Source organism: Streptomyces niphimycinicus (genome assembly GCF_018883605.1).
Taxonomy (GTDB): domain Bacteria; phylum Actinomycetota; class Actinomycetes; order Streptomycetales; family Streptomycetaceae; genus Streptomyces; species Streptomyces niphimycinicus.
In genome coordinates, this window is record NZ_JAHLEM010000017.1 from 1 (window position 1) to 57671 (window position 57671).

Below are 57671 nucleotides of genomic sequence, written 5' to 3' on the forward strand. Positions count from 1 at the left end.
CTCGTCGAACGCTCCACCCGCTACGTCCTGCTGCTGCACCTGCCGAACGGCCGGGGCACCGAGCTGGTCCGCGACACCCTGGTCGAGACAGTCCAGACGCTGCCGGCCCACCTGAAGCGGTCCCTGACCTGGGACCAGGGCAGCGAAATGGGACGCCACCGCGAGTTCACCGTCGCGACCGACGTCCCGGTCTACTTCTGTGACCCAGCCAGCCCCTGGCAGCGCGGCTCGAACGAGAACACGAACGGACTGCTGCGCCAGTACTTCCCAACTTGTATTGGGGGCAGCGGTGTTTGTGATCGGGTTGGCCGCCCGTAACGTGCCGCAGGACGCCGGGCAGGCTGACTCGAGTACTTCCTGCCGCCCGCGAGGGCTGGCTCTCTTTGGGTGTGTCGACCTGCCCGGTGACCGTTCGCGGCTTGACTCAACAGAGGCATGAGCATCGGCCACCCCACGTTTCTCGAAGTCGGGATGTCAGCTGCGGATCCACCGACCCGACGTGCGAGAAAAGGGGACCGCCGATGATGCTGATCGGCATAGATCCACACAAGTCGACTCATACGGCCACGGCCGTCGATCCCGAGACCAACCGTGATCACGCATCGATCCGCATCGACGTGACGCTCCAGGACTACCAGCGCCTGCTGGACTGGGCCCGACAGTGGCCCGAGCGGCGATGGGCCGTCGAGAACGCCAGGGGCCTGGGACACCACCTGACGTCATGGCTGCTCGCCCGGGACGAGCAGGTCGTTGATGTCGCACCGAGCGCCACCGCCCGCGTCCGCCAGCTTTCGCGCGGCGCAGGCCGCAAGAACGACCGCATCGATGCCGCCGCGGCAGCGTGCGTCGCTGCTCTCCAAGGCGATGCACGACCGGTGAAGCCCGAAGGTTCAACGGATGCGCTGGCGCTGCTGGACGAACGGCGCAGCAATCTTGCGCAGAGCAGGGTCCGCGCGGTGAACCAGCTCCATGCGCTGCTGCGGGCACTCCTGCCCGGCGGGGCGCCGCGCGATCTGTCCGCGGCCAAAGCCGAACAGCTGCTGGACACGGTGGTCCCCGCGGGTTCGGCCGAGCTCACCCGCCACACCCTCGCCGCTGACCTGATCGCCGAGATCCGGACCTGGGACGTGAAGCTGAAGGACAACACCAAAGCCATGGCCGCGCTGGTCGCAGAGTCCGAAAGCCGGCTGACTGACACTCCTGGCATCGGAGCCGTGACCGCCGCCCGCCTCCTGGGCCGGACCGGGAACCCCACCCGCTTCGCGACTGCCAGCGCCTTCGCCCAGTACGCCGGCACGGCTCCCATCGAGATCGCCAGCGCCGGCCGGGCACGCCATCGCCTATCCAGGCGCGGCGACCGCCAGCTCAACGCGGCACTTCACACCGTCGCCATCACGCAGATCCGCATGCCGGGCACCAGGGGCCACACCTACTACCAGGCCAAACTCGCAGAAGGAAAGACACCCAGGGAAGCACAACGTTGCCTGAAACGTCGCCTCGCTGATCACGTCTGGCGCACGATGATCGGCGACGAACGCCGACGCACCAGGACGACGGGCCCAGGAGGACAACCGGGGGCGACTACAGCATCCAGCGCGGCCGACCCAACCCCGACAGCCGACTCTTCGGACAAGTCACTTCCCGGACCCGCCGAACCCGAGCCTACGCGACCGCACCAGGCCGCTTGACAAACACAGAGGCACCCAAGGGCACCGACCTGTCCGTCCACAGCCGCGAGCACCTCGACGCCGTCGCCGCCGAGCTCAACGGCCGCCCACGCAAAACGCTCGGCTGGGAAACCCCAGCCGAGCGCCTGCATAAACTGCTCGCGGCCTGATCAACACGACCACGTGTTGCAACGACCCCTAGAAAGCGCCCGTGCGGGCCCCGGGCCTGACCTGTGTTCCTTCAGCCGGGGTGGCGGGATTTGAACCCACGACCTCTTCCTCCCGAACTACGGGCCGGGCTGTCGCTGAGGTCTGCTGGGCTGGTCAGCGGGTCGGCTAGGGCTGGTGTCGGTGGGCTGCGGTCGCGGTGGTTGCTGTACTTCGCTGCTGTACAGCACTCGCTGACCACGGCCTTAGAAGTTCGTCACCCCTATGCAGTGATCAGTCCGACGACACCTATCCCCAGCCCGCCCAGTGCGCGGAGGAGTCTCGCGATACGGGCTGTGCGCCCACCCGTTGCCGTCAACGACTGCCGTCAAGCCAGCCATCTGACGGCTTCGTGACCCGTCGGGGTCCACAGCACGATCCGAATGGATCACCGGACACTCGTCTTTCAGGAGCGGGCGCTGCTGGCGGAAATCGCGGCTATGGCTGATCGTTTGCGTGTGGAGCTGGAGGACGTGCGCGCGGAGGTGACGGAGCTTAAGAGGTCATCCCGCGGTGAGGGAAGCAAGTGAGCCACATGCGCTCCCGTCACCATCTCCTGGTAGCGGGGTGCATGTGACCGCACTGGGGAGTGTTGGCTTAGCCGAGTCGGAAGTGCTGGTTGGAGTACTCCACACAGTCCCACTGGACCAGCGCGGCGTCGTTCTGGGTGCTCTGGCCGCTGACCGACAAGCACTTACCGCTGTGCCGAGCTTCGATGGAGAAGTAGCCGCTGTCCTTCTGGACGAGCCTCCATTCCTGGTTGGTGCCGTTCACGCAGTCCCACTGGACCACCGTGGCGCCGTTTTGGACACTCGCGCCGCTGACCGACAAACACTTGCCGCTGTTCACGGCACTGACCGTGTAGTAGCCAGCGCTGGTGGCCACCAGCTTCCACTGCTGGTTGGTGCCGTTCACACAGTCCCACTGGACCGCAGCAGCACCGTTTTGGGTGCTCGCACCCGCGACCGACACGCACTTCTGGCTGTTGCGGGCCACCAGTTCTGCGGTGAACGTGGCGGCGGAGGCGGTGGGGGCCTGCACCCCTGTGATCAGAGCCGCCGACACCACAGCGGTGACGGCTAAGGCCCAGCGAGGGAACTTCATGGCGGCTCCAAGGAGTGGCATGGACTCGACGCCATCAGTGATATCGGAGACAACTGGACTCTCGGTCGACCGAGAGCTGTCCGCGATTACCGCTCTGTCTGGCCCGCCAGCGACGCTCGAAGCGGATGCGTGAGCCCGGCCGTGCACGACGGCATGACGTAGAGAGGGGCGGTCTACGTCATGCCGCGACTTCAGTTCGGCAACTTCCTGCTTGAGGCTCTGGACCTCCGCGTTCAAGGTGCGGAGCTGGTCCCGGACCTCTAGGAGTGCTTCGCTGATGGTCCCGGTGGGTTCTGCGCTCGGGGTCAGTGCTGCCGCCAGACCCTCTCGAAGCGTTCGGTGAACGATGCCCGTACCGTGTTGCGGAGCGCGCTGGGCAACGCGGTGGTCGAAGAGCTGATTTCGAAGAACGTGGCACAGATGATCAAGGTCCAGCGGGCGCGGCGGAAGCGGCCGGATCCGTGGTCGGTGGAGGAAGCCTGCTCATTCTTGGAGAACGCCCGGGCGATGCGGGACTACCTCTATGGGGCGTACGTCCTGGTCCTGGTGCTCGGCCTCCGCAAGGGGGAGGTGCTGGGCCTCACCTGGTCGGACGTGAACCTTGACGCGGGCGAGCTGCGCATTCAGCACCAGCTCCAGCGCGTACGGCGGCGGCTGCTCCACTCGGACACCGCCAAGACCGAGGCTTCTGAGGCGGTGCTTCCGCTGCCGGATATCTGCCTGGCGGCTCTCCGCCGCCGGCAGCAGGATCAGGCATCCGCGAAGACCGCGGCGGGGGAGTCGTGGACCGCTTCGGATTTCGTCTTCACCACCCGCTTCGGTACGCCCATTGAGCCGAGGAACTTCAACCGGGAGTTCAACCGACGCTGCGACCGGGCCGGGGTGCGGACGATCCGGGTGCATGACACACGTCACACCTGCGCGTCGCTGCTCGCCGCGATGGACGTGCACCCCCGGATCGCGATGCAGATCCTCCGGCACTCGGAGATCGCGGTGACGATGGAGGTCTACACCCACGTTCCGTCCGACGGGACCCGCCGGGCGCTGCGCAAGCTGGGTAAGGCGCTGGACCGCGCCAGCAAGCGGAAGCCGAAGAAGGGCGATCGGCAAGAGCCGTAGAGGTTGCTGTACTCCGGTGCTGTACAACGCAGAGGGCCACCTACCAAAACTGGTAAGTGGCCCTCTGACCTGTGTCGGGGTGGCGGGATTTGAACTCACGACCTCTTCGTCCCGAACGAGGTCCGGGCGCCGATCGGGTCTGCATGGATGACGTTTGTGCTGGTCAGAGGATTGGCTCTGACGGGTGTGCCGTGGTGTCGCGGGGCCTCCGGGAGCGGGTCGGCTCCCAGATGGCTCCCAGGCACCTCAGGTCAGCACGCGCATGGCGAGCACGGACCCGTCAGAGTCCACCGACACGGGACCTTGCCACTTGCCGTCCCACCTGTCGACGGGCCAACTGGCTCGTCGGGCATGGACCTCACGGCGGTACTGCTCCACTTGGCCAGCTTCAAGGTGGCGGAAGAGGTCCTCCGCGACCCCGGAGAACGCCTCCACACGTGTTCTGTTCAAGCGGAAGACGTGGTCTGTGCCGACGAACCGGATACCTAGGAGCCTCTGTCGTGCGTCCTGGACACTGCCTGTGGCCGCGTGAGCGAAGCCGGTGAAGTGACGCACCCCTTGCCTCTTGGTCAGGTACTGGACGGTTGCCTCGCCGTCGCCGGCGAAGGCGGTCAGCCCAGCGGCGGCTGTGCGGGCGAGGACGTGCCGGAACCACTCGTAGCGTTCTGGCGTGACATGGAAGCCAGGCTCAGGTTGAGGTTGCCTGCCTCCCTCGGCCAGCGGCTGGATCCCCGGATAGAAGTTCTCGTCCTCGATGAAGTGGTCCAGATTCCTGTCGGCGGAGCCTGCAGAGCTGCTTAACCAGCCGCCCTTTCCATCGAAATGCAGGGCGTGGACAGTGAGAGGACCCTCCACGGGCAGCTCGGTACTGAATACCAGGCTCGGCGTCTCGTTCCATGATCCGATGTGCACCGCCTCTACGTGTGCTGAGGCAGATGCGAGCTGATCGTACGAGGCCGCGGCGTTGCTGTGGTTGCCCTTGGACTCGATCGTGAAGACCCGTGACGGCTCTCCAGGCTTCCAGACCTCGGCGAAGAACCTCGGACGATACCGGTAGCCCGATCGAGGTCCCTTGTCTCTGCTGGTCAGGGCCCAGCCCGCCCGTAGGGCCGTATCGGCCGGGACGATTGAAACGACGTGACGCGGATAGCGGCGGCTCAGGACCTGCTTGGCGAGGGCCAGAGAAAAGCCGATCCCGAGTTCCCCTGACTGGAGTGCCTTGTAATAGTCGGCCGTTTCGCGGCCCTCGGCCGAGAGCTTCATGTAGGTGTCCGAGCCACCGGTCAGGGCTTGGCTGTATTTCAGGCTTCCCCAGTGCTCGGCGAGTCCGCGACCTGCACCTCGCCGAGCGAGAGCGATTGCCCGACCGAGCGTGTGAAGCACATCCCAGGGGGCCAGACGGAGGGAACCGACTTCCACCGCGGGTATGACCTGGAGCTTCGGCTTGCGTCGCAGAGCGTCGAGTTCCTTCTCCTTCCTCTTCTCGTCATCCTCGGCGCCTGCCGCGTCCACACTGCCGACCAGTGCCATGGTTGAGTGGGTTGCGACGTTCGATGGCTGCGAAAGCTCCGTCAGTACATCTGCTGCGGGCTTCAACTTGCTTCCCCCTTACGAATCGCACGAGTGGTACAGGTCGACGCGGTGCTTTAGCGGGATTGTGTTCTTAGGTCTGGGAGTCAGCGAGGTCGTTCAGGACCGCATTGACTACTGGCCAGCACATGTCCAGCGTGTCGCGGTCCGGAGTATGGGCTTGGCGTATTTCTGCGCGCGGGTGGACGAAGTTGCGGTATTTGCGAAGCTCGTGGCAAAACCGCTGGACGTCGGCACCGATCCAGCCGGCGTCATGACAGGTTTTGATCAAGGTGTCGAGGTTCACGTTGTCCGGGGAGGTCCTGCCGAGCAGCGACGCGTTGCGCTCCTGGACCACGTGGACCAGGACGCCTTCGAGGAGGCTGCCGAGCATGATGATGGCGGCCACGTGAGCGCCGTTCGCGTAGCAGGTGCGCGCCTCGTCCAGTCGGTGCTGAAGGAGGTCGGCCATCTTCCGATCTCCGATGAGGTCGGTCATGGCTGCTTTGAGCTCGACGGGGCCTTGGCTGCCTGGGTGGGCGAGAGACGGATCGCAGGCGACGATGCGGGGGCGGCCGCCGGGGTTCTCCAGACGTGCCCCCTCGTGGACGAGGAAGGCGTTGACGGCAGAGATGACAGCCGGAAGCTGGTTGGGTTCGTCGAAGTATTCTCGTGGGTCGGCGAGCCGGAGCAGTACCTTTTCCAGCTCAGTGGGCTCCTCTCGGCGCTCGGTCAGCCGGGCAAGCGTCCACTCCCTGCGATACCCACCGTCGTATTCCGGCACCTGCTGCCAGCCGGCATGTTCCAGGAATCGCGCGATCTCGAACCCCTTGCGGTAGTAGAGGTGCTCATCGCCGCAGATGACGCGGGCCAACTCCTCCAGGGTGTTGGCGTCCAAAATGCCGAGTGGGGACTGCAGGGTCATACCGGTCCTTTCGTCCTGTCGTCTTCGGTGTCGTCGTCTGCCATGCCGAGGGCAGCGAGCGGATCGGTCGTGTCCGGGCCATCGGGGGATTCCGTTGGGTCCTCGGCCAGTTCCTCGTTGGCGGAGAGGTCGAGCGGGGTCCACTGCATGCGGGCGGATGCGGAGTTCGAGTGCGACGCGCCGTCGGTGCCGCCGAACGTTGCTGGACGGATGCCCAGTCGGTTCAGCTCATCCCACAGCCCATCCAGTGCTTCGTCAGGGTCGAATCGGAACTCGCTCTCGCGGACACGCCAGAAGGTCCAGCCCACCCTCTGGAGTTCGCGCTCACGCCGCTGGTCATGCTGGATCTGTTCGGGCGTCGAGTGATACCGGTCGCCGTCGCACTCCACGGCCAGGCGCCCGCGTGCGCCTACGACGACGAGGTCAATGCGTTTGTTCCCCGCGGGGTACTGCGGGATGACGTGATATCCGCGATCCTTCAGACGCAGGTATACGTGCTGCTCGAAGAGTGATTCGAACGGCTTCTGCGGGACGTCACTCGATACTTCCCCGATGTCGTCGGCCTCTGCCAGCGCGGCAGGGGGGTTTTCCATGTAGGCAAGGAGGTTGAGACGCAGGTCTTCCTTCTTGAGGCGGCCCGGCGGAACCGAGTAGAAGAGTCGCATCTGGTCCTGGGCTCGGGAGGCAGCGACGTTGTACGCCTGCCGTTCGCTGCGTGCGCCCCCCGCGATGCGCGGCGGGTCGGCGGCGACCATCGACAGCAGGATGACGTGCCGCTCGTCTCCCTGGAACGACGCGGGGTTCCCCACACGGATCTGGTGGCGCTCACGCAGCGGAGCCGGAATACGTTCGTTGATCAGATGTTCCAGGAGTTTGACCTGGCCGACCGGTCCTTGGAGGGTGATGACCCCCATGGTCTTGTCCCGGTAGGCGGGATCCTCCACGAGCTGGGCCAGGCAGTCGACGATTGCCTCGGCTTCCTTCGGATTGCGGAGTCGGCTGTCGCGTCCCTGGGTGACGGCTCCCTCGACGAAGTGCGTCACGAGGGGATCGAGGCGCTCACCGCCGTACTGGCGCAGCGGCTGTAGCTTGTTGTTGTAGAAGGTCTGGGAGGACCAGCCGATGATCTCGGGCATGCACCGGAAGTGTTCCTCCAGCCGGATCACCTTCGGGAAGAAGGTGGACAACAGCTCGTAGAGGTTGGTGGCTGGGGTGTAGAGCTGGCGCAGCATGGGCGGCATGTCCGGCAGATGGGAGATGAGCCGGTCCTGGATGGCCTGCAGACGGCCCATGCCGCTGACCGGGGGTGCGCACTGCTTGTCGTCCCCGACGACAATCACACGGGGAGCGAGCCACAGCAGGAACAGCGCGTCCATGCCTGCCTGACTGGCTTCGTCCACGATGACCACGTCGAATGCGTCTCGCTTGGGCAGCACCGTCTCGGCGACCTGCGAGATGGGCATGACCCATGCAGGTACCGCTCCTTGCGCCACCCTCATGGAGTCGTTGGCCGCGGAACGGAAGCGGCCTGCATTGCGGCCTTTGCCCTTACCGTACGAGGCCATGTGGTTGCGGTACGCCTGGAGTGCGGAACGCTGCTCCTGCGTCATGCGCTGCAGACAGTGCAGTCGCCCCCAGGTGGCGGCGAGCTCACCTGTCAGACTCTCCAGATTCCTTTCGCACTGAGCTAGTTCGCCTTCAAGCTGACGCTCGCGTCCCGGTGTGCGCTGGCGACGCACGAACGCGGAGGCCCGTGCCCAGGCCCACGCCTCGGCCAGTGAACCGAGCCGCACCTCCCATGCGGGATCGCCGGGGTCCTCCGTCAGCCGGTCGGCGAGTAAGGGGTGCGCCCTGCGCACGCTGTCCAGAAGTACGCCGCACCGGCGTCGGCGGTGCTCACGCTGATGAGCCTCCCGCAATGCCTCGAGTTCCTTGGCGTAGCGGTCGATGTCCTGCTCCCGGACGGCCTGGGCAGCCGCCAGCGCTTCGGCCGCGGGATGGGAACTCTCCACCGGCGCGCGGAGTTGCTCCTCCCATGCCGCCAGCCGAGCCGTGGCCTCGTCCGCCGCCCGCCGACCGGAGAGAGCAGTCAGCGCGCTGGTGAAGTCTTGCCACGCGGACCGAGAGGTGAGAGCGATGTGCAGGCCGTGGCGTACGAGCAGTTCATCGATGCGTTCGCGTACGGCTCCAAACGCATTGATGTGCTCCAGGCGCGCGTATGACTCGCTCAGGGAAGCCAGACGGAGGTCCACCGGCCCTTCGGCTATTGGGACTCCCGCCTGTGCCCATCGCTCCGCGAGCGTGGCAACCACCGAGTGAGCGCGCAGGTGGACGAGGACAGTGTCGAGATCCTCCAACGTTTGCGGAGGATGACCGTTCACGGTGCACGCGTCGAGGATCTCCTGAGCGGCCTTCTGTACCTTCGGGGCACGGAAGCTGCCGCGGACACGCAACTTGCCACCGGAGGCGAGATGATCGCGCAGCGCAGAGCCTGTCGTGAGCATCGCATCGGCCCGCTCGGCGGAGAGCTGCTCGGGCACGATGACACGGTTCATCTCCTGCTCGTCCACCTGCTGGGAGACGGCAGCGAGCTCACCGGCGAGCCCGGAAACGCGACGCCACAGGGTGAGGTTGTCGCGGGAGAGCTGGTCTGTAAGGGCCTTGGTGGTCCACTTGTCGGCGTCCCACTGCCTGGCCGACGGTGGCAGACCCAGGTGGTGCAGAGTCGTCCGGCATTCACCTGCGAGCATGGTCAGCTCATCAGTTACGGAAGCGTCGAGTCGGGCAAGGTCGTCGCGGATGGCAGCCGCTTCGCGAGACAGGCCGTCATCGGCGACGCGGCCGACTGCGAGGGCCTCGGCCAGCTCCTCGGGGGAGGGGAGGGTGTCCGGATTCGGCAGAGTGCCACCCGCACGTGGCTCAGCCGCGCCGTCGCGTAGCAGGCTCAACAGCTCCGCCGCCTGTGCGGGGGACAGCGGGGGAACGGAGGAGTCCGGCCCATCTGGAATCAGGCCGATCCAGGAATGACGCTCGGCGTGGTCTCGGACGCGCTGCACGATGGCCGCGAGGACACCGCCATATCCGGGGGCGATCTCCCGGTGCTGGCGGACCTCCGCTTCTCGTAGCGCGATGACCTGCTCAGTGAGCGTGGCGATCCTCCCCCGCACCTCTTCCCGGCGTGCGGAAAGCCGACGGATATCGTCCCTCAGCTGCTCGGGGTCACTGGTGGCGACCTGATCGGTCAAAGCGTTGATCGTGCGTTCCCGTTCGTCCGCCCCGTCCTGCCGCGCGGAGCTGAGAAGGAGGACGCACAGGTCCCGCACTGCGGGCGGAAGCTTGTCTCGCAGGACCGTCAGGGCTTGGTCGCGGGCGCTGGTCACCAGGACCCTCTGCCCCTGGGCGAGCAGCGCGGAGACCAGGTTGGCGATGGTGTGTGTTTTGCCGGTACCGGGCGGACCCTGCACCACCACGCCCGTGTCGTGCTCCAGCCGCCGCAGCACACTCCGCTGCCGCTCGTTGGTCTTTCCCGGGAAGAGCGGGTCGTCTCCGAACAGGGGCGGGATGTCGTGACCGTCCCAGTTCGTGCGCTCCTCAGGATTCAGAGGTAGTACGAGTTGTGCGAGCCCCAGCGGCGCGTGCGCCTCGGAGGCCACGCTGTCCGCGATTCGGTCGTAGAAGCTCAGCAGGGCGTTGCGGTCCCGTGGGCGCAACACCAGGGCCGGGGCGTAGGTGAGCCGTGTGCCTACCTCCGGCTCGCGCGGCGGCTGCCACTCGGCGCTGAACGCCACCGGACGCTGCAGTACCCGCTCCTGCCACTGGGCCAACTGCTCCAGGGCTTCCGAGCCGAGCAGGTGGAGCGACTGGGCCGCGATCTCCTCCGCGAGCGCGGCCGAGCGCTCGGGAGCCCAGCCATCGTCGGTATCGAGGAACGCCTGGTCCTCCAGCCGTACTGCTCCGCCGGCCACGAGCCGGACCGTGACCCGGGCGGTCTTGCGGTCCACCGAGGTCTCTACCCGGTGAGTGAGCAGATGACGGTGGACGGTGTCGCCGCGCGGATCCCCCAACGTCAAGAGGCCGGTCGCCAGGACGAGTTCAAGCTGGTCATCCTGCTGTGTCAGCTTCTGGTGCCAGTGATAGACCTGTTCGTACAGCTCCCGAAGCGCTCGCTCTGCACGCTCCCGCTCCGCCCAGCGACGCCAGCGATCGAGCCATGGGCCGTAGGCCCGGAGCACTTCGGCCGCGTCTTCTCGGCGGACAGTGTGGTCCTCCGCCTCCTCCCACCACTGACGGCCGTCCGCGGCCCGCACCAGCTCTCGCCCTGGTCCCTCGACCGCGAGTGGCGGATCACCACTATCCGCATCCTGGCAATCCTCCGCGGCCACCCATCCATCGAGCATGTCGGGTAGGGGTGGCGGTGCTGTTTGCGGCACATGGTCGAGTGCGAGCAGCAGACCACCCTCGTCCTGGTCAGACGGGCGGCGTACGGAGGCAGGCAAGTTGGCCAGCCACAGACGCTCCCGCGATCGTCGGTCGTCGCGCAGGCGGTTGTGGCTGCTTTGCACGACCTCTTTGAGGAAGCTGATCAGACCTGTGGTCTGCCCAATGACGTCAGAGTCGCTCGCAGCACGTCGCGGCACCTTCACCCGTCTCCCCTCGGCTGGTGGCGAACTTTTCAGAATGGAGTGCGAGACAGGGTGGGACAATGCATTTCAGGAGAATGGCGTGATCTATGCGCTGTGCAGGCCGGATCGGCGTGGTGGCACGAGGTAGATCTCCCGCCAGCGCTCACGCAGTGGTCGGAGAGAGCCACACCGCAAGATGGCTGGTAGCGGGATTTGACCCCACGACGTTTTCATCCCGCATGAGGTTCGGGCGTGATCGACACTGACCTGCTGTTATTTTGCCTGGTTAGACGGTCTGGTTGCGGTGGTCTGGGGAGAGGGCGTGCGTCTAGCGATCACGAAGTCCGCTGCATCTCCATCTCTCCGGCAGCGTCATGCCGCGGCCGCTCGTCCATACCGTCCTGTGCCTCGCCCAGTGCTGTGATCCGTGGCTACGCGGCGCCTGCTGTCGGTGGCGGCAGCCGCAGTGCTCACCGTGAAAACTCGTGGAATCACGTGCTCGGTCGTGCCAGGCTGGGCGGCGTCGAAGGGGTGTAGCTCAGAGGCCAGAGCGCCGGTCTCCAAAACCGGATGTCGCAGGTTCGACTCCTGTCACCCCTGCCATCGCTACTTGTGCGGGGGCGTGGGCCAGGGTGTTCCGTTCGCGGCAGCGTCGAGGAGGTCGCCGAGGCGGAGCCATGCCGTGGGCCCCGCATAGCTGGCCGGGCTTGTAGCAAACCGTTGCCATGCTTCGGCGTTGTCGCTAAGGGCGGTGCGCACGACCGAGGTGACCGCTGGGTGCGCTGCCTGGCCGCGGGGGCCTCTGGCTTTGAGGGCGGTCCAGGCGGGCAAGGCGCGGGTCAGGTCGGCGTCGGTGGTGGGCAGGCTCAGCACGGCGCTCACCCACGCCTCTCGGAGGTTCGGGCCACCGCCCAGGCGTCGGCGGAGGTTCTGAGTGAGGTCCCGCAGTGCGCCCTGCGGGTCTGAGTGGCGGTTCAGCACGGCGGCGAAGGACACGTCGCGGCGGTAGACACGGGACGCGAAGGACAGCAGGGCCTTTTCCACGAGGGCGTCGTTGCCTTGGTGCCGTCGCACGTAGTCATCGAGGACAGCGTCCGGGGCGCCCGCGAGGTCGCGTACAGTGACCTGGTCCGGCTTGCCGAGGGACGCGGTGCGCGCCGGGCCAGGGTCCGGGAGCGGTTCGGCGGTCATCCGCTCGATGGTGTCGAGGAGTTCACGCGCCTGCTGGACGTCCGAGTCCAGTCCGTACCTGCCGTAGTCCCGGCGCCCGGCCAGCGCTCGTTTTGCCTCCCGACAGATCAGGCGAGCCCTCTCCTTCACCTCCGGGGTCACCACTGGCAGGTGCTGCAGCAGGTCGCGCACCCAGCGCAGATCCTTCGCCGAGCGAACCGGGGCCTTTGGGTCGGATTCCCACAGCATCAGAGCCACGGCCGCATGTTCGGCGAACTTCTGGGCCAGGGAAGCCAACTGGTCTTCTGAAGCTCGCCAAGAGTGAGGGCGCCCGTACTGCTGTGCCTGGTCGGGGTTGAGGATGTAACGCCACGTGCCGTCTGCCGCAAGTTCGGCGTGGGATATGGCAGCCCGGCAGCCGTAACGCAGGCCGTACTTGTCATCCGACAGGAGTTGGTCGATGCCCTTGCGCTGCTGGGGGCGGACCTCCGCCAGGTCACTCGCGAAGCGCTCCCTTACCTCTTGTTCCGTTGCCCCGTCCCGGCGCATGCGGCACATCCGGGTGATGAGTACGGAGTGCGGGAAGGACGCGAGGTCGTCCTGGGCGATTTCCTCAAGGAGTCCTGGCTCAACGTCCCAGGGGATGCTGCCCAGCAGATGTTCTCGGACGACGTGTCCGGCATCGTTGTCGTCCGACCAGTCGACGAGTAGCCGGTGGTGTTCGGTATGCGTGGCCACCACCTGCTTCCACATGGTGCGCCAGGCCCGCTCGGCGGCTTTCCACCTCTCCAGCCACGTCGACGTGTCCTCCTCGCCCCTCTCATCGGGAACAGGGAAGGATGGCAGCAGATCGACAGCCGCAGTGATGACGCTGCTGTGCAGTCGATGCTGTCGCAGTACCAGTTGGGCATCCGTCGGAATGCCGAGCAGGTCCACCGTCATGGCTTGCTGGCCGGGCCCCCGCTCGCGCAGCGCCTCGGCGATGGCGTCAGCCAGGATGCCGCTCGCCTGCGCCGAACCGAGGCGGCCGAGCTGGACGGCGGTGCAGCGCCTCAGCGACTCGTTCCGCAACTGCGGTGTGCAGGAGGAGCGCGAGAGAGCCATCAGTGCCAGATCCATGGACGGTGCGTATAGCGGATCTGACTTCGGCGGCTTCCGGACCAGGTCGCTGTCGACGGCGGCCTCCAGCAGCCACAATGGAGCAGAGTCGCCGTAAGGGCCGCGTAACAGCGCTTCCAACAACTCCCGTCGCTCCAGCCCCTCCTCCATCGACCGAGCCTGCTCGGCGGCCATCCGCGAGGGCGGGTCATCTGCGGCGCTGTCCACGACGAGCGCGCACAGGAAGTTCAAGGGAAGACTGGGGGTGGCTCCACCGCTGTCCATGAGGCTCCGATTCGTGTTGGGGGACTTGCTTGAGCGTTCGTCCGAGTCCCTGTGTGGGCGGCTCACCGATTCCTGATTGAGCCGAGGGCCACTCCCGCCCTTCGGGGTGCAGAGCGTCCACCCATGGTGCCGTAGGACACTGACAACAACGTCGTTTACGGTCGATGCCAGCCGTATCGGGATCACTGCCCTGAATGCGCCCGCTGACACGCCTGCCGATGCGAGTTCCGATTGCCCGGCGAGCTGGTGGGGAGCTGGCGCCTCCTTGCCGGCTGCGGGACCTTAAGCCCGGGGCGGAACGGGAGCCGTTTGGGAGCTGGCCTGTCTAGTTCGGCGACTCTGCGAGAGATGCCTGTAATCCCGGCTACCCGCGCCAGCGCAACGCGCCGCGCCGGGTCAGGCGGCGATCGGGGCCTGCATTCTCAGCTCAGGTCCGTCACCAGAAGGTCGAGGGTTGCTTCCTCGTGAAGGGCGATGCCCAGCCCGGTCATGGCAGGCGCCAGACCCGGATCCCAGCTCGCGGCGACGGGCTCGCCGGCGAGTGGAAGCTGGGGAACGCCCTGGGCCTGGGTTCTGGCGGCAAGCTGCTCGTAGTCCTCGGCGCTCAGCCGCCACGGGCGTGCGTCATAGCGGCGGATGATCCGGTTGGCCAATGCGATCCCAGGCCAGTCGAAGTCACCGTGATAGGCGAAGTGACAACCGCTGGCAGCCAGAGCATCCAGGAGGGTGAGAACCGCCGTCGCGGCACTGCCGGACGTGCAGACGAGTGGCTGAGAGCAGGCCGCGTCAGCGGCGGCTTCCACGACGCGTGGGTTTTCACAGATGCGGACCATGGTGCCGGATGGCAACGTCAGGTGCAGGACATGCAAGTCACGCAAGGTGAGGTGGGTCTCCGCGTGATGCAGCGCTCTCTCGCGCAGCGCCCGTTCTCGCCAGCCATCACCGAGTGGCCGTAGACCGTAGGCGAGCACGGTACTGGAGACTTCGTCCGGAGTGACGGCCGCCAGTCGCCAGAGCGCGCGCCGTCCAGCCGCGTTATCGGGGAGTTCGGAGTCATGGGCGAGAGCGATGCCGCGTTGGACGAGTCGGGCAAGCCAGGTCCCGTCGTCCAGACCATGGGCCGACCCGGTCACTTCGGCGGCAAGCTCTCCCCGGCCGCGTATGCCTGACCTGCCAGGCCCCAGAAGCAGCGCCAGTACCTGCACGGCTTGCTGGAGGGTTCGGACCGCGGCCTCCGGTGTGATTCCTCTGGGTATCCCCACGCGTCGGAGGCCGTCGTACCACTGGCGAGCCCACGCCTCCGTCTTCAAGGGAGACGCCTCCAGCGAATCGGTGACTGAGGACCACACCATCTCGCGCCGAGCGACGGCGCCCGCCCGGATGGCCTGCCGGTCGGTGAGCGGTGGCCCAATCGCCTGGAGGGTCTCGACCAGCCCGAGTCCTGCGGCTGAGGCACGCAGGCGTGAATCCAACGCGTCGAGTCGTATCGTCACCGTGTCGCTGGTGAAAGCCTTACCCAAGAGCTGGGACAGGGCTGTTCTCTCCTGAGCGTCGATCTTGTTGATTCTCAGTGAACCAGTGGCTTGCAGACCGTTGCTCTCCAGACGCTTACGGACCGCTTCCCACAGACGGTCCAGGCCGGGCCGGGTGAGCCAGTCCCGCGTTTCGGTCGGCAGCGTGCTCATACGGACACCAGGCGCCGATGGCTGCCGTTCCAGGTGTAGTGCAGCGTGGCTACGCCGCGTACGTGCGGATCGCGCAGGCACTCGTAGATGTGCAGGGAAGGGACCTCGGGCCAGTTGCCCATGAGCCGTTCGCTGGTGAGGACGAAGTCGAGATCGAGATCGACGAGGAGCCGCCCCAGACGTCCATGGGTGGGCTCGTCGACCTTGGCGAAGGCATCGTCGAGAAGGATCAGGCGTGGTGCGTTCGGCGCCGCTTCGCCGAGGGTGGTGAAGTGCGCGGCGGCCGCGGCGAACAGTACGAGGTAGGAGAGCACGCGCTGCTCGCCCTGGCTGAGCCCGGTGCGGCCGGTGAGCCTGCGCTTGCGGTTCGGGGCGGCGTCCTCGACGACGAAGGTGTGGAAGCGGAACCAGTCCCGGTAGTCCAGGGCGGTGCGCAGGTGGGCGGCATAGCCGGCTGAGGGGTCGGCCCTGCGCGCGTCTTCGATACGGCGTTGCAGCACCTCACGGAGTTGCTCGGTCTGCTCGCGCGTCCGCAGTCCGGAGGGGCTGCGGAGGAGCTCGACGGCGGCTCGTACATCGGCGTCGACGTCTTCGTCCAGCTTCCACTGCAGCTCAACGCCGAGACCGTGTGACGTACGAACCGTCTTCAGCGTGCTGTTGAGAGCAGCGACCAGATTGGCGGCGGTGATGACCTGCGCCGACAGATGGTCACCGAGTTCGCCGGCGAGGAAGCGCTGAAAGACTTCGCGTTCACGCTCGGTGAGTCGGCCCCGGGCCTCGGCGGCCTGCTCGGCGATGCGTTCGCCGATCTGGGCGACATCCTGGGGTCCGTGGTCGTCGAGCAGTCGGCAGACCTTGATCCCGTCCAGCTCTTCGAGTTGCGCGTCGTAGCCGCCCGCGAGTTGGTCACGAAGTTCGGTGTGCCGGTTGAGCAGCGCACTGTCCGACACGTCGTGCTTCGGCTGGTCAAGACCACCCTTCACGGCTTCAGCGAGGTCACGCAGCGCTCGTATGCGACTCCGGATATCGGCCAAGGGCTCGTCCCCGTGCCGCTCCGGCAACTCCGAACGGTCCAAGCCCGCGCCGCTCAGCACTTCCGGCCGGGACAGTGCCTTGCGCAGCGCGTTCCCGGCCGTGATCACCGCGGTCTCCTGCGTGCGCAGCTCCACGCGGCGGCTTTCTTCCTTCTCCTCGGCGCGGACCCTCTCATCGTGGAGCTCTCCCAGCGCCCTCTGCGCCTCTGGTACGGAGCGAACCGCAGACGCGATGCGCCCCTTCGTCTCCGCCTCACGCGCCAGGATCTCGTCCTCGGCGCTCCCGACGGCCTCTTCGAGCGTACGGAGGGCCTGACGAGCGGGCCGCAGCTCATCGAGACGAAGTTGGTAGTCCTGCTCGGCTTCCAGGCGGTCATCACAAGCCCGGCCATAGCCCTCGTGCTCCGCCACGCTGCTGCTCAGGTCTCGGACCGTGCTCTGGATTGCCCTCTGCACGTGCTTGATGCCGCCTTGCAAGCCAGCCAGTGCCGTCCGTACTCGTGACAGGGCATCAGGGTCGGTCGGGAGATCATTGGCTGTCGCGGTAGCCTCGGCTTCGGCACGGTCGGCTACAGCCGTGCTGCGGATCTCTTCGGCCTCGCGCGTGGCGCTGACCACCTTCCCGGCAAGGACTTGTACGACGGTCTCGGCGTCCTTGATCTGGGACCACGCGTGGGCCAAATGCCGTGCCTGTGGGAACACCCGCATCCCCGAAGCCAGGCCACGTCGCCACGCGTCGATCTCTGCCAGACCGTGGTGCTCGATGGTGAGCCGCTGCTCCACCTCGGCCAACGCCTGCTCCAGCTCTGCCAGCTTCCGGCGCCGGGTCTCGGCACGAACGGCAGCACCGACGTATTCCGCCTCGTCCTTCATGTGCCGGCCGCGGAGAGCGCCGAGGCGCCAACTGCCGTCGTAGTACACGGCACTGGCCGCCGTGGTCTCCTCGGACGACGAGAGCGCGATGGTGCGCAGGATGCGCTCCACCTGTTCGATGGTGACGACACTCTCGGGATATGAGACGGCACGCAGTGCGTTGCCCAGCGTTGCACCGTTCCCCGCTGACTGCCCGGGCACGAACAGGGTGTCGCGCGTAAGCGGATCGAGAACGACGCCGTCCGCGGTGACCCAGGAGTCCAGGATGCCGCTCGCTTCCAAGGCCGCTTCCAAGCCCGCTCGCTCGGCTGAGGCCAGTCCATCGGCGAAGTCCACCAGGCGGAAGAACGGCTCCCCTGTGCCGGGTGCTCGTTCTGTTCCACGGTGGTACGGGACGGGAGGCTCCGGGTCCGTGCGTCGTTCCCATTCCTCTTGCAGCCCGACAAGCCGATCGCGCTCCTCAGAGAGGAGGCTCACCCTCAGCGCAAGAGCGTCCCGCCGCTCGGCCAGAACCTCGCCGTAAGGATCCAGCACGGCGTGAGCGACCTGCTGCGCCTCCACGTCGATCCCCGCGTGCAGAACTTGTTCGGCGAATGACGCGTCCGATGACGTCTCAAGCTCGACCGTGCCCCGGAGAGGCGTCAGCGAAGGGCACTCCGGTCCGATGGCGAGGGACATCCGCGATGCCCACTCGGCAACCTCCTGGGCGTACGCACCACTCTCTTCGACAGCATTCGCACGGTGATTCGTGAGTTGGCTGGCCGCTTCCTCGGCTTCGCCCTCAAGCCGCTCCCGTTTGGTATCCGCAGCGGCCGCGGCTGCCTGGGATGCGCGGGCTTTGGCGGCGAGGCCGTCCACTTCCTGCACCATCCGCAGCCGATGCTTCACCACCGACTGCGAACCTTCCAACTGCCCATGCCATGCGTCCAACGTGGCCCGGGTGGAGGTCACATCAGGAACGGTCACGCTGCGATGCCGTACGATCTGTGGTTCTTCGGCAGGGCTGAGGACCTCCACCTCGGTCGGCCCGCCCAGACTCGTGTGGTGCAGGGGGACCGCTTCGCCGAGGTGCCCCGACGGCAGCCCTGCCTTCTCCGCCGTGGTCAACAGCTCCCGGTGCTCTGCCGCGAGCTCGCCGATCCGGTTCCCGAGGCGCTGGGTCCCTTCGGCCAACCGGTCCGCCGCGTACTCCTCAGCACGATGTGCGCTGAGCACGGAGGCAAAGGACGTCTCGGCGGCAGTACCCAAGGCAGCCACAGTGTTGCGCCGTTCGGACAGCTCGGCCAGGCTGCGGTACTTGTCACTCGCCTGAAGAGCTTCGAGCTCCGTCTGCGCCCTTTCCCGCTCCCGTCGTAGATCCCGTAGTCGGGTATTGGCCTCTGCTTCCCGGATCCTCAGATCGTTCGTCGCCTTGGCGGCGTCGCCCGCTTTCCGGCGCTGCTGAGCAAGCGCATCCAGCTCCTTGCTGACTCCGTCGGACACCCGGCGGAGGACACCGGCCAGGTAGCCGCGGTAACTGGTGAGGAAGGTGCGAAGCGCCGTGTCGGTTCGTTCCAGCCGACCGAGCTCATCGCGTACGGCATCCAGATCATGGAGGTTACGCGCTACCTTCTCCACGACCTCTTCCTCCAGCCCCGGCAGGGTCTCGCTGAGCAGAGATACGAGCCCACCGGACTCGATGCGGTCGCCGACGGTGGGACGGCGCAGCCGGTGGAGGAGCTGAGTCAGGTTGCGATAACGAGTGGTGTCGGTGATACCGAAGAGCTCACGGGCCACGCGGGACCGGTGCTGGACGGCCCTCTCCGTCACATTGTCCGGGCCGATTTTCTCCTTGAGCTTCTCGACCGGCAGGGGTTTCCCTTCCTCGACGAGGTGGAGATCCTCCCCGATACGGAGCGGCGTGACGAAGAAGGCCGGGATTGCCTTCTTGGTCGACTTCGATGCCCGAATCGCTGCACCGAGAGTGAGGTACCGGTCGCCTCCGTCGACCGTTGTCATACGGAACTCGACCCAGAGGTACCCCAGGCGATTCGTCTGCTCGAAGCCGTCCAGCATCAGCCAGACGAGCGTGGTCCGACCGGTACCGGTGGCGTCCAGGGCCCGGGAATCGCCGTCCAGCAGATACGGCAGCAGCATCTCCAGCGCCTTGGACTTGCCCGCGCCGTTCTTGCCGCGCAGAAGCAGCCGCCCGTCACCGAACGAGAATTCTTGCTCGTCGTACTGCCAGACGTTGCGAATCCCCGCTCGGTGCAACCGGAAACGGTGAGACGAGGAAGGTACGGAACGCTGCAGGGGGATGGGTGCGCTCGTATCAGAGCTCATAGCGGCAGCTCCTGCTGTACGTCGGTCTCGGGGCGTCCCCGGGCAGCTTTGCGAACGGTGACCTGAGTGGCGTAACGGGCGGCAGCGGCGAGAAGAACCAGGCCGGTTTCCTCCTCGCGCGTCCCTGTGACGTCCGTGACAGAACGATCTTCTGGGACCCTTTCGTCGTATCCCTCGGGCAAGCCCTGTCCCTGAGAGCGGAGTCGGCTGACGCGGGCCACGAGCCGCATGCGCGACAGCAAGTCCAGTACGGCGTCGCGCAGGGCGGTCTGGTCCTCCAGGTATCCGCGCTGCCAGTTGCTCCGCCGTCCGTACTCCTCGACGAGTTCAGCCAGCAGCTCGTCCACCATCCCGTCGGGAACGGCGACACCGATCACCAATCGGCCCCCCGTCGCCGGATGTCCCGGACTGTCGGGCCGCAGGCGCTCCACCAACTGCTCCAGCAAGAGCAGCGCGGCCTGCGCGACGGTTCCGGTGCCGGGGAGGTGCACATCGGTCACTTCCTCCTCGGCGTCGACCAGCACCACCCCCTCAGCCCGGATCTCGGCCTCCAGACCCAGAAGTTCGGAGAACGCCTGGGCTTCCCTGCGCTGCCGGGTACGCAGCCAGTCACGCTCGGCGTCCGTCAGATCGTCGAGGTACACGGCCGGCGTCTCCACCAGCATTCGGCGGACGTACGTGCGAGGACCGCCGAAGCCGGGGTCCGCTGCTCTCCGTACCAGGTCAGTACCGTCCCGGCTTTGCGCGAGGGGACCGGCGACGACAGCGCGGGCGATCTCTCGGTCGATAGTGATCAGCGCTTCGCCGCCGTCCTCCTGAGTGACCGCGTTGACGCTGCCTTCGGTTTGGATGAGCACGCCCCAGTCGACCAACTGGCGCAGCGCTGCGGCCAGAGTCCGCTTCTCCGCCGCCCGGCCCGTGCCCTCCAGCTCAACGCCGGCGTCGGCTGCCGCGGCTTTGATGTCGGCGACCAATCGTGACAGCAGCAGTTGCTCCGGAGCTGTCACCAGGACCGACAGAGCCAAGGCCAAGCAGGCGTAGGTGCGTGGGGTGAAGGGCGTGCCGGTGGAACGCTCCAGCCGGTGTCCCGCGCCGGCGCCCAACCCAGCTTTGAACAGCCGAGCATAGGAGGTGTCGACGAGGAGCTGGTAGCCGAGGACCTGCTGGAATCGCTTCGCCAGCCAGTCGGCATGCCTGCGGATCAGTGGAAACAGATCGGAGTGTGGCCCGGCCGCTGTCACCAGCGGGTGAACGAGCAGCAGTCTGGCGGCACTTCGGCGCTCGGCTGCAAGGGCGACATCATGGGCTGAGGGAAGGGTCACGACACGCTCACCCCGGCCTCTTGGCCTTCCTTGGCAGTGGAGCTCTCGACGCTCAGCTCCAGATCGTCCAGGAGAAGCTCGCCGTCGACCGAGTGCAGCACCGTGTCCGCACCGGCTATGCGTCGCACCGTGAGACGGATCCCAAGTTCAGCATCCTCGCTCTGCGCCGCGTCCAGGGCGAAGCTGCCGCCGACCTGGTCCGTTCCAGGGCCCTGGTTCCGCCGCAACTGAGCGTTGCCCAATGCCGTTGCCAGGAGTTCGAGTAACAAGGCAAGGGCGGCAGAGGTGAGCCGGACCTGAGCGAAGCGCCCGGAAGCACTGCGCAGCTCCTCTGAGGCAGCTCGTCTGGCCGCGGCTCGGTCGCGTGCGGCCTGCTGGAGCCGTCGCTTTTGCTGGGAATGGTCCTCCACGGCCGATGCCCGGCCCCGCTGGGCTCGGTTGCCCCGCTCGCGGAGTGCTACCGGAACCTCCACCACGGGCCCGGTCCACCAGCTCGTGTATGCGGGCACCGCCTCGTCCGTGGCCGGTGGCACGCCCAGATGCCGGGCGCTGTACAGACCGAACGCGGCGACCGCGATGTCATGCGCTTCGCCAGGGGCTGCTTCGTCGAACCACCGGGCGAGGCGCAACAGGTCCTTGCGCCGTGACATCTCGCCGGAAGCCGAACGGAGCATCCGCTTGGCATTGGCGAGCAGCGACTGTAGCGCGCGCAGCGTGGCATCACGCAGTTGATCGACCTGACTGCCTTGTCCGTCGGCGTCGGAGAACCAGCCGCGCAACGCCTCCCAATCGGCCATCTCGCGGCCCCGGCTGCGCTGCACTCGAATCCCCGCTTCTCCCTCCAGCCCGGCCTTGGCTCCGCCAAGGCCACGTGAGTGCGCGTCGAGCCGATCGAGGAGATCAGGTAGCTGAGGCCAAAGACTGCTGAGAACCGCGGCGATGCGGGGCGCGCGAAAGGACACATCCTCGGTAATCGCCTCGACGTAATCGAGGAGCAGTTCCTTGAAGCCGTGATACTCGGCGCTGTCCAGGTCGTAGCGGGCGAGCACTTGGCCCAGATAGGCGTAGAAGTCCCTGACAGAGTCCGCGAACTCGGTGAACTGGACGAAGATGGTGCTTACCCGCTCCAGCGCGTCCTGTGCCTCCACCCCACCCGGCTCCTGGACGAGTCGGGTCAACTCCCGGAGCCCACGCTCGACCAGCGCCAGCAACTCGCTGCTGACCTCGCGGGCGGCGTCCGCCCCCGCCAGCACCTCGTCCGCATCTCGCTGGATCCGTTCGCCCAGCTTCGACAACTGGTAGCGAGACCGGGCGCGCTGGTATTCAGTGATGCTCGATGCCTTCACCGTATGGCTGCTGCGCAACAGGTTGCCCCACCGCACCAGTTGTTCGAGCCGAACGGCAAGCGTCTCGGCGTCGAGTCCCGATGCGGGCCCACCGGAATCAGTGAGTTTCGCCAACACGTCCGGCACCGCCATATCCGCCAGCAATGTCGCGCAGAACACCCGCATGATGGCGACATGCTCCAGCCGCTCCGGCGCGCTGAGATACGAATAGGCGGTCAGCCGTTGCCACGCTTCACCACGGTCGGGCTCTGCCGGGGGGACCTGTGCGGATTCCTCCATGACTACGAGGCTACGCACCGGGACTGACAGCAAACCTCTGTCTTGCACTGCGGACCCGTACCGGTGCGGGCATCCCAGTGCGCGTCGGCTCAGGCTGGTGCAGCACGCGGGGCGGCGTCGGGGGCTGCACCCTCGTACTGCCTGGACACGAGCCAGATGCTTGATCACGTGGAGCGTCTCGGTAGGTGTCCCGCCGGAGCACCGGACCGCTGCCTCGTGGGCGGCTCCTTGGGAGCCGGATTTCGGAGTCGGCTCCCAAACGGCTCCCAAGGGGCCCTGGAAACGAGTCAGGGACCCGACCCGCTTTCGCGGATCAGGCCCCTGACCTGGTGTTCCTTCAGTCGGGGTGGCGGGATTTGAACCCACGACCTCTTCGTCCCGAACGAAGCGCGCTGCCAAGCTGCGCTACACCCCGAAGCAACGAGCTCTACTTTAGCCGACCTGTGGCCAGAGACGAAATCCGGTTTTCGAGGTCTCGCAGGTCGGGGCGTTCCGGGCGGTTTTGGCGGGCGGGGTGAGGTCAGGGGGTCTGGGGGGTCAGGGTGAGGAGGGTGGCTTCCGGGGGGCAGGCGAAGCGGACCGGGGTGTAGCGGTTGGTGCCGCAGCCCGCGGAGACGTGGAGGTACGAGGTGTGGCCGCCGGCCTGGTGCTGGGAGAGGCCCTTGACCCGGCGGGTGTCGAGGTCGCAGTTGGTGACCAGGGCGCCGTAGAAGGGGATGCAGAGCTGGCCGCCGTGGGTGTGGCCGGCGAGGATCAGGGGGTAGCGGTCGGCCGTGAAGGCGTCGAGGACGCGCAGATACGGGGCGTGGACCACGGCGAGGGAGAGGTCGGCGCCCGTCTCGGGGCCGCCGGCCACCTCGGCGTAGCGGTCGCGCTTGATGTGGGGGTCGTCGAGGCCGGTGAGGGCGATCTCGATGTCCTCAAGCTTCAGTCGGCCGCGCGTGTTCGACAGCCCGACCCAGCCGGCCGCGTCGAAGGCGTCACGCAGCTCCGTCCACGGGTTGTGGATGGCGCCGACGACCGGGGGGTTGCCGTTCAGACCGTGCTTTCCGCTGGCCTTCTCCAAGATGTAGCGGGCGGGGTTGCGCGGCTTCGGGCCGTAGTAGTCGTTCGAGCCGAAGACGTAGGCGCCGGGGAACTCCATCAGTGGGCCCAGCGCGTCCAGGACCTCCGGCACGCCCTCCGGGTCCGAGAGGTTGTCGCCGGTGTTCACCACGAAGTCGGGGCGCAGCCCGGCGAGGGACTGGAGCCAGCGCTGCTTCTTGCGCTGTCCGCTGACCAGGTGGATGTCGGAGATCTGGAGGACGCGCAGGGGTCGCATCCCCTGCGGGAGCACCGGAACGGTGATCCGCCGGAGCCGGAAGGACCGGACTTCGAAGCCGGCGGCGTAGGCGAGGCCGGCCGCGCCGACCGCCGTGATTCCCAGGGGTACTCCGTATCGCGCGCGCATGCCGTCCATGGTCGCAGAACGCGGCCGGGGGAGAAATCTTCGGGTGATTCCCGGCCAGTGCTGGCAGACTCGACGCCATGACCACCACGCTCAAGTCCAGGCTTCAGGCCGATCTCACCGCGGCGATCAGGGCGCGCGACGAGCTGCGTTCCTCGACTCTCCGGCTCACCATCAGCGCGATCACGAAGGAAGAGGTCGCGGGCGAGAGGGCCCGTGAGCTGTCCGACGCCGAGGTGGAGAAGATCGTCGCGCGGGAGTCCAAGAAGCGCCGCGAGGCGGCCGAGGCGTTCGAGAAGGGTGGACGCGCGGAGCAGGCCGAGCGGGAGCGGGCGGAGGGCGAGGTGCTCGCCGAGTATCTGCCGAAGCCTCTTACGGACGACGAGCTGAACGCCCTGGTGGCCGAGGCGGTGCGGGAGGCCGCGGCGGGCGGTGCGGAGGGGCAGCGGGCCATGGGCGTCGTGATGAAGATCGTGAACCCGAAGATCGCCGGGCGGGCGGAGGGCGGCCGGGTCGCCGCCGCGGTGAAGCGGCAGCTCGCGGGCGGGTAGCCGGCCGGCTGGGTAGCGGGCGGGTCGCTCGCTTTCGCTTGTCGAGCGTTCTTGCGTTGCGTTGTGGTTGCTCACTCTGTGTCGTCAGACTGTCGTCATGGCAACCGTAAGGATCGCGGCGTCGCCATCCCGCCCACACACGAGTCGCCATCCCGCCCACACACGAAGGGGGCCGGACATCTCTGTCCGGCCCCCTTCGGCGCTTCATCGCGAGGCTTCGCTACCGCGGCCAGTTCCAGCCGCCGCCGCCATTGCCGTTACCGCCATTACCGCTGTTGCCGCCATTCCCATTGCCGCCGCCGATCAGGTCCGGGGGCAGGGAGATGTCCGGCCACGGGTTGTCGCCGCCGCCGTTGCCACCGCCGTTTTTGCCACGGCTCGGCTTGTGGTCGCGGTCGCCCCGCTTCTTGCCGTCGTGGGGCTTGCGCTGGTTCGGGTCGTTGACCGGGACCTTCACGAAGTTCGGCGCCGGCTTGCCGACCAGCGCGCCGCTCATCGCGTCCTTCCAGATCGGGCCGGGGGTGTCCGCGCCGTAGACCTTGTCGTGGGGGACGCCGCCGATGGTGATGTTCTCCATCTTGACGCCCTTGGCGCCCGGGCCGCCGACCCACACCGCACCGGCCAGGTTCGGTGTGTAGCCGACGAACCACGCGGCCCTGCGCTCGTCCGTCGTGCCCGTCTTACCGGCGCTCGCACGGCTCGCGAGCCCGGCCTGCTTGCCGGTGCCGTCCTCGACGACCCCGCGCAGCAGCGTGTTGATGGTGTCCGCGGTCTTCGCCGACATCGCACGGGAGCACTTCGACTGCGGGACCTTGAGCTCCTTGCGGTCCGGGCCGGTGATCGACTCGATGAAGACCGGGGAGCAGTAGACGCCGCGGTTGGCGAAGGTCGCGTAGGCGTTGGCCATCGTCAGCGGCGAGAAGCCCTCGGAGCCGAGGGTGAGGGAGGGCACCTGGTTGTGCTCCTTGCCGTCGGCGCGCTTCACTCCCATCTTGTCGGCCATCTGCGTCACCGGGCAGACCCCGATGTCGCTGATCAACTGGACGAAGTAGGTGTTGACCGACTTGGCGGTCGCGTCCTTCATCCCGTACGGGCCGACCTCGTTCTCGTTCTCGTTCTCGACGGTCGCGCCCTCGTCGTTGGTCCAGGTGCCCTTGCAGGTGGTGACCGGGCTGGGGTAGGCCATCTTGTACGGCGAGGAGTAGCGCTGGTACGGCTTCTTGCCCTGCTCGATGGCGGCCGCCGCGGTGATCGGCTTGAACGTGGAGCCGACCTGGAAGCCGTAGTTCGAGCCGCCCATGGACTTGTCCGCGGACAGGTTGATCTGGGTCTCGTTCTCGCCGAAGCCGTACGGCCTGGACTGGCCCATCCCCACCACCTTGCCGGTGCCCGGCTCGACGAGCGTCACGGCGGTGGCCACCGGGTCGGACTGGTAGACATGCTCCTTGATCGACTTCTGGACCGACTTCTGGGCCTTCGGGTCGAGCGTCGTACGGATCGTCAGACCGCCCTGGGTCCAGCGCTTGGCGCGCGCCTCCGCCGTCTTGCCGAAGGCCGGATCGTTGAGCAGGGTCTCGCGGACGTAGTCACAGAAGAACCCGGCGCCCTGGACGGCTGTGATGCAGCCACTCCTGGGCATGCTGACCTTCAGGCCGAGCGGCTTCTTCTGGGCCGCGGCGGCCTGCGCCGGAGTGATGTCCTTGACCTGGGCCATCCGCCGCAGAACGGTGTCGCGGCGCTCCTTGGCGGACTTCGGGGCGCTGACCGGGTCGTAGCGGCTGGGCGACTGGACGAGGCCGGCCAGCAGCGCCGCCTGTTCCAGCTTCAGGTCCTTGGCGGGCTTGCTGAAGTAGCGCTGCGCCGCGGCCTCGATGCCGTACGCCTGCTGCCCGAAGAAGGTGATGTTCAGGTAGTTCTCGAGGATCCGCTTCTTGCCCAGTTCCTTCTCGACCTTGATCGCGTACTTCAGTTCCTTGATCTTGCGGCCTATGGACTGCCGGGTGGCCTGGGCGACCTTCTCCTTGTCGTCGCCCGCCTCCTCGACGAACACGTTCTTCACATACTGCTGGGTCAGCGTGGAGGCGCCCTGGGAGACCCCGCCGCCCTGCGCGTTGGTGTTGACCGCGCGCAGCACGCCCTTGAGGTCGACCGCCCCGTGCTCATAGAAGCGGGCGTCCTCGATCGCGACGATCGCCTGCCGCATATACGGGGAGATGTCGTTCAGCTTCACGATCGTCCGGTCGCGGGAGTAGACCTTCGCGATCTCCCCGCCCTCGGCGTCCAGGATCGTCGTCCGCTGGCTGAGCGGCGGTGTCTTGAGATTGGCCGGAATTCCGTCGAACTCCTCGACGGTTCCCTTGGCCGCGAGGCCGAGCGCCCCGACGGCGGGAAGCGCGAGCCCGGCCATCACGGCACCGGCGAGCGCGCTGACGCCGAGGAACTTGGCGGCCTGTTGAGCGGAGGACAGTCCGCCACTCGAGCGCGTGTTTCCCATAGGAGGCAGCCTACGTCTCGAATCGCCGGACAGGGGACCGGGTGTTCGCATACGCTGTTTCACGCCAGTCACAGGCGAGTGGCTGAGCCACACCTCCACCCTCACTCAAGTGAGTGATGAGAGCTGCCCGGATTGCGGCTCCTGTCCCGAGCTGCCCGTTATTCGACGGGTGAACTGCCCGTATTTGCACTAGTAATCGCAAATGTCGTCAGCTCACTCCGTTGGGTGATCTGCCGCGTACCCATAGTCCGTTCGGACCATCCAAGATTGGGCCCGCAGGGGGTGTTGCGCCTTGTCTCGCTTCCGTAACGTCCTCAACTGGCGACGGTGAATATGCCGTTTGTCGCCGTGGGGGAGCTCCGATTCGGGAGAGGACGGCGCCAGCATGGGCTGGGTAACCGACTGGAGTGCGCAGGCCGCCTGCCGCACTACTGATCCAGATGAACTGTTCGTCCAGGGCGCGGCACAGAACAGGGCCAAAGCGGTCTGCACCGGATGCCCGGTGCGCACCGAGTGCCTTGCGGATGCCTTGGACAACCGCGTGGAGTTCGGCGTGTGGGGAGGGATGACCGAGCGCGAGCGGCGAGCACTGCTGCGCCGCCGGCCGACGGTGACCTCCTGGCGCAGGCTCCTGGAGACCGCGCGCGTCGAGTACGAGCGCAGCGCGGGGATTCTGCCCTTCGACGACGAGGACTACGAGCGCTTCGCCGCGGTCGGATAGGCCGCGGTCGGATATCGGACGGCGATGCGCCGGCGGTCGGCTGACGGCCTGCCGGTGTGAGCGTCTCGCCTCACCATCACCTCACCCACCTCTCGTCATCGGCACGAGTAGGGGTGCGAGTACGGCGCGCCTCGTCAGGGGCGGGTACGGGTACGCGCACGCCTCCGAGCACGACCGCGGCCAGGGCCGCGGTCGGCCGTGGGGGCGCGAGTGCGTGCGACACGGGTGGCGTGACGTGGGCTAACGGGTCGGTGCGGGCCGGGGGTTGGCCTGCGGCTGGGCTGTCGCCACTTGCGCCGCCGGTGACTTTGGCCTGCCGTGTGCCGTGTGCCGCCCGTGTGCTGTGCGTGCGCCGTGTGCCATGCGCCATACGCCGCTTGCTTGGGTGCGCGCCGTGTCCGTCAAGGCCCCGCTACGCGCGCTCGCGCGACTGCTCACCTTGGCTTGCCTCGGTGCGTCTGCATGCTTCGGCACGCCTCCGCTGTCCGTTATGGCTGTCCGTTATGCCTGCTGTCTGTCGTGCGTCTCCTTCGTGCGCGCGCGGCCGACCGCCGCACGGGCACCGACTCAGCCCGCGCGTTTGGTCCGTTCCACTGGGACCGCGAGGCGATCACCGATCGCTCGCAGCCCTGCCAAGTCGTGTACGTCGCCAGGGAGTGCGGCCACTTGGGCCACCGGAACCTCGGGGTGGAGGGCCGTGAAGCGGTCGTGTGTGCGCTGCTCGCGTCCGAGCACCTGCATACGCTCCGCGTGCAGCCGAAGCAGGCCCGCGGCGAGCCGCTCCGCCGACGTGGGGGAGACGTCGGGGTCCGCTGCCGAGGGGTTCCGCGCTTGAGCATTCCCTGAGGAGTGATCGACAAATCCGTCGTCGGCAAGATTTTCTGCCCCGGCATCGTTCTTGGCCGGATCGCTTCCCTCCGCCACGTTCGCGAGCGCATCGTCCGGGTCAGCCGGGGCAGCCGCATCGTCCGGGTCAGCCGGATCGGCCGGATCGGCCGGATCCGCGGGGTCGCCCGTCAGGGTAAGGATCTCCGCGGCGGCCAACGCCCGTTCCGCCGAGAGCTGTTCGGCCCCGCTGCCGTGCACCCGGTTCAGCACCAGCCCGGCCAGCGGCATCCGGTCCGCGGCCAGGCGTTCGACGAAGTACGCGGCCTCCCGCAGGGCGTCCCGCTCGGGCGCGGCCACGACGAGGAAGGCCGTACCGGGAGCCTGGAGTAGCCGGTAAGTGGCCTCCGCGCGAGTACGGAATCCGCCGAACATGGTGTCCATCGCGGCAGCAAACGTCTGAACGTCGCGCATGAGCTGCCCGCCGAGCACCTTGCTGACCGTGCCCGTCATCATCGACACGCCCACGTTCAGGAACTTCATCCCGGCCTTCCCGCCCACCTTCGCCGGCGCCATCAGCACCTTGATGAACTTCCCGTCCAGGAAGGAGCCGAGACGTTTCGGCGCGTCCAGGAAGTCCAGCGCCGACCGGCTGGGCGGGGTGTCGACGATGATCAGGTCCCATTCGTCGCGGGCCCGGAGCTGGCCGAGCTTCTCCATGGCCATGTACTCCTGCGTACCCGCGAAACCGGCCGAGAGCGACTGGTAGAAGGGGTTCGCGAGGATGGCCCGGGCGCGCTCGGGGTCGGCGTGCGCCTCGACGAACTCGTCGAACGTCCGCTTCATGTCCAGCATCATGGCGTGCAGTTCGCCGCCGTTCCCGTCGCCGATGCCGTCCACCCGGCGCGGGATGTTGTCGAGCGCGTCGATGCCCATGGACTGGGCGAGCCGGCGGGCCGGGTCGATGGTGAGGACGACGACCTTACGGCCGCGCTCGGCGGCCCGTACGCCCAGGGCGGCGGCGGTGGTGGTCTTGCCGACGCCGCCGGAGCCGCAGCACACCACGATGCGGGTCTGCGGATCGTCCAGCAGGACGTCGATGTCCAGCCGGGGTGCCACGTCCATGCTCATGCCGCCTCCTGCGTACGACTCGTTGTCCGTGGCGCCCTTACGGCGGGCGCCGCTCACGCCGGCCACTGCTTGCGCAGATCCGCCGCGAGCCGGTAGAGCCCCGCCAGGTCGATGCCGTCCGTAAGCAGCTCCAACTCGTGCAGCGGCAGCCCCAGGCCGGTCAGCTCGGCGCGCTGCGCCCGCTCCAGCGCCACCCGCTCGGCATGCTCGCGCGCCTGCTCCAGCAGCGGGTCGACCAGCCGCTCGGCCATGCCGCCGCGGCGCGCACCGCCCAGGCCCGCCTGGGAGAGCGCCTTGGCGACGGCCGTGCGCCGCCCGTTGGCGACGGCCTCGACGGCCTCGTGGTCGAGGACCGCGGGCCGCACCATGTTGATGATGACCCCGCCCGTCGGGAGGCCGTCGGCGCGCAGCTCGGAGATGCCGTCCGCGGTCTCCTGGACCGGCATCTCCTCCAGCAGGGTCACCATGTGGACCGCCGTCTGGGGCGACTTCAGGACCCGCATCACGGCCTGTGCCTGGTTGTGTATCGGGCCGGTCCGGGCCAGCCCCGCCACCTCGTCGTTGACGTTCAGAAAACGGGTGATGCGGCCGGTGGGCGGCGCGTCCATGACCACCGAGTCGTAGACGAAGCGGCCGTCCTTGCCCTTGCGGCGCACCGCCTCGCACGCCTTGCCGGTCAGCAGGACGTCCCGCAGCCCCGGGGCGATGGTGGTCGCGAAGTCGATCGCGCCGAGCTTCTTCAGGGCGCGTCCGGCCGAGCCCAGCTTGTAGAACATATGGAGGTAGTCCAGAAGTGCGAACTCCGGGTCGATCGCCAGAGCGTGCACCTCCCCGCCGCCCGGCGCGGTGGCGATCTTCCGCTCCTCGTAGGGCAGCGGCTCCGTTTCGAAGAGTTGCGCGATGCCCTGACGGCCTTCGACCTCGACCAGCAGGGTGCGCCTGCCCTCGGCCGCGAGGGCCAGCGCGAGTGCGGCGGCGACCGTGGTCTTGCCGGTTCCGCCCTTACCGCTGACGACATGGAGCCTGCTCACACTGGGGAGCCTAACCAGTCGCCCCTCGCCCTACGCACCAGGGCCCGGCGGAGAGGCATTACAGTCGCCCCCATGACCAAGTGGGAATATGCGACCGTACCGCTGCTGGTACACGCCACGAAGCAGATTCTGGACACCTGGGGCGAGGACGGCTGGGAGCTGGTCCAGGTGGTCCCCGGGCCCAACCCTGAGCAGTTGGTGGCCTACCTGAAGCGGGAGAAGGGCTGATGGCGGGCGGCATCGTCGAGGGCAGGCTCGCCGGGCTCGGACTGAAGCTGCCCGAGGTCGCGGCGCCCCTGGCCTCCTATGTGCCCGCGCTGCGCACCGGTTCGTACATCTACACCTCGGGCCAGTTGCCGCTGGTCGAGGGGAAGCTGGGCGTGACCGGCAAGGTCGGCGCGGAGGTGACCCCGGAGGAGGCCAAGGAGCTGGCGCGCACCTGTGCGCTGAACGCGCTGGCCGCCGTGAAGTCGGTCGTCGGTGACCTCGACCGCGTCGTGCGTGTCGTGAAGGTCGTCGGTTTCGTCGCCTCGGCATCGGACTTCACCGGCCAGCCGGCTGTCGTCAACGGTGCGAGCGAGCTGCTGGGCGAGGCCCTGGGCGACGCGGGCGTGCACGCGCGCAGCGCGGTGGGCGTGGCGGTGCTGCCGCTGGACGCGCCGGTCGAGGTCGAGATCCAGGTCGAGGTCGCCGACTAGCGAGCGTCGCGGTGGCGGACCGGGGAGCCTGGCCCGTGGGCGGGCCGGGCCGGTGGGCCGGTGGGCGCGTACCGGTGTGACCGCCGGTACGCGGGCCGGCCCCGGCGTGGCGCCGCCGGTGCCACTCGAACATCAGCCCGTAAGCGCATAGCATCCGGCCATGTCCACTACGAATGGCCAGTGGTATCCACCCGAGTGGCCAGAGCGGATCCGCCTCTTGTCGGCGGGCGAGCTCACGCCGGTGACACCGCGCCGGGCCGCCACCGTGCTGCTGCTGCGGGACGGACCGGACGGAACGGACGGGCAGGACACACCACAGGACGCACAGGACGCCCGGAACGACCGGAACGCCCGGGGCGGGGCCGGGGAGCACTCACCGGACGGGCCCGACGCACCGGAGAGGCTCGACACGGCGCCGGAGCCCGCGGCGGTCCCGGAAGGCTCTGAAACGCCCCCAGAGGGCCCGCGGAACACGGCGGGAGGGGCCGACGGGCTCGCCGTCTACATGCTGCGCAGACGCGCCTCCATGGCCTTCGCCGGAGGCGCGTACGCCTATCCGGGCGGTTCCGTGGACCCGCGCGACGAGCGGATGGTCACCTGGGCCGGTCCCTCGCGGGCGCAGTGGGCGCGGCGGCTGGGCCTGGATCCGAGCGAGGCGACGCAGGCTCAGGCCATCGTGTGCGCGGCGGTCCGCGAGACCTTCGAGGAGGCGGGGGTCCTGCTCGCGGGCCCGACACCGCACACCGTGGTCGCGGACACGACGGGAGACGACTGGGAGGCGGACCGCGCGGCGCTGGTCGCCCGGGATCTGTCGTTCGCGGAGTTCCTGGACCGCCGGGGGCTTGTGCTCCGCTCGGATCTGCTGGGCTGCTGGGCGCGCTGGATCACCCCGGAGTTCGAACCGCGCCGCTATGACACCTGGTTCTTCGTGGCTGCGCTGCCGCGGGGGCAGCGCACCCGTAACGCCTCCACGGAGGCGGACCGGACCGTCTGGATCCGCCCGGGCGACGCGGCCGACGGCTACGACCGGGGTGAGCTGCTGATGATGCCGCCCACGATCGCGACGCTGCGCCAGCTCGCGGCCCATGGCGCGGTCGCCGACGCACTGGCCGCGGCGGCGGACCGGGATCTGACGCCGGTCCTGGCCCAGGCGCGGGTGGAAAACGGGGAACTGGTGTTGAGCTGGCCGGGTCATGATGAGTTCACCAAGCACATCCCGGGAGCCACGGGGGGACCCTCCGCATGACGTACGCATCCGCTCTGCCCGGCCAGCCGCGTGGGGGCACCATCGGTGGCCCGGCCACCGACCGGGCCGTCTGCGTCCTGGCCCCGAACGCCTCACCCATGACGCTGGACGGCACCAACACCTGGATCGTCGCCGAGCCCGACTCCGACCTCGCCGTCGTCATCGACCCCGGGCCGCTCGACGACGCCCACCTCAAGGACGTCATCGCGACAGCGGAGCGGGCGGGCAGACGGGTCGCGCTGACCCTGCTCACCCATGGCCACCCGGACCACGCGGAGGGCGCGGCGCGCTTCGCCGAGCTGACGCGGACGTCCGTAAGGGCCCTGGATCCCGCGCTGCGGCTCGGGGACGAGGGGCTGGGGCTCGGGGACGTCATAACCACCGGCGGTCTGGAGCTACGGGTGGTGCCCACGCCCGGCCACACCGCCGACTCGCTGTCCTTCCACCTTCCGGCCGATGGTGCGGTCCTTACGGGCGACACGGTGCTCGGGCGGGGCACGACCGTCGTCGCGCATCCGGACGGGCGGCTCGGCGACTATCTGGACTCGCTGCGGCGGCTGCGCTCGCTGACGGTGGACGACGGGGTGGACACCGTCCTGCCGGGCCACGGGCCGGTGCTGAACGATGCCCGGGGCGTCGTGGAGTACTACCTCGCGCATCGCGCCAACCGGCTCGCGCAGGTGGAGACGGCCGTCGAGGACGGGCACCGGACGCCCTCGGAGGTCGTGGCGCATGTGTACGCGGACGTGGACCGTTCCCTGTGGCCGGCGGCGGAGCTGTCGGTACGGGCCCAGCTCGACTATCTGCGCGAGCACGGGCTGATCTGAGGCCGGTCTTACTGGAGCTTGTGGGCTGTGGGCTGTGGGTCCCCACTCTGGCCCCATAGCCTGTGGTCCCCTGTGGGCCGCCCGCTCATAAGCGCCGTAAGGGCCTCGCCGGAATCCCGGCGAGGCCCTTACGTTCCGTTTTCGCGTAATCCGTTTCGTCCGGCGGTTCCGTCCGGCGTCAGCGGGAGCGCTTGGCCAGCCGCTCGACGTCCAGCAGGATCACCGCGCGGGCCTCCAGCCGCAGCCAGCCGCGGCCCGCGAAGTCGGCGAGCGCCTTGTTGACGGTCTCGCGGGAGGCGCCGACCAACTGGGCCAGCTCCTCCTGGGTCAGGTCGTGGACGACGTGGATGCCCTCCTCCGACTGCACGCCGAAGCGGCGCGACAGGTCCAGCAGGGCCCTGGCGACCCGACCGGGAACGTCGGAGAAGACCAGGTCGGACATCTGGTCGTTGGTCTTGCGCAGGCGCCGGGCGACCGCGCGCAGCAGCGCGGAGGCGACCTCGGGCCGGGCGTTCAGCCACGGCTGTAGATCGCCGTGGCCGAGGCCGAGCAGCTTGACCTCGGTAAGGGCGGTGGCGGTGGCGGTACGCGGGCCGGGGTCGAACAGCGACAGTTCGCCGATCAGCTCGCCGGGGCCGAGCACGGCGAGCATGTTCTCGCGGCCGTCGGGAGAGGTGCGGTGGAGCTTCACCTTGCCCTCGGTGACCACGTACAGGCGATCGCCGGGGTCCCCTTCGTGGAAGAGCGCGTCACCCCGCGCGAGGGTGACCTCTCCCATGGAGGCGCGCAGCTCAGCGGCCTGCTCGTCATCGAGCGCCGCGAAGAGCGGGGCGCGCCGCAGAACGTCGTCCACGAGTCTCTCCTTGTCGACATGCACAGGGGACCGACGTCCCCATGATGCCGGACGGTAAAACAGTGCGATCAATCACAAGTTTGACGCACTGGCCTCCCGAGCTGTGCGGCAGGGGTCCGATTGGGGACCTCTTCGCGGTGGCCGGGGCGGATGTCAGTGGGTGGGCTTAGGCTGGCCGGGTGTCCAATACGCCGGTGAGAGCACAGGGCAAGGGGGCCGGACGGGTGACCGCACCTCGTAATTCCGCTGTGGGCGAACAAGAATCCGTTGAGTCGACAGAAGCCGCGAAGCCGCATAAATCGGTCAAGGGCTCGAAGGGCACCCGCCCCGAGTCCCGGCTCGCCCTCGTCCGCCGTGCCCGGCGCATCAACCGAGAGCTCGCCGAGGTGTATCCGTACGCCCATCCCGAGCTGGACTTCGAGAGCCCCTTTCAGTTGCTGGTGGCCACGGTCCTGTCCGCCCAGACCACCGATCTGCGGGTCAACCAGACCACTCCCGCGCTCTTCGCCGCCTATCCGGCGCCCGAGGACATGGCAGCGGCCGACCCGGAGGCCCTGGAGCAGTTGATCCGGCCGACCGGCTTCTTCCGCGCCAAGGCCAAATCGCTGCTGGGCCTGTCCGCCGCCCTCCGCGACCGCTTCGACGGCGAGGTCCCGGGCCGGCTCGAGGATCTGGTCACCCTGCCCGGTGTCGGCCGTAAGACGGCCAATGTGGTGCTCGGCAATGCCTTCGGAGTGCCGGGCCTGACCGTGGACACCCACTTCGGGCGGCTGGTGCGGCGCTGGAAGTGGACCGCCCAGGAGGACCCCGAGAAGGTCGAGGCGGAGATCGCCGCGCTCTTCCCCAAGAGCGAGTGGACGATGCTCTCGCACCGCATCATCTTCCATGGCCGCCGCGTCTGCCACGCCCGCAAGCCCGCGTGCGGCGCCTGCCCGATCGCCCCGCTCTGCCCGGCGTACGGGGAGGGCGAGACCGACCCGGACAAGGCGAAGAAGCTGCTGAAGTACGAGCTGGGCGGCCAGCCGGGCCAGCGCCTGCGCCCGCCGTCCGACTACCCCGGCCGTCCCGCCGCCCCCCTGGGAGCCGCCGAGTGACGAGCACGTACGGCGGGGATGTGGAGGTCAGCGCCCATGGGCTGCCCGAGTGGCTGCTGCCGGTGGCGCGGCTGGCCGAGACGATCGAGCCGCGCCAGCTCAGCCGGTTCCTGCCGCCCCCGCAGGGCGGCGGCCGCCCCTCCGCCGTGCTGGTGCTCTTCGGCGAGGGCGCCGACGGCCCCGAGCTGCTTCTCATGGAGCGCTCCGGCTCGCTGCGCTCACACGCCGGCCAGCCCTCCTTCCCCGGCGGCGCCCTCGACCCGGAGGACGGGGATCCGGACGAGGAGGGCCCGCTGCGCGCGGCGCTGCGCGAGGCCGAGGAGGAGACCGGGCTCGACCCCTCGGGGGTGCAGGTCTTCGCCGTGCTTCCGAGGCTCTACATTCCGGTGAGCGGTTTCGTCGTCACGCCGGTGCTCGGCTGGTGGCGCCGGCCCAGCCCGGTCGGGGCCGTGGACCCGGCCGAGACCGCCCGGGTCTTCACGGTTCCCGTGGCGGATCTCACGGACCCGGCGAACCGGGCCACGACCGTCCACCCCAGCGGCCACCGGGGGCCCGCCTTCCTGGTGGGATCCGCTCTGGTCTGGGGCTTCACCGCCGGAGTGATCGATCGCATCCTGCATTTCGCGGGGTGGGAGCGACCGTGGGACCGCGCCAAGCACGTCTCACTCGACTGGCGCGCGTGAGACGGTGTTCCGGTGAATGTGCTGGACATCCTGCTGCTGCTCGCCGCCGTATGGTTCGCGGTCGTCGGCTACCGCCAGGGCTTCGTCGTCGGTGTGCTGTCGGTGACGGGGTTCATCGGGGGTGGGCTGATCGCGGTCTATCTGCTGCCGCTCATATGGGACGGCACAACCGACAAGACATCCCCCGGCACGGTGGGTGCCGTGGTGGCGATCGTCCTGGTGATCGTGTGTGCCTCGGTCGGCCAGGCCGCCACCACTCATCTGGGAAACAAGCTGCGGCGGTACATCACCTGGTCACCGGCGCGCGCCCTGGACGCGACCGGCGGCGCGCTGGTGAACGTCCTGGCGATGCTGCTGGTGGCCTGGCTGATCGGCTCCCTGGTGGCCCAGACCTCGCTCCCCACCCTGGGCAGGGAGGTCCGTGACTCCAAGGTGCTGCTCGGGGTCTCCCGCGTCGTTCCGGACGAGGCGAACACATGGTTCACCGACTTCTCGTCCGTGCTCGCGCAGAACGGCTTCCCGCAGGTCTTCTCGCCCTTCGCCAACGAGCCGATCACCTCGGTGCCGCAGCCCGATCCCGCGCTCGCCCAGTCCCCGGTGGCCACGCGGGCGCAGGAGAGCATCGTCAAGGTCGTCGGCACCGCCCCGAGCTGCGGCAAGGTCCTCGAGGGCAGCGGCTTCGTCTTCGCGCCGAACCGGGTCATGACCAACGCCCATGTCGTCGGCGGCGTCAGCGACCCGACCGTACAGATAGGCGGCGAGGGCCGGCTGTACGACGCCAAGGTCGTGCTCTACGACTGGAAGCGCGATATCGCGGTCCTCGATGTGCCCTCGCTTCAGGCCCCGGCGCTCCAGTTCGCCCAGGACGGCGCGCGCTCCGGTGATGGCGCGATCGTCGCCGGCTTCCCGGAGAACGGCGCCTTCGATGTGCGCGCCGCCCGGGTCCGCGGCCGTATCGAGGCCAACGGCCCCGACATCTACCGCCGCTCCACCGTGCACCGCGATGTGTACTCGCTGTACGCGACCGTGCGGCAGGGCAACTCCGGCGGTCCGCTGCTCACCCCGCAGGGGCGAGTGTACGGCGTGGTCTTCGCCAAGTCCCTCGACGATGCGAACACCGGGTACGCGCTGACGGCGGACGAGGTGCGCCAGGACATCGAGAAGGGGCGTACGGCCGACCAGCCGGTGGACAGCCAGGGGTGTGCCCTCTAGCCCTGTCCGGCGGATCTTCGCGGGCCCGCGACGCCTGGCACGGCGCCCCAGCTACCGCTGGGAGGTGCCCCCGGCTGCGTTGTCGGGATCGTCCGAGTACGACCCGGTACGAGGACGACCCTCCGCCTTGCGATGCTCCCCCAGCTACCGCTGGGAGGTGCCCCCTGCACCAGGCGCCGCGGGCCCCGCGGCGGCAGCCGCTGATGTCACAGGCGCGAAGATCCACCGGACAGGGCCCAGCGCGGTGGCCGAGGGAAATGCCCTCCGGAGCGGATGCGCCCGGCGGAGTGCGGCCCTCCAGAGCGGAGAGTCTCCCAAGCGGGGTGATGCCGGTGATGCCGAGCGTGCTACCAGGGGTTTCCGGTGTCGCCGGGCCCCCGGGCCGCGCCGGAGGTACTGCTAGCGGCTGCGTGGATGGCGCAACCGCGCCGAGACCCACCGGGCCCGGCGGCGGATGATGCGGGGAATCCCGAGGTTCGGGTCATGGCCTTGGGTAGGCCCGGAGCCGCCCCGCTCGGAAACACTCAGCGCGGCATTGGCAGGAGCGGCGGCCTGGGGGCCGCGGCCGTTTGGTGCGTCACGGTAGTCGTGAGTCCAGCCCATACCTCGGTGTCTGCCCCTGACCCAAGGTCCGTAATCGCCGGTGGCTGCGGCAATTGGCCTATGCTCCAGGCAATTGGCTGTTCGAAAAACAGATGTTCGTCTGATCGTCGTGACCCGGTCGGAATGCGTACGGCCGACGCCGCTCAGCGGTCGGGTTCGGGGTCCTTCAGCCAGTTGATCAGCTCGGCGGTGAAGGCATGGGGGTCCTCCTCATGCGGGAAGTGGCCGAGCCCGTCGAAGAGCCGCCAGCGGTAGGGGGCCTCGACATACTCCCCGGAGCCCGCCGCGCTGCGGGTGCGCATCACCGGGTCGAGTGACCCGTGCAGATGCAGGGTCGGGATCTGCACCGGCCGCTTCATTCGCCGGTTGAACTGGAAACCGTCCGGCCGTGCCAGCGACCGCACCATCCAGCGGTACGGCTCGATCGAGCAGTGCGCGGTCGAGGGGATGCACATCGCCCGCCGGTAGACCTCCACGGCCTCGTCCTCGGGCAGTCGCGGCCCGGACCACTCCCGGAGAAGCCGTCCCACGGCCGCGGCGCCGTCCGCGACCAGGTGGCGCTCGGGCAGCCAGGGCCGCTGGAAGCCCCACACATGGGAGCTGGCCGCGCTCTGCTTGACGTCCGCCAGCATCGCCGAGCGCCAGCGGCGGGGGTGCGGCATCGAGGCCACCGCGAGCCGCCGCACCAGCTTCGGCCGCATCACCGCGGCCGTCCACGCCAGGTATCCGCCCAGGTCATGGCCGACGAGCGCGGCGTCCGGCTCACCCAGCGAGCGGATCACACCGGTGATGTCGAGGGCGAGGTTGGCCGGGTCGTAGCCCCGGGGCGTACGGTCGCTGCCGCCCACCCCGCGCAGATCCATCGCGACCGCGCGGTAGCCGGCGTCGGCGAGCGCGGGCAACTGGTGCCGCCAGGCCCACCAGAACTGCGGAAAGCCGTGCAGCAGCAGCACCAGCGGGCCGTCACCCAGCTCGGCGATGTGGAAGCGCGCGCCGTTGGCCGCGACATCCCGGTGGGTCCAGGGGCCGTCGAGCCGTACGACCGACGCGGAGCTATCAGGGACGGTCATGCCGACGAGCGTGTCATATCCCGCACCGAGCGTCCGCCATTGCTCTCGGCACGCGGATGCGGCTTGACGCTCCCCAGTACGGCGGCGCTCTCCTTGGACGAGGCGATCGACCGCTTCGGCGCCTTGACCTTCTTGAACTTCAGCAGCGCCAGCAGCCCCAGGATCCCGGCGAACAGCCAGTAGATACCGCCCACGATCAGGAAGCACCAGGCGAGGCCGAGGCCGGTCCAGGCGCGCATGCCGTAGGCGAGGGCGAAGCTCAGCACCGGCAGCGAGAACAGCAGCAGCACCCCGGCCGCCATTCCCGCGCCGCTGCCGACCGCGGCCTTCTTGGCCCCCACCCGGAGCTCGGCCTTGGCCAGCGCGATCTCGTCGTGCATCAGCGCCGACAGCTCGGTGGTCGCCGTCGCCACCAGCTCGCCGAGGCTGCGGTTGCCGCCGTCGTCGGCTGCGCTCATCGCCATCTCCCTCTGCTCTTGTGCGTCTTCGCTCGTGCTGCGCCGTCCGCGCTTGGTACATCGTTGCTTGGTACGTCGTCTGTGCTTGCTACGTCTTCTGCGCATTTCTGCGGGTGTCAAGCCTCTCAGATCATGCCGGACCATCGTCGCCGGAGTCGTTCGCGGCGGCCACTTCGGCAAGCCGCCGGTGCTCGGCGGCCTTTGCCTCGTGAATGGCGGCCATCCGCAGGTGGTAGTCGGGACTGTCCAGCTCATAGACGTCCGGGATGCCGTCCATGTCCTCGTCCCGCTCCTCCTCCTGACACAGCCGCTGGTATGTGGTGTTGCGCAGCTTGAGGAGGATGCCGGCGAACAGGGCGGCGCTCAGCGAACCGATGAGGACCGCCGCCTTGACCTCCCCGGCGAGCGTGGGATCGGCGGGGAAGGCGAGTTCGCCGATGAGGAGGGAGACGGTGAAGCCGATTCCGGCGAGGATGGCCACGGCGAAGACATCGGCCCAGGCCAGATCCTCGTTCAGCTCGGCTCTGGTGAAGCGGGCGGCGCACCAGGAGCCGCCGAAGACGCCGACGGCCTTGCCCACGACGAGGCCGAGGACGACGCCGAGGGTCTCCGGGCGGGTGAAGACATCTGCCACGGCGCCGCCGGAGAGCGGTACCCCGGCCGCGAACAGGGCGAACAGCGGCACCGCCACACCCGCCGACACAGGGCGCAGCCGGTGCTCGACGCGCTCGGCGGGGGAGCGCTCCTCGCCCTCCCGTACGGTGCAGCGCAGCATCAGGCCCATCGCGACACCGGCGATGGTGGCATGCACACCGCTGGCATGCATCAGCGCCCAGACCACCAAGGCGAGCGGGAGATGGATCCAGGCCGTCCGGACGCCCTTGCGGTGCAGCAGCCAGACGAGGACGAGCGCGGCGGCGGACAGGCCCAGGGCGATGAAGTTGATGTGCTGGGTGAAGAAGATCGCGATGATCAGGATGGCGCCGAGGTCGTCGACGACCGCGAGGGTGAGCAGGAAGGCGCGCAGCGCGGCGGGCAGGGCGGTGCCGAGCACGGCGAGGACGGCGAGCGCGAAGGCGATATCGGTGGCGGTCGGCACGGCCCAGCCCTTGAGGTCGCCGTTGCCGCTCGCGCTGACGGCGACATAGACGAGCGCGGGTATGGCCATGCCGCAGACGGCGGCGATCACGGGCAGCGCGGCCGCCTTGGGGTCGCTCAGCTCGCCCGCGACCAGTTCGCGCTTCAGCTCGATACCGGCGACGAAGAAGAAGATCGTGAGCAGGCCGTCGGTGGCCCAGGAGGCGACCGAGAGGTGCAGATGCAGCGCCTGGGGGCCGAAGGAGAAGTCCTTGATGTCGCCGTAGAGGCCGTTGAGCGGAGTGTTGGCGAGGATCAGCGCCACGATGGCGGCCACGAGGAGGATCACACCGCCGACGGTCTCGGTGCGCAGTGCGTCGACGACGAACGTCCGCTCGGGCAGCGACAGGCGTCCGAGGAACTTGCGGCTGGTGGGCGCGGCCACAGGGGGCCTCCTGGGTGGTCGGCGGTGCGGATACACGTATGGCGTATGCCGACCAGACTTCCCGGCGCTCCCGCCCCCATCTTGTCGTAATTTTTACTGGACAGCCACCTGCGGCAATCACGGCAAGGGGGCTCGGCGATCACAGCGAGGGGTGCCCCGGCAATCATGGCGAGGGGCGCCCCCGCTTGGCGGGAGCGCCCCTCACTCATGTGGTGCCTGTCGCTGATGTGCTGCCTGTGGCGGCCTGCGATGCCTGCGGCGACCTGCGATGTCTGTGGTGTGCCGCGACCCTGGGGTGGGTCGGATCAGTCCTCGCCGGGCGCCGAGGGCAGCTTGCTCTGGATCAGCTCCATGACGGAGGAGTCGGTGAGCGTGGTGACATCGCCCAGTGCGCGGTTCTCGGCGACGTCGCGCAGCAGACGGCGCATGATCTTGCCGGAGCGGGTCTTGGGCAGCTCGGCCACCGGCAGGATCCGCTTGGGCTTGGCGATCGGGCCGAGCTGCTTGGCGACATGCGCCCGCAACTCCTCGACCAGGCCATCGTCCTCGGCCGCGCTGCCGCGCAGGATCACGAACGCGCAGATGGCCTGGGTGGTCTGCGGGTCGGTGGCGCCGACGACCGCCGCCTCGGCGACCTTAGGGTGCGAGACGAGCGCCGATTCGACCTCGGTCGTCGAGATGTTGTGGCCGGACACCAGCATCACGTCGTCGACCCGGCCGAGCAGCCAGATGTCGCCGTCGTCGTCCTTCTTGGCGCCGTCGCCCGCGAAGTAGCGCTTGTCGAAGCGGGACCAGTAGGTGTCCAGGTAGCGCTGGTCATCGCCCCAGATGGTGCGGAGCATGGACGGCCACGGCTCGGTGAGCACCAGATAGCCGCCATGGCCGTTCGACACCTCATTGGCCTCGTCGTCCACGACGGTGGCGGCGATGCCCGGCAGCGGGACCTGGGCCGAACCGGGCTTGGTCGCGGTGACGCCCGGCAGCGGGCTGATCATGATGCCGCCGGTCTCGGTCTGCCACCAGGTGTCGACGACGGGCGTGGTGTCCGCGCCGATGTGCTTGCGGTACCAGACCCACGCCTCGGGGTTGATGGGCTCGCCGACGGATCCGAGGATGCGCAGCGAGGAGAGGTCGAACTTGGCCGGGATGTCGTCGCCCCACTTCATGCAGGCGCGGATCGCGGTCGGGGCGGTGTACAGGAGAGTGACCCCGTACTTCTCGACGATCTCCCACCAGCGGCCCTGGTGCGGGGTGTCCGGGGTGCCCTCGTAGAGCACCTCGGTGGCGCCGTTGGAGAGCGGGCCGTAGACGATGTACGAGTGGCCGGTGACCCAGCCGACGTCGGCGGTGCACCAGAAGACGTCGGTCTCCGGCTTGAGGTCGAAGACGGCGTGGTGGGTGTAGGAGACCTGGGTGAGGTAGCCGCCGGAGGTGTGCAGGATGCCCTTGGGCTTTCCGGTCGTGCCCGAGGTGTAGAGGATGAACAGCGGGTGCTCGGCGTCGAACGCCTGGGGCGTGTGCTGCTCCGGCTGGCGCGCCACGATCTCGTGCCACCAGACGTCGCGGCCCTCGTGCCAGTCCACCTCCTGGCCGGTGCGGCGGACGACCAGCACACTGCGCACATTCTCGGTGCCGGGCCGGGTGAGCGCCTCGTCGACGGCGGGCTTGAGCGCGGAAGCCTTCCCGCGTCGGTAGCCGCCGTCCGAGGTGATGATGACGCGGGCGTCGGCGTCCTGGATACGGGTGGCGAGAGCGTCGGCCGAGAAGCCGCCGAAGACCACCGAATGCGGTGCGCCGATACGGGCGCAGGCCAGCATCGCGACCACGGCCTCCGGGATCATCGGCAGGTAGATGGCGACCCGGTCGCCCGACTGGACCCCCAACTCGGTCAGCGCGTGGGCCGCTTGGGAGACCTCCCGCTGTAGCTCGGCATAGGTGAGGGAGCGGGTGTCGCCGGGCTCGCCCTCGAAGTGGAGCGCCACCCGGTCGCCCAGACCGTTCTCGACATGCCGGTCGACGCAGTTGTACGCCACATTGAGCTTGCCGTCGGCGAACCACTTCGCGAACGGTGGGTTCGACCAGTCGAGTGTCTCGGTCGGCGCGGTCGCCCATGACAGCCGACGGGCCTGTTCGGCCCAGAAGCCCAGGCGGTCCGCCTTCGCCCGCTCATACGCCTCGGCCGTGACATTGGCGTTCGCGGTCAGCTCGGCGGGCGGCGCGAAGCGACGCTCCTCCCGAAGAAGGTTGGCCAGGCTCTCGTTACTCACGACATCTCCCATTCCCAGGGTGTCCGTTGTGTCCCAGGCCATAGCTCATCAGCCAACGGCACACCCTGACAAGGGCTGTCGCCGAAAATTGGTTTAGACCTGTCATGGTCTAGGTCACCGCCCCAGCTCCAGGGCCCCCTGGACGGGGTCCCCGCCCCGCTCCGCGACGCCGGAACGGCCGCTTCCAGACTGGGCGGGGGTCGCCGCTGCGAGACAGTCGGGCATCGGTACGCCATGGTCCGGACGGACGGGCAGGAATCTCCCCGAGCCTGTGTCCAGGACATACGCCTGCGCCTCCGCCACGTGGAAATACATTCCATGCAGCGCCAGCCCGCCCTCCGCCACCCGCCGTGCCACACAGGCGTGCTCCATCAGATGGTCGAGCTGCTGTCTCACATTGACCAGCGCCAGCCGCTCCACATCGTCGGCGATCGGTCGGCTCGACAGGGCGACCTCGCCGCGCCCCAATCGACCGATCCGCTCCATCCGCGCCAGCGCCGGTCTGCCGTGGCGCAGCCAGCGCTCAAGCGGCGAGTGCTCAAGCGGCGAGCGCTCAAGCGGTGTCGGGGCCCCGCCGGTGGATGTCCCGGCCCCGGGCTGGGACGGCGTTCGGGCCGGCGCCGATGAGCCGAGCAGCGCACGCATCGCACCGCATCCGGAGTGCCCGCACACCGTGATGCTGCTGACCTTCAGCACCTCCACCGCATAGTCGATCGCCGCGCCCACCGAGTCGCAGGAGCCATCGGCGCCCGAGGGGGGCACCAGATTGCCGACATTGCGCACGGTGAACAGGTCGCCGGGGCCACTGGAGGTGATCATGCTGGTCACCAGGCGGGAGTCGGCGCAGGTGAGGAAGAGCTGGCTGGGCCGCTGCCCCTCCCGCGCCAGCCGGGCCAGCTCGTCGCGGACCAGCGGTGCCGTATGGCGCTGGAACGCGCTCACCCCGCCGAGTAGCTGACCGCCCGCGTGCCCGTCGACAATCGCGGCCGCCGGGGCGGGACGGGTGCAGTGGTGATCACGCCAAGGTGTCCACGGTCGGCAGGTCCGGGCGCCGCCGGCTTCCGCGATCCGCCGAGCCGGCCGTCCATCGGCCGCCGCCGGTCCGGAGCTCGAGGGGCGGCGGAGCCCCGTGAGCAGAGCGACCGTGAGGAGGGTGACCGCGAGGACAGCGACAGCGACCATGAGCCCGGCTCCGGGCGAGGCGCCGCAGGCCCATGCGATGCCCAGTGAGGCCGGGGCGGCCAGGGAGAGAGGGATGGCGAACAGGAAGAGGGTGGCCGATGCGGAGAGATCTCCGTGTCTGTGGCGGGAGACCCGGTGGATCCGGTCCAAGAGCTTCAACATTCCCGTCTCCTCCGGGGCTTCGGTCGCGGATAGGGGCGCGGCCGTGGGTCACGGCGTACTGCGGTACTGAATCCCAAGCGTTGGTAAATGAATCGTAATGCTGAGTAAAGTCGCTGGGAAGCCTTTTGTGGGGAAGTGGGCCGCTATTCCATCTATAGAGTGAATAGTCATTTAAAATGCCTTGTCATCCTCTGTCTCTTCCTCGGTCCATGCGACGTTGGCTCCCATCCGGCCGGATCTCCTGGACACAGCACGACACGAGGGACGGGGTGGCGGTATGAGAACCAGAAGAAACGTCACTGCACTGCTGGCCACGGTGGTGGCGCTCTCCATGCCGGTCGGCTGCTCCGGAGACTCCGCCCAGACCCATGTGCCGGGCGGCACCGCGGGCCCGCGCCATGACAGGGACGGTCCTCAGAGGGGTCCGGGTGGGCCGAACCACCCTGACAAGGCCCCGAAGGCACTACGGCTCATCGGCGATGGATCGACCTCCGACACCGGCCCCCAGCCCCATCAGCCGAAGGCCGAGCGGCTTGAACCGGGTGAGAGACCACCGCAGTTCGTCGTCTTCTCCTGGGACGGCGCCGGGCAGGACAAACAGAAGCTGTTCTCCCACTTCCGCGCGGTCGGCAGGAAGTACGGCGCGACGATGACGTACTTCCTCAGCGGTGTGTACCTGCTGCCCGCGGAGAAGCGGTACCTCTACGATCCGCCCAGACATCGGCGCGGCGCCTCGTCCATCGGCTTCAACGACGTCAAGGGCATCAAGGCCACGGTGGAGCAGCTCCGCGGCGCCTGGCTGGACGGCAATGAGATCGGCACCCACTTCAACGGCCACTTCTGCGGAGGCAAGCGCGGCGTCGGCACCTGGTCGGCGCGGCAGTGGACCAGCGAGATCCAGCAGGCCGAGTCGTTCGGCGAGAACTGGAAGACCAACTCCGGCCTGGAGCACGAGAAACCGCTCCCCTTCGACTACGGCGAGGAGCTCATCGGCGGCCGTGCGCCCTGTCTGGAGGGGCAGCAGAAGCTGATCCGGGCAGTCGCGAAGCTGGGGTGGCGCTATGACGCGAGCTCCCCCGGCGGGTTGCAGATCTGGCCCCGCAAGATCCATGGCATCTGGGACTTCCCGCTCCAGCAGATCCCGGTACCCGGCCACTCGTTCGAGACGCTCTCCATGGGCTACAACTTCCTTGCCAACAAGCCGCGTAAGAAGGAGGGCAAGCGGCCCAAGCGCTCCACCTGGGGCCGTCCGATGCGCGACGGCCTGCTCGCCGCCTTCGACCGGGCGTACGAGGGCAACCGGGCGCCGCTGTTCGTCGGCAACCACTTCGAGTCCTGGAACGGCGGAACGTATATGCGCGCCGTGGAGGACGTCATCAAGGAGGTCTGCCCGCGCAAGGGTGTGCGCTGCGTCTCCTTCAAGCAACTGGCCGACTGGCTGGACGCGCAGAGCCCCCGCGTCCTCGAGAAGCTGCGGGTCCTGGACGTCGGGAGGCGGCCGCCGGGCGGCTGGAAGAGCTACCTGGCCGCCGAACCGGGCGTATCCGGGAAGCAGGTTTCAGAGGGCAAGCACGTCTCCGAGGGTAAGCACATGGATCAGCATGCGGGCGAGCGGAGGCGGACGTCCGACCGCGAATCCGCGCATGAACGGACGTCCGAGCACCACACGCATACGGCTAAGCGGGAGCGGGAGTAGCCGCCGAGCCCTCCTCCGGCGCGAACTCCCGCAACGCGAAGGCGGGGTCGACCTGGGCGGCCAGATCGGCACCCGTCTTCGCGTTCCCCCAGCTCTGCGCGTTCTTCAGGTGGAAGTGCACCATCTGGCGGGTGTACCGCTGCCAGTCGCGCCGCTCGTACGAGGCGTCCACCGCGTCTCGAAGAGTCCGCAGCGCGTCGCGGTTCGCATCCTCGAGCTCCCCGAATCGGGGCGCACGGCCCTTCTCCATCGCCCGGACCCAGTCGGAGTGGCCGAACGCGACCAGGAGGTCATCGCCCACCTCCGCACGGAGGAAGTCCAGGTCGTCCGGGCCCTGCACCTTGTTGCCGACCACCCGGAGCGCCACATCGAAGTCGCGGGCGTACTCCTTGTACTGGCGGTAGACGGAGACGCCCTTACGTGTGGGCTCGGCCACCAGGAACGTCATGTCGAAGCGGGTGAAGAGGCCGGAGGCGAAGGAGTCGCTGCCCGCCGTCATATCGACGACGATGAACTCGCCTGGCCCGTCGACGAGATGGTTCAGGCACAGCTCGATCGCGCCGACCTTGGAGTGGTAGCAGGCGACGCCGAGATCGGATTCGGTGAAGGGGCCGGTCGCCATCAGCCGCACCGCCCCGTCGTCGAGCCGCAGGGTGCGGGCGCATGCCTGGTAGACGGGGTTGTCCTCGCCGATCCGCAGCAGCCGTGACCCCTCGCCCGGCGGGGTGGTCTTGATCATGGTCTCGGCGGAGGCGATCCGGGGGTTCGTGCCGCGCAAGTAGTCCTTGATCAGCGGGAGATGGGCGCCCATGGCGGGCAGTGCGTCGGCCTCCGCCTCATCGAGTCCGAGCGCCACGCCCAGATGCTGGTTGATATCGGCGTCGACGGCGACGACAGGGGCGTGGGCGGTGGCGAGATGGCGGATGAACAGCGAGGACAGCGTGGTCTTGCCGCTTCCACCCTTGCCTACGAAAGCGATCTTCATGTTCACCTAGCGTAGGTGAGTGATCGCGGACCATGCGGGATTTACGTGAAGAACACCACTCCAACGAGGGGTGCCGGGTGTGGTGTGCGTAGTGTCGTACTCATGAGTACGTCAGCAGATCCGCTCGCCGCCCTGGCCGCGCTGCCCGGTGTGGCCGAGTCCGTGAACGCCGTACGGAACGCTGTGGACCGGGTCTACGGACACCGGGTGATGCGCCGCCGGAGCAATGAGGTCACCTCCGAGGCGGCGTTGCGCGGGGCGCGGGGCTCCGCCGCGCTGGCCGGTGCGGACTGGGCGCTGGAAGAGGTGCGCCGCCGCACCGACTTCGGGGCCGAGGGCGAGCCGCGCACGGTGGGCGCGGCGCTGCGGCTGACCGCCGAGGCGGGGCAGTTGCTGAGCATCTGGCGTCAGTCGCCGCTGCGCGTTCTGGCCCGGCTGCATCTGGTCGCGGCGGGCGGGGCGGAGGGCGACGAGGGGGTCGGACGCCCCCGGCAGTCGGGTGAGCCGGTGGACGAGCCGCTGATCGGATCCGATCTGCCGCTGCCGGACGCGGCGGAGGTGGCGGGGCGGCTCGATGGGCTGGCCCGGCTGCTGCTTGCGGGCAGCGAGGCTCCGGCGCTGGTGACGGCGGCGGTGGTGCATGGCGAACTGCTCGCCCTGCGGCCCTTTGTCTCCCGCAATGGTCTGGTGGCGCGCGCGGCCGAACGGATCGTGCTGGTCGGCAGCGGTCTCGATCCGAAGTCGATCTGCCCGGCCGAGGTGGGGTACGCGGAGCTGGGTGTGGCGCCGTATATGGCAGCGCTGGAGGGCTATGCGTCCGGAACGCCGGAGGGTATCGCGGTGTGGATCGCACACTGCGGACGGGCGGTTGAGCTCGGAGTGCGGGAGTCCACGGCGGTCTGCGAGGCCCTGCAACGCGGGGCGGCCTGACGCCTGACGAGAGTTGCGGCGGTACCCGAGGGCACCGCCGCTGGCACAGCTACCGGGTTACCATGCGTGCAATCTCATTCGCCCATCAGGTCGGGAACTTATGCCCGTCACCTGGTGCGGCTGGCCCGTAATCGACGGGTCGACGTCGCGTGGGTGCTCAGCATCTGTGCTCGGTCCGTGGGGCCTTGGCGTCTGAGGGTTTCCTCCCGGATACCCCTGGTCTCGCGGGCCGTCGATTCCTTTGTACTCCTGCGAGAGGCCAAGCGGAACCCCTCACCGCAGATCTTTGCTATTACCCCTAAACGCGGGCATAAAGGGCGCGACGCCGATTGGTGTACCACACCAGCCCGGCGGTGGCGGCGGCCGCGCCGACGGCCGCCGCCACGGCGAGCACCGGGCGCGGTGGCATGGAGAGTGAGGGCCTGCGCTGCTTCAGCCGGACCGGGCGGTTGAAGGAGAGCACCGGCCAGCCGCGGGCCGCGGCCTCGCGCCGCAGCGCCCGGTCCGGGTTGACGGCGAAGGGGTGGCCGACCGACTCCAGCATCGGGAGATCGGTCGCCGAATCGCTGTAGGCGTAACAGCGTGACAAGTCGTAGCCTTCCGACTCCGCCAACTCGGCGATCGCCTCCGCCTTGGTCGGGCCATAGGCGTAGTACTCCACCTCTCCGGTGAAGGCTCCGTCCTCGACGACCATGCGGGTGGCCACCACGCGGTCCGCGCCCAGCAGCTCGCCGATCGGCTCGACCACCTCCGCCCCGGAGGTGCTGACGATCACCACATCGCGGCCGGCGATGTGGTGCTCCTCGATGAGCGAGGCGGCCTCGTCGTAGATGATGGGGTCGATCAGATCGTGCAAGGTCTCGGCGACGATCTCCTTCACCTGTTGGACATTCCATCCGCGGCACAACGCCGAGAGGTACGCCCGCATCCGCTCCATCTGGTCGTGATCGGCGCCGCCGGCGAGGAAGACGAACTGCGCATAGGCAGTACGCAGTACAGCGCGGCGGTTGATCAGACCACCCTGGTAGAAGGACTTGCTGAAGGTGAACGCGCTTGACTTCGCAATGACCGTCTTGTCCAGGTCAAAGAAGGCGGCTGTCCGGGGCAAGGAGTGGTTTTCCACGACGCCGAGCATAGGGCCCACCATTCGGCGTAAGCTCAGGCGCGTGGGTTTGCCTGAGAAGGCTCTCGGGTACACCATGGAAGTCACGGATCGTTCGCGACCGTGCTAACCCGGCCCGACTCCTCCCCCCCCGAGTCGGCCGTGGGGACGACCCCCGCTCTCCCCCCCGGCGGGGGTCGTCGCATGTCCGGACGCATTTTCGGCGTTCTCACGAGATCTTGCTCCCCTCCCTCGGGCCCGCGTGGCCCGCCTCTCCATAGCCTGAGCGGTAACCGTACGTAATCGCTAGGCTGCTCTCCGGAAGTCACTGCTTTAGGTGACTGGGATATTCACAAGTGATGAGTTGTCCACAGTTTTGGACCAAGATCCCCAAGATTTTCTGGATCGCAGCACGGTGATTCTCCGCGGTGCTCGCACTCGCTGTTCGCGGGAGTGAGAGCGCGTAACGGATATGGGAGGGGATCGTGACTGCATCCATCACACCGGAACGCCCTTCGGCGGCCGAAGGACAACGGGGCAGACCGCTCATCGTCACCGAGGACGAGGAGCTTCTCGACGATCTGCTGCGGCTGTGCGCGGCGGCCGGGGCCGAACCGGAAGTGGCCCATGGCGCGCTCACTCGCCGGGGCAGTTGGGAGGCCGCACCGCTGATTCTGGTCGGCGACGACTCGGCCGCCCGGCTGTGCGACCGGGCCCGCAGAGAAGGGGTGTTGCTCATCGGGCGGGATCTGGACGACCACGGCATCTGGCGGCGGGCGGTGGCGCTCGGCGCGGACAACGTGGCGTTCCTGCCCGATGCCGAGACCTGGCTGGTGGACCGGATCGCCGATGTCGCCGAGGGCGTGGGCCGGCAGGCCCTGACCATCGGGGTCATCGGCGGCCGCGGCGGCGCGGGAGCCTCCACCCTCGCCTGCGCCCTGGCGGTCACCGCGGCCCGCTCCGGCCGGCGCACCATGCTGATCGACGGCGATCCGCTGGGCGGCGGGCTCGATGTGCTGCTCGGCGGCGAGGGCGCGCAGGGGCTGAGATGGCCCGCCTTCGCCGAGTCGCGGGGCCGGGTCGCCGGAAGCGCTCTGGAGGAGTCGCTGCCCGAGCTGCACTCGCTGCGGGTGCTGAGCTGGGACCGCGGCGATTCGGTCGTCATCCCGCCCTCCGCGATGCGGGCGGTGCTGGCCGCGGCCAGGCGGCGCGGCGGGGTCGTGGTGGTGGATCTGCCGCGCCGCGTCGACGATGCGGCGGCCGAGGCCCTGGCCCAGATCGACCTCGGGCTGCTGGTCGTCCCGGCGGAGCTGCGCGCGGTCGCGGCCGCCCACCGGGTGGCGTCCACGGTGGGCATGGTGCTGCGGGACCTGCGCGCGGTGGTGCGGGGCCCGTGCGGGCCGGAGCTCGGCGACGAGGAGATCGCGGGGCTGCTCGGGCTGCCGCTGGCCGGTGAGCTGCCACCGGAGCCCGGTCTGGCGGACGCCTTCGAGGGCGGGGAGCCCCCGGGCGGCAGCCCCCGCGGACCGCTCGGCCGGTTCTGCGCCGAGTTCTGGGCGCGTGCCCTCGCCGACGGGGGAGGTGTCACCGCATGAGCGTCGTATCGCCGGATCTGCTGGACGCGGTGCGGCTGCGGCTCGCCGGGAGCGGCGCGGAGCCCACGCCCGCCCGGGTGGCGGCGGCCCTGCGCGAGGAGGGGCGGCTGCTCGGCGACACCGAGGTGCTCGGGGTGGTGGAGGCGCTGCGCTCGGAGCTGGTCGGCACCGGGCCCCTGGAGCCACTGCTGGCCGCCCCCGATGTCACGGACGTTCTGGTCACCGCGCCCGACGAGGTGTGGATGGACCGGGGTTCGGGGCTGGAGCGCACGGCCGTCACCTTCGTGGACGCGGCCGCCGTGCGCAGGCTCGCGCAGCGGCTCGCCGCCGTGGCCGGACGGCGGCTGGACGACGCCCGGCCGTGGGTGGACGCCCGGCTGCCGGATGGGACCCGGCTGCATGCGGTGCTCCCCCCGGTCGCGGTCGGCTCGACCTGCCTGTCGCTGCGAGTGGTGCGCCCACGGGCGTTCTCCCTCGCGGAGCTGGAGGCGGCCGGGACGGTTCCGCCGGGCGGCGCGCACCTGCTGCGGGTCATGCTGGACGCCCGGCTGTCCTACCTGATCAGCGGCGGCACCGGCTCGGGCAAGACGACGTTGCTGAGCACCCTGCTGGGGCTGGTCGGCCCGCAGGAGCGGATCGTCCTCGCCGAGGACTCGGCCGAGCTGCGGCCCGACCACCCGCATGTGGTCCGGCTGGAGACCCGCCCTGCCAACCAGGAGGGCCGGGGCCAGGTCACCCTGCGGGATCTGGTGCGGCAGGCGCTGCGGATGCGCCCCGACCGGCTGGTGGTCGGGGAGGTGAGAGGCGCCGAGGTCACCGATCTGCTGGGGGCGTTGAACACCGGCCATGAGGGCGGTTGCGGCACCGTCCATGCCAATACGGCGGCCGACGTACCCGCGCGGCTGGAGGCGCTCGGTTCGACCGCGGGTCTGGACCGGGCCGCGCTGCACAGCCAGTTGGCGGCGGCGCTGTCGGTCCTGGTCCATCTGGTGCGGGACCGCGGCGGGCGGCGCAGGATCGCCGAGCTGCATGTGCTGGACCGGGACCGGGCGGGCTTCGTCACGACCGTCCCCGCGGCCCTCTGGAGCCCGGAGGGCTTCGAACGGGCGGCGGGCTGGCAGCGGCTCGAGCGGCTGTGCGCACGGGGCGGAGGCGCGGCATGACGGGCGCGGGAGCGGACCAGGGCGCGCTGACGCTGTGCGCCGCGATGCTGTGCGCGGGGGCGGCCGTATGGCTGCTCGCCGGGCGGGACCGGGAGCTGCGCCGGGTAAGGCTGCTGTTCGCGGACGGCGGACCCGTCGAGCCGGCGGGACCCGACCCGGTGCGGCGGCTGTCCGAGACGGCCGCCTGGCTACGGGAGCGCTGGCGGGTCGGTTACGGCGGGCGGATGGGGCGTGAGTTGCTGTGTCTGCCGGTCGGATGTGTGATCGCGCTGCTGGGTGCGTCGGTTCTGCCGCTGCTCGGGGCGGTGGTGGCCACTCCGTTCGTCGGCCGGTGGCTGCGGTCCCGGCGGCGCGAGCGGGACCGCGTGCGGCGCGCCGCCGGGGTGATCGACCTCTGTGCCACCGTGGCGGGCGAGCTGCGGGCCGGGCGGCATCCCGGCGAGGCGCTGCTGGCGGTGGACCCGGGGCACCTGAGGGAGCGTTGGGGGCTGGTGACGGCCGCGGCGCGGTTCGGCGGTGAAGTGCCGGACGCGCTGCGGAGGGTGGCCCGGCTGCCGGGTGCCGAGGGGCTGACCGGGGTCGCGGCCTGCTGGCAGGTGGCGGTCGACGAGGGAGCGGGGCTGGCGGCGGGGCTCGACCGGGTGGCGGCGGCGCTGCGCGCCGAGCGGGACCAGCGGGACGGCCTGGACGCCAAGCTGGCGGGGGCCAAGGCCACCGCCGTCGCACTGGCGGTGCTGCCCGTCGTCGGGCTGGTGCTGGGCGGTCTGCTGGGCTCCAATCCACTGCATGAGCTGCTGCACACCCCGGCCGGGCTGAGCTGCCTCCTGGTGGGCGGCCTGCTGGAGTGGGCGGGCCTGGTGTGGACCGGCCGGATGGTGCGGGCGGCGCGTGAGCCGGGGCGGCCGGTGGCCGATGAGCGCTGAAGTTGTCCACAGCCTGGGGATTTCGCTGTCCGTCTTGGCGGCGGTCCTGTGCACGGCGATGGCGATGGTCGAGGCCCATCGGGAGCGAGGCGCACGACGACGGTTGGCGGCGTTGCTTCCGGGCGCGAAGGACCGGCGGCCGAGGCGGGCCCGGGCGTGGCGGCGCCGGCGCGCCGGAGCCACTGGGGGCGCGCTGCCCTTCTGGGCCGCGCCGTGCGGCGCTGTGACGATCGCCGTCGTCCTCGTCGGAGGGCCGCCGGGGTGGGTGCTGGGGCTCGCTGTGGCCTGCGTCCTCTGGCGGTGGCAGCGGCACCGCCAGAGGACGGCCGGGCGCTCCGGTCGTGACCGGCACATCGAGGCCCTCGCCGCGCGCCAGATCCCGCTGGCCGCCGATCTGCTGACCGCCTGCCTCGCGGCTGGAGCGGGCCCGCGGAAAGCGGCGGAGGCGGTGGGAGGTTCGCTAGGTGGCCCGGTTGGCGAGCGGCTTGCCCAGACCGCGGCGGAGCTGCGGCTGGGAGGCGAACCCGCCCACGCCTGGGGGCGTATCGGGGCTCTGCCCGGAGCGCAGGGGCTGGCGCGTGCCCTGGAACGCGCCGGGACAACGGGCGCTCCGGCGGTGGAGCCGGTGTCCCGGCTGGCGGCCGAATACCGGGCCGAGCAGGGGCGGGCGGCGATGAAACGGGCCGACCGCACCGGCGTGCTGGTCAACGCACCGCTCGCGGGCTGCTTCCTCCCCGCGTTCCTGCTGGTCGGCCTGGCCCCGGTGATGATCGGGCTGGCCCGCGGCCTGATGGGCCACGGCCCCTGAACCCCGGCCAGACCACCAACCACACCAGCAACAACCACACCAGCAACAACCACACCAGAACCAATGACACCGCACGAGCGACAGCGGCACGACAACAGCACGACGAACGACGAACCGCGGTCAGTGACACCGCGGGCAGGGCAAGGGGGACCGACATGGTGAAGCAGTGGTGGGTGCGGCGGTACGCGGCGGCGCGTGCGAAGGCCGAGGCGGGCATGGCCACCGCCGAGTACGCAATGGGAACGATCGCGGCATGCGGTTTCGCCGCGGTGCTCTACAAGGTGGTGACCAGCGGGACCGTCAGTGGCGCGCTTCAGTCGGTCATCGGACGGGCGCTCGATGCGCAGTTCTGAGGCGCCGGGGACGGCGAATCGGACGGGCTCCCGCGCAAGGAGCGGCGCGCGGGGCGTCCCAAGGGTCCGGGGCCTCACAAGGCTCTGGGGCGTCCCAAGGGCCCAGGGCGCCCCGAGGAGCCCGACCGTCCCAAGGACCCTGGGCGTCCCAAGGACCCCGGGCCTCGCAAGGGCCCACGGCGTCCCGGGGGCCCGAGGCGTCTTAGGACCCCGAGGCGTCCTAAGGACCCAGCGCGCGGGGCGGGACAGCGGCTTCGTCACGGCGGAGACGGCCGTCGCGCTGCCGGTGCTGGCGCTGTTCGCCCTGATGCTGATCTGGGGGCTGATGGCCGCTGCCGCGCAGCTTCAGTGCGTGGACGCGGCCAGGGCCGGGGCGAGGGCGGCGGCGCGTTCGGAGCCGAAGGCGGACGCGATGGCCGCCGCCCGCTCGGCCGCACCCGATGGAGCGCGGGTCGAGCTGTGGCGGGACGGAGACCTGGTGCGGGTGCGGGTCCGGACCCATGCCGCCGGTCCCGGTCCGCTGGCGGTGAATCTGCGCGGCGAGGCGGCCGCGCTCGCCGAGGACACGGTGGGCGCGGTGGACGCGGGTGGTGCGGCTCGGGAGGCGGTCCCGTGAGAAGGGCGGACGACCGGGGGTCGGCCACGGTCTGGGTGGCGCTGGCCGCGACGGCCCTGTGCGCGGTGTTCGCGGTCGTACTGGCGGCCGGGCAGGCCATGGTGGCGCGCCATCGGGCGGGCGGAGCCGCCGACCTGGCGGCGCTCGCGGCGGCTGACCACGGCCTGGAGGGGGCTCGTACGGCTTGCGGTCTCGCCCGGCGGGTGGCCTCCGCCCAGGGGGCGCGCGTGGCGCGATGCACCCTGAGCGGCGAGATCGCGGACCTTACGGCGGAGGTGCGCACCGGCCCGTTCACGCTCCGGGCCAGGGCGCGGGCGGGGCCAGCGGGCACCCCCGTCACCGGACCGGCGTCGGCGCCGGGCGGCGGGGATCGCTCACTCGGCGGTCGACGGCTGCTCCGGGGCCCCGGCGAGCAGGGTCGTCAGCAGGCGGATGGCGGCCTTCTTGTCCAGCGGGTCATTGCCGTTGCCGCACTTGGGCGACTGGATGCAGGACGGGCATCCCGCGTCGCACTCGCAGGCGGCGATCGCCTTGCGGGTGGCCGCCAGCCAGCGGGCGGCCGTGTGGAAGGCGCGCTCGGCGAAGCCCGCGCCACCCGGATGCCCGTCGTACACGAAGACGGTCGGCAGCAGCGTGTCGGCGTGCAGCGGGACGGACACCCCGCCGATGTCCCAGCGGTCACAGGTGGCGAAGAGCGGCAGGATGCCGATCGAGGCGTGCTCGGCGGCGTGCAGGGCGCCGCCGAGGGCCTGGGGGTGCACCCGGGCCTCCTCGAGCTGGTCGTCGGTGACCGTCCACCACACGGCCCGGGTGCGCAGGGTGCGCGGCGGAAGGTCGAGCTTGGACTCGCCGAGGACCTCACCGGTGATCAGCTTGCGGCGCAGAAAGGAGACCACCTGGTTGGTGACCTCGACCGAGCCGAAGCACAGCCGCGCGTCCCCCCAGGGGATCTCGGTGGTGGTCTCCAGGATGGAGATCGCCGTGGTGTCGCGGGCCGTGGTCGAGTAGGGCGGAGCGGCCTCCTCCACCAGGGCGACCGAGTCGTCGAGGTCGAGCTGCCGGACGAGATAGCTCCGGCCCTGATGCAGGTGGACGGCGCCCTCGTGGACGGTGGTGTGGGCCGCCGCGGCGTCCACGGTGCCCAGCAGCCGCCCGGTCGCCGCCTCCACGACCTGGACCGGGCTGCCGCCCGCTCCGCGGATGTCGGTGAGGTCCGCGGCGCGCTCACGGCGGGTCCAGTGCCAGGCGGTGGCCCGGCGCCGCAGCAGCTTGCGCTGCTCCAGTTGCGGCATCAGTTCCTCGGTGGCGGGGCCGAAGAGCTCCAGGTCCGGCTCGGTGAGCGGAAGCTCGGCCGCGGCCGCGCACAGGTGCGGCGCGAGGACGTAGGGGTTGTCCGGGTCCAGGACGGTGGACTCCACCGGCTGCCGGAAGAGGGCGTCCGGATGGTGGACGAGATAGGTGTCCAGCGGGTCGTCCCGGGCGACCAGGATCGCCAGGGCCCCTTCGCCGGTGCGCCCGGCCCGCCCCGCCTGCTGCCACAGGGAGGCGCGGGTGCCGGGGTAGCCCGCCACGACCACGGCGTCCAGTCCGGCGATGTCCATCCCCAGCTCCAGGGCGGTGGTGGCGGCGAGCCCCAGCAGCTCACCGGAGTGCAGGGCCCTCTCCAGGGCGCGGCGCTCCTCGGGGAGATAGCCGCCGCGATAGGCGGCGATCCGGTCCGGCAGCGAGCGGTCCACTTCGGCGAGCCGTTCCTGGGCGATGAGCGCGATGAGCTCCGCGCCCCGCCGGGAGCGCACGAAGGTGACCGTACGGACGCCCTGGACGGCCAGGTCGGTGAGCAGGTCCGCGGACTCGGCCGTGGCCGTGCGGCGCACCGGGGCGCCCTGCTCGCCGTGGAGCTCGGTCAGCGGCGGCTCCCAGAGGGCGAAGACGACCTCGCCGCGGGGCGAGCCGTCCTCGGTGATCTCCACCACGGGCAGGCCGGTCAGCCGGCTCGCGGCGACCGCCGGATCGGAGGCGGTGGCCGAGGCGAGCAGGAACACGGGCGAGGAGCCGTAGCGGGCGCAGACGCGGCGCAGCCGGCGCAGCACCTGAGCCACATGGGAGCCGAAGACACCCCGGTAGGTGTGGCATTCGTCGATCACCACATAGCGCAGCGCGCGCAGGAAGGAGGACCATCTGGGGTGGCCGGGCAGGATGCCGCGGTGGAGCATGTCGGGGTTGGTGAGCACATAGTTCGCGTACTGGCGCACCCACTCGCGCTCCTCCACGGGCGTGTCGCCGTCGTAGACCGCCGCCCGGATGCCGGTGCCCAGCGGGGCGGTGAAGCCGGCCACCGCGCGGCGCTGGTCGGCTGCCAGCGCCTTGGTGGGGGAGAGGTACAGGGCGGTCGTGCCCCGCCCGTTGGGCTCCTCCGAGCCGTCCAGCAGGGTGCTGAGGACGGGGGCCAGATAGGCGAGGGACTTGCCGGAGGCGGTTCCGGTGGCCACGACCACGGATTCTCCGCGCAGCGCGTGTTCGGCCGTACGCGCCTGGTGGGCCCACGGGCGCTCGATGCCGGCCGCGCGAATGGCGTTGATCACCTCCGGCCGGATCGCCGAGGGCCAGTCGGCATGGGTTCCCGGGCGCGGGGGCAAGTGCTCCGTATGAGTGATGCGCGCGCCCCGGCCCGCCCCGGTGCTCAGCCGACCGAGGACGGCCCGGGGTGAGGGGCGTATGCCCGCCTGCCGCGGGATTTGGTCGTGGGCCATCGACACCGAGTGTGTCACTGGTCTGACGGACAATGGTCTCAAGGCG

At 69.3% G+C, this 57671-nt stretch carries 42 protein-coding genes, 2 tRNA genes and 3 pseudogenes (1 of these 47 running past the window's edge); 23 read left to right on the plus strand and 24 right to left on the minus strand.

Annotated elements, in window-relative coordinates; genetic code table 11:
• The 3 genes and pseudogenes from KN815_RS02170 to KN815_RS02180 form a co-directional block, all read left to right on the plus strand.
• Positions 1–318: IS30 family transposase (locus KN815_RS02170; RefSeq protein WP_372458229.1), on the plus strand; the 318-nt coding region annotated here is incomplete at its 5' end.
• Positions 319–521: 203 nt separating this feature from the next.
• Positions 522–1688, plus strand: a complete 1167-nt coding sequence (locus KN815_RS02175; RefSeq protein ID WP_216339607.1) for an IS110 family RNA-guided transposase — start codon at positions 522–524, stop codon at positions 1686–1688.
• Positions 1689–1702: 14 nt separating this feature from the next.
• Positions 1703–1837: pseudogene (locus KN815_RS02180) on the plus strand (IS30 family transposase); the annotation flags it as partial.
• A gap of 634 nt (positions 1838–2471) precedes the next feature.
• On the opposite strand, the gene KN815_RS02185 reads toward KN815_RS02180, so the two are convergent.
• The gene (locus tag KN815_RS02185; protein WP_216339609.1) at positions 2472–2978 is read right to left on the minus strand and encodes an RICIN domain-containing protein; all 507 of its coding nucleotides are present in this window, start codon (positions 2976–2978) and stop codon (positions 2472–2474) included.
• A 339-nt stretch (positions 2979–3317) separates the two neighbouring features.
• Here KN815_RS02185 and KN815_RS02190 point away from each other — a divergent pair, with 339 nt between their 5' ends.
• On the plus strand, positions 3318–4097 hold the full coding sequence (locus tag KN815_RS02190) for a tyrosine-type recombinase/integrase (protein ID WP_216339612.1): 780 nt from the start codon (positions 3318–3320) through the stop codon (positions 4095–4097).
• A 246-nt stretch (positions 4098–4343) separates the two neighbouring features.
• Here the strand turns inward: KN815_RS02190 and KN815_RS02195 are convergent, their stop codons facing one another.
• The 3 genes from KN815_RS02195 to KN815_RS51460 all read right to left on the minus strand — a co-directional run bounded on the left by KN815_RS02195 (position 4344) and on the right by KN815_RS51460 (position 11234).
• Positions 4344–5627, minus strand: coding sequence for a hypothetical protein (locus KN815_RS02195; RefSeq protein WP_253208695.1), 1284 nt, complete (start codon positions 5625–5627; stop codon positions 4344–4346).
• A gap of 133 nt (positions 5628–5760) precedes the next feature.
• Positions 5761–6591 (minus strand): DUF4145 domain-containing protein, encoded by an 831-nt coding sequence (locus KN815_RS02200; RefSeq protein ID WP_216339615.1) that lies wholly within the window; start codon positions 6589–6591, stop codon positions 5761–5763.
• Positions 6588–11234 (minus strand): PDDEXK-like endonuclease domain-containing protein, encoded by a 4647-nt coding sequence (locus KN815_RS51460; RefSeq protein ID WP_216339617.1) that lies wholly within the window; start codon positions 11232–11234, stop codon positions 6588–6590. Before KN815_RS51460 ends, KN815_RS02200 begins: the two co-directional genes overlap by 4 nt.
• A gap of 506 nt (positions 11235–11740) precedes the next feature.
• On the opposite strand from KN815_RS51460, the gene KN815_RS02210 reads away from it, so the two are divergent.
• A tRNA-Trp gene (locus KN815_RS02210) sits at positions 11741–11816 on the plus strand.
• A gap of 3 nt (positions 11817–11819) precedes the next feature.
• Here KN815_RS02210 and KN815_RS02215 read toward each other — a convergent pair.
• The 7 genes from KN815_RS02215 to KN815_RS02245 form a co-directional block, all read right to left on the minus strand.
• Positions 11820–13676 carry a hypothetical protein gene (locus KN815_RS02215; RefSeq protein WP_216339620.1) on the minus strand — a complete coding sequence of 619 codons (1857 nt, stop codon included), beginning with the start codon at positions 13674–13676 and terminating at the stop codon, positions 11820–11822.
• Positions 13677–14188: 512 nt separating this feature from the next.
• Positions 14189–15451 carry a TIGR02679 family protein gene (locus tag KN815_RS02220; protein WP_216339622.1) on the minus strand — a complete coding sequence of 421 codons (1263 nt, stop codon included), beginning with the start codon at positions 15449–15451 and terminating at the stop codon, positions 14189–14191.
• Complete coding sequence (locus KN815_RS02225) at positions 15448–19680, minus strand: TIGR02680 family protein (RefSeq protein ID WP_216339624.1); 4233 nt, start codon at positions 19678–19680, stop codon at positions 15448–15450. The genes KN815_RS02220 and KN815_RS02225 overlap by 4 nt, the downstream gene beginning before the upstream one ends.
• On the minus strand, positions 19677–21002 hold the full coding sequence (locus KN815_RS02230) for a TIGR02678 family protein (RefSeq protein ID WP_216339626.1): 1326 nt from the start codon (positions 21000–21002) through the stop codon (positions 19677–19679). Before KN815_RS02230 ends, KN815_RS02225 begins: the two co-directional genes overlap by 4 nt.
• Positions 20999–22627 (minus strand): TIGR02677 family protein, encoded by a 1629-nt coding sequence (locus KN815_RS02235; RefSeq protein ID WP_216339629.1) that lies wholly within the window; start codon positions 22625–22627, stop codon positions 20999–21001. Before KN815_RS02235 ends, KN815_RS02230 begins: the two co-directional genes overlap by 4 nt.
• 341 nt (positions 22628–22968) lie before the next feature.
• A tRNA-Pro gene (locus KN815_RS02240) sits at positions 22969–23042 on the minus strand.
• 105 nt (positions 23043–23147) lie between these two features.
• On the minus strand, positions 23148–24077 hold the full coding sequence (locus KN815_RS02245; protein ID WP_216339631.1) for a metallophosphoesterase: 930 nt from the start codon (positions 24075–24077) through the stop codon (positions 23148–23150).
• A 77-nt stretch (positions 24078–24154) separates the two neighbouring features.
• Here KN815_RS02245 and KN815_RS02250 point away from each other — a divergent pair, with 77 nt between their 5' ends.
• Entirely contained in the window at positions 24155–24625 is a 471-nt protein-coding gene (locus tag KN815_RS02250) for a GatB/YqeY domain-containing protein (RefSeq protein ID WP_216339633.1), read from the plus strand.
• Positions 24626–24845: 220 nt separating this feature from the next.
• On the opposite strand, the gene KN815_RS02255 is transcribed toward KN815_RS02250, so the two are convergent.
• Entirely contained in the window at positions 24846–27119 is a 2274-nt protein-coding gene (locus tag KN815_RS02255; protein ID WP_216339635.1) for a transglycosylase domain-containing protein, read from the minus strand.
• Positions 27120–27504: 385 nt separating this feature from the next.
• Here KN815_RS02255 and KN815_RS02260 point away from each other — a divergent pair, with 385 nt between their 5' ends.
• A complete protein-coding gene (locus KN815_RS02260) occupies positions 27505–27840 on the plus strand; it encodes a WhiB family transcriptional regulator (protein ID WP_014061756.1) in 336 nt (111 codons plus the stop codon).
• A 567-nt stretch (positions 27841–28407) separates the two neighbouring features.
• Here KN815_RS02260 and bagB read toward each other — a convergent pair.
• Together bagB and bagA are read right to left on the minus strand one after the other, a co-directional pair.
• Positions 28408–29796: an ATPase BagB gene (bagB, locus tag KN815_RS02265; RefSeq protein ID WP_216339714.1), complete on the minus strand. Its 1389-nt coding sequence runs from the start codon at positions 29794–29796 to the stop codon at positions 28408–28410.
• Positions 29797–29849: 53 nt separating this feature from the next.
• Complete coding sequence (bagA, locus tag KN815_RS02270; protein WP_216339637.1) at positions 29850–30827, minus strand: ATPase BagA; 978 nt, start codon at positions 30825–30827, stop codon at positions 29850–29852.
• A gap of 72 nt (positions 30828–30899) precedes the next feature.
• Between bagA and sp36 the strand changes: the two genes are divergently transcribed.
• The 4 genes from sp36 to KN815_RS02290 all read left to right on the plus strand — a co-directional run bounded on the left by sp36 (position 30900) and on the right by KN815_RS02290 (position 33598).
• Positions 30900–31055 (plus strand): Sp36 family protein, encoded by a 156-nt coding sequence (gene sp36, locus KN815_RS02275; RefSeq protein ID WP_020870215.1) that lies wholly within the window; start codon positions 30900–30902, stop codon positions 31053–31055.
• A complete protein-coding gene (locus KN815_RS02280; RefSeq protein ID WP_216339639.1) occupies positions 31055–31525 on the plus strand; it encodes a RidA family protein in 471 nt (156 codons plus the stop codon). The genes sp36 and KN815_RS02280 overlap by 1 nt, the downstream gene beginning before the upstream one ends.
• Positions 31526–31685: 160 nt before the next feature.
• Complete coding sequence (locus KN815_RS02285) at positions 31686–32771, plus strand: NUDIX hydrolase (protein WP_216339640.1); 1086 nt, start codon at positions 31686–31688, stop codon at positions 32769–32771.
• Entirely contained in the window at positions 32768–33598 is an 831-nt protein-coding gene (locus KN815_RS02290; RefSeq protein ID WP_216339642.1) for an MBL fold metallo-hydrolase, read from the plus strand. Before KN815_RS02285 ends, KN815_RS02290 begins: the two co-directional genes overlap by 4 nt.
• Positions 33599–33776: 178 nt before the next feature.
• Here the strand turns inward: KN815_RS02290 and KN815_RS02295 are convergent, their stop codons facing one another.
• Complete coding sequence (locus KN815_RS02295; protein WP_014061749.1) at positions 33777–34451, minus strand: Crp/Fnr family transcriptional regulator; 675 nt, start codon at positions 34449–34451, stop codon at positions 33777–33779.
• Between the two features lie 248 nt (positions 34452–34699).
• Here KN815_RS02295 and nth point away from each other — a divergent pair, with 248 nt between their 5' ends.
• From nth to KN815_RS02310, 3 genes are read left to right on the plus strand one after another with little or no spacing between them, the layout of a single operon-like run.
• Positions 34700–35545, plus strand: coding sequence for an endonuclease III (nth, locus tag KN815_RS02300; protein ID WP_372458231.1), 846 nt, complete (start codon positions 34700–34702; stop codon positions 35543–35545).
• A complete protein-coding gene (locus KN815_RS02305) occupies positions 35542–36228 on the plus strand; it encodes an NUDIX hydrolase (RefSeq protein ID WP_014061747.1) in 687 nt (228 codons plus the stop codon). The genes nth and KN815_RS02305 overlap by 4 nt, the downstream gene beginning before the upstream one ends.
• Before the next feature lie 12 nt (positions 36229–36240).
• On the plus strand, positions 36241–37440 hold the full coding sequence (locus tag KN815_RS02310; RefSeq protein WP_216339646.1) for a MarP family serine protease: 1200 nt from the start codon (positions 36241–36243) through the stop codon (positions 37438–37440).
• A 399-nt stretch (positions 37441–37839) separates the two neighbouring features.
• Here KN815_RS02310 and KN815_RS49910 read toward each other — a convergent pair whose 3' ends face one another.
• The 6 genes and pseudogenes from KN815_RS49910 to KN815_RS02335 all read right to left on the minus strand — a co-directional run.
• Entirely contained in the window at positions 37840–38043 is a 204-nt protein-coding gene (locus KN815_RS49910; protein WP_253208696.1) for a hypothetical protein, read from the minus strand.
• A 143-nt stretch (positions 38044–38186) separates the two neighbouring features.
• Complete coding sequence (locus tag KN815_RS02315; protein WP_216339648.1) at positions 38187–39113, minus strand: alpha/beta fold hydrolase; 927 nt, start codon at positions 39111–39113, stop codon at positions 38187–38189.
• Entirely contained in the window at positions 39110–39571 is a 462-nt protein-coding gene (locus tag KN815_RS02320) for a phage holin family protein (protein ID WP_216339650.1), read from the minus strand. The genes KN815_RS02315 and KN815_RS02320 overlap by 4 nt, the downstream gene beginning before the upstream one ends.
• Before the next feature lie 130 nt (positions 39572–39701).
• Positions 39702–41093 (minus strand): Na+/H+ antiporter NhaA, encoded by a 1392-nt coding sequence (gene nhaA / locus KN815_RS02325; protein ID WP_216339652.1) that lies wholly within the window; start codon positions 41091–41093, stop codon positions 39702–39704.
• Between the two features lie 305 nt (positions 41094–41398).
• Positions 41399–43360 carry an acetate--CoA ligase gene (gene acs / locus KN815_RS02330; protein ID WP_216339654.1) on the minus strand — a complete coding sequence of 654 codons (1962 nt, stop codon included), beginning with the start codon at positions 43358–43360 and terminating at the stop codon, positions 41399–41401.
• Positions 43361–43474: 114 nt separating this feature from the next.
• Positions 43475–44446, minus strand: a pseudogene (locus tag KN815_RS02335) (carbonic anhydrase); the annotation flags it as partial.
• A gap of 535 nt (positions 44447–44981) precedes the next feature.
• Here KN815_RS02335 and KN815_RS02340 point away from each other — a divergent pair.
• The gene (locus KN815_RS02340; RefSeq protein ID WP_216339657.1) at positions 44982–46400 is read left to right on the plus strand and encodes a polysaccharide deacetylase family protein; all 1419 of its coding nucleotides are present in this window, start codon (positions 44982–44984) and stop codon (positions 46398–46400) included.
• Here the strand turns inward: KN815_RS02340 and KN815_RS02345 are convergent.
• Entirely contained in the window at positions 46381–47385 is a 1005-nt protein-coding gene (locus tag KN815_RS02345; protein WP_216339659.1) for an ATP-binding protein, read from the minus strand. The two genes, KN815_RS02340 and KN815_RS02345, sit on opposite strands and share 20 nt — an antisense overlap.
• A 102-nt stretch (positions 47386–47487) precedes the next feature.
• Here KN815_RS02345 and KN815_RS02350 point away from each other — a divergent pair, with 102 nt between their 5' ends.
• The gene (locus KN815_RS02350) at positions 47488–48315 is read left to right on the plus strand and encodes a Fic family protein (protein ID WP_216339661.1); all 828 of its coding nucleotides are present in this window, start codon (positions 47488–47490) and stop codon (positions 48313–48315) included.
• Positions 48316–48613: 298 nt separating this feature from the next.
• Here the strand turns inward: KN815_RS02350 and KN815_RS02355 are convergent, their stop codons facing one another.
• A complete protein-coding gene (locus KN815_RS02355) occupies positions 48614–49450 on the minus strand; it encodes an HAD family hydrolase (protein WP_216339663.1) in 837 nt (278 codons plus the stop codon).
• Positions 49451–49902: 452 nt separating this feature from the next.
• Between KN815_RS02355 and ssd the strand changes: the two genes are divergently transcribed.
• From ssd to KN815_RS02390, 7 genes and pseudogenes are all read left to right on the plus strand, one after another.
• Complete coding sequence (ssd, locus tag KN815_RS02360) at positions 49903–51012, plus strand: septum site-determining protein Ssd (protein WP_216339665.1); 1110 nt, start codon at positions 49903–49905, stop codon at positions 51010–51012.
• Positions 51009–52175 (plus strand): TadA family conjugal transfer-associated ATPase, encoded by a 1167-nt coding sequence (locus KN815_RS02365; protein ID WP_216339667.1) that lies wholly within the window; start codon positions 51009–51011, stop codon positions 52173–52175. The genes ssd and KN815_RS02365 overlap by 4 nt, the downstream gene beginning before the upstream one ends.
• The gene (locus KN815_RS02370) at positions 52172–53098 is read left to right on the plus strand and encodes a type II secretion system F family protein (protein WP_216339669.1); all 927 of its coding nucleotides are present in this window, start codon (positions 52172–52174) and stop codon (positions 53096–53098) included. The genes KN815_RS02365 and KN815_RS02370 overlap by 4 nt, the downstream gene beginning before the upstream one ends.
• The gene (locus tag KN815_RS02375) at positions 53088–53906 is read left to right on the plus strand and encodes a type II secretion system F family protein (RefSeq protein WP_216339671.1); all 819 of its coding nucleotides are present in this window, start codon (positions 53088–53090) and stop codon (positions 53904–53906) included. The genes KN815_RS02370 and KN815_RS02375 overlap by 11 nt, the downstream gene beginning before the upstream one ends.
• A gap of 155 nt (positions 53907–54061) precedes the next feature.
• Entirely contained in the window at positions 54062–54259 is a 198-nt protein-coding gene (locus KN815_RS02380) for a DUF4244 domain-containing protein (protein WP_059142404.1), read from the plus strand.
• A 280-nt stretch (positions 54260–54539) separates the two neighbouring features.
• Entirely contained in the window at positions 54540–54875 is a 336-nt protein-coding gene (locus tag KN815_RS02385; RefSeq protein WP_216339716.1) for a TadE family type IV pilus minor pilin, read from the plus strand.
• A pseudogene (locus tag KN815_RS02390) lies at positions 54872–55186 on the plus strand (Rv3654c family TadE-like protein); the annotation flags it as partial. The gene KN815_RS02385 and the pseudogene KN815_RS02390, both read left to right, overlap by 4 nt.
• A gap of 63 nt (positions 55187–55249) precedes the next feature.
• Here KN815_RS02390 and sftH read toward each other — a convergent pair.
• Positions 55250–57671, minus strand: the 3' portion of a protein-coding gene (gene sftH, locus KN815_RS02395) for a DEAD/DEAH box helicase (RefSeq protein WP_216339673.1). It continues 35 nt past the right edge of the window; only the last 2422 of its 2457 coding nucleotides appear in the window; its start codon lies off the right edge, out of view — the gene reads right to left on this strand; the stop codon is at positions 55250–55252.

Coding starts and splice junctions, on each gene's coding strand:
- KN815_RS02175 (WP_216339607.1), top strand. CDS start 522: ATGATGCTGATCGGCATAGATCCACACAAGTCGACTCATACGGCCACG.
- KN815_RS02185 (WP_216339609.1), bottom strand. CDS start 2,978: ATGAAGTTCCCTCGCTGGGCCTTAGCCGTCACCGCTGTGGTGTCGGCG.
- KN815_RS02195 (WP_253208695.1), bottom strand. CDS start 5,627: ATGGCACTGGTCGGCAGTGTGGACGCGGCAGGCGCCGAGGATGACGAG.
- KN815_RS02200 (WP_216339615.1), bottom strand. CDS start 6,591: ATGACCCTGCAGTCCCCACTCGGCATTTTGGACGCCAACACCCTGGAG.
- KN815_RS02215 (WP_216339620.1), bottom strand. CDS start 13,676: ATGGCCGCCGAGCAGGCTCGGTCGATGGAGGAGGGGCTGGAGCGACGG.
- KN815_RS02220 (WP_216339622.1), bottom strand. CDS start 15,451: ATGAGCACGCTGCCGACCGAAACGCGGGACTGGCTCACCCGGCCCGGC.
- KN815_RS02225 (WP_216339624.1), bottom strand. CDS start 19,680: ATGAGCTCTGATACGAGCGCACCCATCCCCCTGCAGCGTTCCGTACCT.
- KN815_RS02235 (WP_216339629.1), bottom strand. CDS start 22,627: ATGGAGGAATCCGCACAGGTCCCCCCGGCAGAGCCCGACCGTGGTGAA.
- KN815_RS02245 (WP_216339631.1), bottom strand. CDS start 24,077: ATGCGCGCGCGATACGGAGTACCCCTGGGAATCACGGCGGTCGGCGCG.
- KN815_RS02250 (WP_216339633.1), top strand. CDS start 24,155: ATGACCACCACGCTCAAGTCCAGGCTTCAGGCCGATCTCACCGCGGCG.
- KN815_RS02255 (WP_216339635.1), bottom strand. CDS start 27,119: ATGGGAAACACGCGCTCGAGTGGCGGACTGTCCTCCGCTCAACAGGCC.
- KN815_RS02260 (WP_014061756.1), top strand. CDS start 27,505: ATGGGCTGGGTAACCGACTGGAGTGCGCAGGCCGCCTGCCGCACTACT.
- bagB (WP_216339714.1), bottom strand. CDS start 29,796: ATGAGCATGGACGTGGCACCCCGGCTGGACATCGACGTCCTGCTGGAC.
- sp36 (WP_020870215.1), top strand. CDS start 30,900: ATGACCAAGTGGGAATATGCGACCGTACCGCTGCTGGTACACGCCACG.
- KN815_RS02280 (WP_216339639.1), top strand. CDS start 31,055: ATGGCGGGCGGCATCGTCGAGGGCAGGCTCGCCGGGCTCGGACTGAAG.
- KN815_RS02285 (WP_216339640.1), top strand. CDS start 31,686: ATGTCCACTACGAATGGCCAGTGGTATCCACCCGAGTGGCCAGAGCGG.
- KN815_RS02290 (WP_216339642.1), top strand. CDS start 32,768: ATGACGTACGCATCCGCTCTGCCCGGCCAGCCGCGTGGGGGCACCATC.
- KN815_RS49910 (WP_253208696.1), bottom strand. CDS start 38,043: ATGGGCTGGACTCACGACTACCGTGACGCACCAAACGGCCGCGGCCCC.
- KN815_RS02315 (WP_216339648.1), bottom strand. CDS start 39,113: ATGACCGTCCCTGATAGCTCCGCGTCGGTCGTACGGCTCGACGGCCCC.
- KN815_RS02320 (WP_216339650.1), bottom strand. CDS start 39,571: ATGAGCGCAGCCGACGACGGCGGCAACCGCAGCCTCGGCGAGCTGGTG.
- KN815_RS02340 (WP_216339657.1), top strand. CDS start 44,982: ATGAGAACCAGAAGAAACGTCACTGCACTGCTGGCCACGGTGGTGGCG.
- KN815_RS02345 (WP_216339659.1), bottom strand. CDS start 47,385: ATGAAGATCGCTTTCGTAGGCAAGGGTGGAAGCGGCAAGACCACGCTG.
- KN815_RS02350 (WP_216339661.1), top strand. CDS start 47,488: ATGAGTACGTCAGCAGATCCGCTCGCCGCCCTGGCCGCGCTGCCCGGT.
- KN815_RS02355 (WP_216339663.1), bottom strand. CDS start 49,450: ATGCTCGGCGTCGTGGAAAACCACTCCTTGCCCCGGACAGCCGCCTTC.
- KN815_RS02365 (WP_216339667.1), top strand. CDS start 51,009: ATGAGCGTCGTATCGCCGGATCTGCTGGACGCGGTGCGGCTGCGGCTC.
- KN815_RS02370 (WP_216339669.1), top strand. CDS start 52,172: ATGACGGGCGCGGGAGCGGACCAGGGCGCGCTGACGCTGTGCGCCGCG.
- KN815_RS02375 (WP_216339671.1), top strand. CDS start 53,088: ATGAGCGCTGAAGTTGTCCACAGCCTGGGGATTTCGCTGTCCGTCTTG.
- KN815_RS02380 (WP_059142404.1), top strand. CDS start 54,062: ATGGTGAAGCAGTGGTGGGTGCGGCGGTACGCGGCGGCGCGTGCGAAG.